The 52,543-nt window shown below is 42.3% G+C and carries 53 protein-coding genes (1 of these 53 only partly in view); 7 read left to right on the top strand and 46 right to left on the bottom strand.

Features of this window, described 5'->3' with window-relative positions; genetic code table 11:
• Window positions 1-50 precede the first annotated feature (50 nt).
• The gene (locus HMPREF2686_RS08940) at window positions 51-308 is read right to left on the bottom strand and encodes a SemiSWEET family transporter (RefSeq protein ID WP_003006102.1); all 258 of its coding nucleotides are present in this window, start codon (window positions 306-308) and stop codon (window positions 51-53) included.
• A gap of 288 nt (window positions 309-596) precedes the next feature.
• On the opposite strand from HMPREF2686_RS08940, the gene HMPREF2686_RS08935 reads away from it, so the two are divergent.
• A complete protein-coding gene (locus tag HMPREF2686_RS08935; RefSeq protein ID WP_003012241.1) occupies window positions 597-860 on the top strand; it encodes a SemiSWEET family transporter in 264 nt (87 codons plus the stop codon).
• A gap of 534 nt (window positions 861-1,394) precedes the next feature.
• Here HMPREF2686_RS08935 and HMPREF2686_RS08930 read toward each other — a convergent pair.
• The 8 genes from HMPREF2686_RS08930 to HMPREF2686_RS08900 form a co-directional block, all read right to left on the bottom strand.
• On the bottom strand, window positions 1,395-3,380 hold the full coding sequence (locus HMPREF2686_RS08930; protein ID WP_070450372.1) for an ABC transporter permease: 1,986 nt from the start codon (window positions 3,378-3,380) through the stop codon (window positions 1,395-1,397).
• Window positions 3,381-4,139 (bottom strand): ABC transporter ATP-binding protein, encoded by a 759-nt coding sequence (locus HMPREF2686_RS08925; RefSeq protein WP_061563696.1) that lies wholly within the window; start codon window positions 4,137-4,139, stop codon window positions 3,381-3,383. It lies immediately after the preceding gene.
• Window positions 4,140-4,154: 15 nt separating this feature from the next.
• A complete protein-coding gene (locus HMPREF2686_RS10730; RefSeq protein WP_256263225.1) occupies window positions 4,155-4,283 on the bottom strand; it encodes a hypothetical protein in 129 nt (42 codons plus the stop codon).
• A 113-nt stretch (window positions 4,284-4,396) separates the two neighbouring features.
• The gene (locus HMPREF2686_RS08920) at window positions 4,397-5,485 is read right to left on the bottom strand and encodes an AAA family ATPase (RefSeq protein ID WP_070450369.1); all 1,089 of its coding nucleotides are present in this window, start codon (window positions 5,483-5,485) and stop codon (window positions 4,397-4,399) included.
• Between the two features lie 4 nt (window positions 5,486-5,489).
• Window positions 5,490-6,176, bottom strand: a complete 687-nt coding sequence (locus HMPREF2686_RS10595; protein WP_070450366.1) for a hypothetical protein — start codon at window positions 6,174-6,176, stop codon at window positions 5,490-5,492.
• Between the two features lie 8 nt (window positions 6,177-6,184).
• Window positions 6,185-7,810 (bottom strand): AI-2E family transporter, encoded by a 1,626-nt coding sequence (locus tag HMPREF2686_RS08910; RefSeq protein WP_070450363.1) that lies wholly within the window; start codon window positions 7,808-7,810, stop codon window positions 6,185-6,187.
• Between the two features lie 15 nt (window positions 7,811-7,825).
• Window positions 7,826-8,800, bottom strand: coding sequence for a sensor histidine kinase (locus HMPREF2686_RS08905; protein ID WP_070450360.1), 975 nt, complete (start codon window positions 8,798-8,800; stop codon window positions 7,826-7,828).
• Window positions 8,793-9,470: a response regulator transcription factor gene (locus HMPREF2686_RS08900; RefSeq protein ID WP_070450357.1), complete on the bottom strand. Its 678-nt coding sequence runs from the start codon at window positions 9,468-9,470 to the stop codon at window positions 8,793-8,795. The genes HMPREF2686_RS08905 and HMPREF2686_RS08900 overlap by 8 nt, the downstream gene beginning before the upstream one ends.
• A 169-nt stretch (window positions 9,471-9,639) precedes the next feature.
• Here HMPREF2686_RS08900 and HMPREF2686_RS08895 point away from each other — a divergent pair, with 169 nt between their 5' ends.
• Window positions 9,640-10,824: a DUF2974 domain-containing protein gene (locus tag HMPREF2686_RS08895; protein WP_070450354.1), complete on the top strand. Its 1,185-nt coding sequence runs from the start codon at window positions 9,640-9,642 to the stop codon at window positions 10,822-10,824.
• Between the two features lie 239 nt (window positions 10,825-11,063).
• Here the strand turns inward: HMPREF2686_RS08895 and HMPREF2686_RS08890 are convergent, their stop codons facing one another.
• From HMPREF2686_RS08890 to HMPREF2686_RS08880, 3 genes are all read right to left on the bottom strand, one after another.
• The gene (locus HMPREF2686_RS08890) at window positions 11,064-14,288 is read right to left on the bottom strand and encodes a pneumococcal-type histidine triad protein (RefSeq protein ID WP_024054880.1); all 3,225 of its coding nucleotides are present in this window, start codon (window positions 14,286-14,288) and stop codon (window positions 11,064-11,066) included.
• A gap of 7 nt (window positions 14,289-14,295) precedes the next feature.
• On the bottom strand, window positions 14,296-15,231 hold the full coding sequence (locus HMPREF2686_RS08885) for a metal ABC transporter solute-binding protein, Zn/Mn family (RefSeq protein WP_024054879.1): 936 nt from the start codon (window positions 15,229-15,231) through the stop codon (window positions 14,296-14,298).
• Between the two features lie 195 nt (window positions 15,232-15,426).
• Window positions 15,427-16,689, bottom strand: coding sequence for a DUF6287 domain-containing protein (locus HMPREF2686_RS08880; RefSeq protein ID WP_045759185.1), 1,263 nt, complete (start codon window positions 16,687-16,689; stop codon window positions 15,427-15,429).
• 248 nt (window positions 16,690-16,937) lie between these two features.
• Between HMPREF2686_RS08880 and HMPREF2686_RS08875 the strand changes: the two genes are divergently transcribed.
• Both HMPREF2686_RS08875 and HMPREF2686_RS08870 read left to right on the top strand, forming a co-directional pair.
• Window positions 16,938-17,459, top strand: coding sequence for a DUF2975 domain-containing protein (locus tag HMPREF2686_RS08875; protein WP_070450351.1), 522 nt, complete (start codon window positions 16,938-16,940; stop codon window positions 17,457-17,459).
• A 10-nt stretch (window positions 17,460-17,469) separates the two neighbouring features.
• The gene (locus HMPREF2686_RS08870) at window positions 17,470-17,676 is read left to right on the top strand and encodes a helix-turn-helix domain-containing protein (RefSeq protein ID WP_003006064.1); all 207 of its coding nucleotides are present in this window, start codon (window positions 17,470-17,472) and stop codon (window positions 17,674-17,676) included.
• Between the two features lie 505 nt (window positions 17,677-18,181).
• Here HMPREF2686_RS08870 and metG read toward each other — a convergent pair.
• The 25 genes from metG to HMPREF2686_RS08750 all read right to left on the bottom strand — a co-directional run bounded on the left by metG (window position 18,182) and on the right by HMPREF2686_RS08750 (window position 39,423).
• On the bottom strand, window positions 18,182-20,173 hold the full coding sequence (gene metG / locus HMPREF2686_RS08865; RefSeq protein ID WP_070450347.1) for a methionine--tRNA ligase: 1,992 nt from the start codon (window positions 20,171-20,173) through the stop codon (window positions 18,182-18,184).
• A 160-nt stretch (window positions 20,174-20,333) separates the two neighbouring features.
• Window positions 20,334-21,026 carry a phosphoglycerate mutase gene (locus HMPREF2686_RS08860; protein WP_003012031.1) on the bottom strand — a complete coding sequence of 231 codons (693 nt, stop codon included), beginning with the start codon at window positions 21,024-21,026 and terminating at the stop codon, window positions 20,334-20,336.
• Between the two features lie 197 nt (window positions 21,027-21,223).
• Window positions 21,224-21,727 carry a hypothetical protein gene (locus HMPREF2686_RS08855; RefSeq protein WP_049474240.1) on the bottom strand — a complete coding sequence of 168 codons (504 nt, stop codon included), beginning with the start codon at window positions 21,725-21,727 and terminating at the stop codon, window positions 21,224-21,226.
• An 8-nt stretch (window positions 21,728-21,735) separates the two neighbouring features.
• Window positions 21,736-22,569, bottom strand: coding sequence for a hypothetical protein (locus HMPREF2686_RS08850; protein ID WP_083280271.1), 834 nt, complete (start codon window positions 22,567-22,569; stop codon window positions 21,736-21,738).
• Complete coding sequence (locus HMPREF2686_RS08845) at window positions 22,508-23,545, bottom strand: hypothetical protein (protein WP_049474238.1); 1,038 nt, start codon at window positions 23,543-23,545, stop codon at window positions 22,508-22,510. Before HMPREF2686_RS08845 ends, HMPREF2686_RS08850 begins: the two co-directional genes overlap by 62 nt.
• Window positions 23,546-23,709: 164 nt before the next feature.
• A complete protein-coding gene (locus tag HMPREF2686_RS08840) occupies window positions 23,710-24,234 on the bottom strand; it encodes a hypothetical protein (protein ID WP_070450344.1) in 525 nt (174 codons plus the stop codon).
• A gap of 2 nt (window positions 24,235-24,236) precedes the next feature.
• Complete coding sequence (locus HMPREF2686_RS08835; protein WP_148130212.1) at window positions 24,237-25,031, bottom strand: hypothetical protein; 795 nt, start codon at window positions 25,029-25,031, stop codon at window positions 24,237-24,239.
• The gene (locus HMPREF2686_RS08830) at window positions 25,021-26,025 is read right to left on the bottom strand and encodes a hypothetical protein (protein WP_049474235.1); all 1,005 of its coding nucleotides are present in this window, start codon (window positions 26,023-26,025) and stop codon (window positions 25,021-25,023) included. Before HMPREF2686_RS08830 ends, HMPREF2686_RS08835 begins: the two co-directional genes overlap by 11 nt.
• 128 nt (window positions 26,026-26,153) lie before the next feature.
• Window positions 26,154-26,600 carry a Fur family transcriptional regulator gene (locus HMPREF2686_RS08825; protein WP_003006041.1) on the bottom strand — a complete coding sequence of 149 codons (447 nt, stop codon included), beginning with the start codon at window positions 26,598-26,600 and terminating at the stop codon, window positions 26,154-26,156.
• Between the two features lie 196 nt (window positions 26,601-26,796).
• The gene (locus HMPREF2686_RS10590; RefSeq protein ID WP_024054834.1) at window positions 26,797-26,952 is read right to left on the bottom strand and encodes a hypothetical protein; all 156 of its coding nucleotides are present in this window, start codon (window positions 26,950-26,952) and stop codon (window positions 26,797-26,799) included.
• A 103-nt stretch (window positions 26,953-27,055) separates the two neighbouring features.
• A complete protein-coding gene (locus tag HMPREF2686_RS08820; protein ID WP_003006038.1) occupies window positions 27,056-27,331 on the bottom strand; it encodes an HU family DNA-binding protein in 276 nt (91 codons plus the stop codon).
• A 110-nt stretch (window positions 27,332-27,441) separates the two neighbouring features.
• Entirely contained in the window at window positions 27,442-28,275 is an 834-nt protein-coding gene (locus tag HMPREF2686_RS08815; protein ID WP_003006035.1) for a DegV family protein, read from the bottom strand.
• 89 nt (window positions 28,276-28,364) lie between these two features.
• Window positions 28,365-29,093 (bottom strand): metallophosphoesterase, encoded by a 729-nt coding sequence (locus HMPREF2686_RS08810; RefSeq protein ID WP_024055581.1) that lies wholly within the window; start codon window positions 29,091-29,093, stop codon window positions 28,365-28,367.
• Between the two features lie 20 nt (window positions 29,094-29,113).
• On the bottom strand, window positions 29,114-30,772 hold the full coding sequence (recN, locus tag HMPREF2686_RS08805) for a DNA repair protein RecN (protein WP_021152787.1): 1,659 nt from the start codon (window positions 30,770-30,772) through the stop codon (window positions 29,114-29,116).
• 6 nt (window positions 30,773-30,778) lie between these two features.
• Window positions 30,779-31,213: an arginine repressor gene (locus tag HMPREF2686_RS08800; protein WP_003006022.1), complete on the bottom strand. Its 435-nt coding sequence runs from the start codon at window positions 31,211-31,213 to the stop codon at window positions 30,779-30,781.
• Window positions 31,203-32,021, bottom strand: coding sequence for a TlyA family RNA methyltransferase (locus HMPREF2686_RS08795; protein WP_031576079.1), 819 nt, complete (start codon window positions 32,019-32,021; stop codon window positions 31,203-31,205). Before HMPREF2686_RS08795 ends, HMPREF2686_RS08800 begins: the two co-directional genes overlap by 11 nt.
• The gene (locus HMPREF2686_RS08790; RefSeq protein ID WP_070450340.1) at window positions 32,014-32,889 is read right to left on the bottom strand and encodes a polyprenyl synthetase family protein; all 876 of its coding nucleotides are present in this window, start codon (window positions 32,887-32,889) and stop codon (window positions 32,014-32,016) included. Before HMPREF2686_RS08790 ends, HMPREF2686_RS08795 begins: the two co-directional genes overlap by 8 nt.
• On the bottom strand, window positions 32,886-33,098 hold the full coding sequence (locus HMPREF2686_RS08785; RefSeq protein WP_024055992.1) for an exodeoxyribonuclease VII small subunit: 213 nt from the start codon (window positions 33,096-33,098) through the stop codon (window positions 32,886-32,888). The genes HMPREF2686_RS08790 and HMPREF2686_RS08785 overlap by 4 nt, the downstream gene beginning before the upstream one ends.
• Window positions 33,076-34,416 (bottom strand): exodeoxyribonuclease VII large subunit, encoded by a 1,341-nt coding sequence (xseA, locus tag HMPREF2686_RS08780; protein WP_024055991.1) that lies wholly within the window; start codon window positions 34,414-34,416, stop codon window positions 33,076-33,078. The genes HMPREF2686_RS08785 and xseA overlap by 23 nt, the downstream gene beginning before the upstream one ends.
• 152 nt (window positions 34,417-34,568) lie before the next feature.
• On the bottom strand, window positions 34,569-34,733 hold the full coding sequence (locus tag HMPREF2686_RS08775) for a type 2 periplasmic-binding domain-containing protein (RefSeq protein ID WP_024055990.1): 165 nt from the start codon (window positions 34,731-34,733) through the stop codon (window positions 34,569-34,571).
• A 260-nt stretch (window positions 34,734-34,993) separates the two neighbouring features.
• Window positions 34,994-36,448, bottom strand: a complete 1,455-nt coding sequence (locus tag HMPREF2686_RS08770) for a glycoside hydrolase family 32 protein (RefSeq protein ID WP_070450339.1) — start codon at window positions 36,446-36,448, stop codon at window positions 34,994-34,996.
• 9 nt (window positions 36,449-36,457) lie between these two features.
• On the bottom strand, window positions 36,458-37,333 hold the full coding sequence (locus HMPREF2686_RS08765) for an NAD(P)H-hydrate dehydratase (RefSeq protein ID WP_004219850.1): 876 nt from the start codon (window positions 37,331-37,333) through the stop codon (window positions 36,458-36,460).
• Between the two features lie 52 nt (window positions 37,334-37,385).
• Window positions 37,386-38,159, bottom strand: a complete 774-nt coding sequence (locus HMPREF2686_RS08760) for an HAD-IIB family hydrolase (RefSeq protein ID WP_004219876.1) — start codon at window positions 38,157-38,159, stop codon at window positions 37,386-37,388.
• Between the two features lie 13 nt (window positions 38,160-38,172).
• Window positions 38,173-39,027: a bifunctional methylenetetrahydrofolate dehydrogenase/methenyltetrahydrofolate cyclohydrolase gene (locus tag HMPREF2686_RS08755; protein WP_049506982.1), complete on the bottom strand. Its 855-nt coding sequence runs from the start codon at window positions 39,025-39,027 to the stop codon at window positions 38,173-38,175.
• 165 nt (window positions 39,028-39,192) lie between these two features.
• Entirely contained in the window at window positions 39,193-39,423 is a 231-nt protein-coding gene (locus HMPREF2686_RS08750; RefSeq protein WP_003005989.1) for a DUF1797 family protein, read from the bottom strand.
• Window positions 39,424-39,670: 247 nt separating this feature from the next.
• Here HMPREF2686_RS08750 and HMPREF2686_RS08745 point away from each other — a divergent pair, with 247 nt between their 5' ends.
• From HMPREF2686_RS08745 to HMPREF2686_RS08735, 3 genes are all read left to right on the top strand, one after another.
• Entirely contained in the window at window positions 39,671-41,929 is a 2,259-nt protein-coding gene (locus HMPREF2686_RS08745) for an ATP-dependent Clp protease ATP-binding subunit (protein WP_070450338.1), read from the top strand.
• A gap of 264 nt (window positions 41,930-42,193) precedes the next feature.
• On the top strand, window positions 42,194-42,643 hold the full coding sequence (locus HMPREF2686_RS08740) for an NUDIX hydrolase (protein ID WP_070450337.1): 450 nt from the start codon (window positions 42,194-42,196) through the stop codon (window positions 42,641-42,643).
• 67 nt (window positions 42,644-42,710) lie between these two features.
• Window positions 42,711-43,013, top strand: coding sequence for a DUF1827 family protein (locus HMPREF2686_RS08735; RefSeq protein WP_003012157.1), 303 nt, complete (start codon window positions 42,711-42,713; stop codon window positions 43,011-43,013).
• 101 nt (window positions 43,014-43,114) lie between these two features.
• Here HMPREF2686_RS08735 and ileS read toward each other — a convergent pair whose 3' ends face one another.
• The 9 genes from ileS to HMPREF2686_RS08690 all read right to left on the bottom strand — a co-directional run.
• Window positions 43,115-45,907: an isoleucine--tRNA ligase gene (ileS, locus tag HMPREF2686_RS08730; RefSeq protein ID WP_070450336.1), complete on the bottom strand. Its 2,793-nt coding sequence runs from the start codon at window positions 45,905-45,907 to the stop codon at window positions 43,115-43,117.
• Between the two features lie 250 nt (window positions 45,908-46,157).
• Window positions 46,158-46,985, bottom strand: a complete 828-nt coding sequence (locus HMPREF2686_RS08725; protein ID WP_021152770.1) for a DivIVA domain-containing protein — start codon at window positions 46,983-46,985, stop codon at window positions 46,158-46,160.
• A gap of 9 nt (window positions 46,986-46,994) precedes the next feature.
• Window positions 46,995-47,786 carry a YlmH family RNA-binding protein gene (locus HMPREF2686_RS08720; RefSeq protein ID WP_083280269.1) on the bottom strand — a complete coding sequence of 264 codons (792 nt, stop codon included), beginning with the start codon at window positions 47,784-47,786 and terminating at the stop codon, window positions 46,995-46,997.
• A gap of 6 nt (window positions 47,787-47,792) precedes the next feature.
• The gene (locus tag HMPREF2686_RS08715) at window positions 47,793-48,056 is read right to left on the bottom strand and encodes a YggT family protein (protein WP_049491323.1); all 264 of its coding nucleotides are present in this window, start codon (window positions 48,054-48,056) and stop codon (window positions 47,793-47,795) included.
• Window position 48,057: 1 nt separating this feature from the next.
• Complete coding sequence (locus tag HMPREF2686_RS08710) at window positions 48,058-48,687, bottom strand: cell division protein SepF (RefSeq protein ID WP_070450331.1); 630 nt, start codon at window positions 48,685-48,687, stop codon at window positions 48,058-48,060.
• A 9-nt stretch (window positions 48,688-48,696) separates the two neighbouring features.
• Window positions 48,697-49,365 (bottom strand): YggS family pyridoxal phosphate-dependent enzyme, encoded by a 669-nt coding sequence (locus HMPREF2686_RS08705; RefSeq protein WP_070450328.1) that lies wholly within the window; start codon window positions 49,363-49,365, stop codon window positions 48,697-48,699.
• Window positions 49,366-49,367: 2 nt separating this feature from the next.
• A complete protein-coding gene (ftsZ, locus tag HMPREF2686_RS08700; protein ID WP_003005955.1) occupies window positions 49,368-50,633 on the bottom strand; it encodes a cell division protein FtsZ in 1,266 nt (421 codons plus the stop codon).
• A gap of 15 nt (window positions 50,634-50,648) precedes the next feature.
• Window positions 50,649-52,037 (bottom strand): cell division protein FtsA, encoded by a 1,389-nt coding sequence (gene ftsA / locus HMPREF2686_RS08695; protein ID WP_070450325.1) that lies wholly within the window; start codon window positions 52,035-52,037, stop codon window positions 50,649-50,651.
• Window positions 52,038-52,179: 142 nt separating this feature from the next.
• Window positions 52,180-52,543, bottom strand: the 3' end of a protein-coding gene (locus HMPREF2686_RS08690) for a cell division protein FtsQ/DivIB (RefSeq protein WP_070450322.1). It continues 863 nt past the right edge of the window; 364 of the gene's 1,227 nt are visible here — the last part of the coding sequence; the start codon falls outside the window, past its right edge; its stop codon occupies window positions 52,180-52,182.

The following is a 52,543-nucleotide window of genomic DNA, read 5'->3' as shown; positions in this document are numbered from 1 at the left end:
ATCGAATTCTAACGAATTACCGATTTCTGTCCTACTCTCTCTTTCATTGATTACAAGGCTGTGATGGCTGTGATCAAACCAAAGATGATCCCTGGTGCATTGGCTGCAGCAAGTGGAATATCGCGTTCTTTTTTGAAGAGTCCGTAGTAAACCCAAAGGCTACAGTTGATGGCTGCGACAAGGGGTTGAACAAAGTTCCCTTTGTGACCTGCGAGGTTATCCATGATTTGTGGGAAGTAAGACACATACATCATAACAGACATAAAGGTCGCAACCCAACCAAGAATTTTCATTTGTTTTTCATTCATTTTGAAACTACCATTTCCTTTTCTTTTTTTAAAGTATGCACTATTCTACCTTTTGTCCTTTACAAATTCAAGTCTTTTTTTCAAATGTTACCGAACTGTAAAGTGTCACAATCTTGTGATTTTGCAGGAAGATGGATTTCTTTTCGAGAGAGTCTTCTCTCTAGTTGCCATTTTTTTGACACATTGTCTAATTTTGTGCGAATGTAATCATTTTCATCTTGCATAGCATGCAAATTAATTGCATTTTCTTCCTACTTATGCTATTTTGATACACAGAGGTAAAATTTTATGAATAAACAAAAAATCAACCAAATCGTTGGCTCGATCGGTGCCTTTATTGGGATTATCGTTTTCATTGCCTACATCCCACAAATTATTGCTAATTTACAGGGAAATAAGGCCCAACCTTTCCAACCCTTGTCAGCTGCTATTTCTTGCTTGATCTGGGTCATTTATGGTTGGACAAAGGAACCTAAAAAAGACTGGATTTTGATCATTCCGAATTCGGCAGGTGTCATCCTAGGGGGATTGACTTTCCTTACATCACTTTAATAGAAAGTGAACAAAGACTGAACTCTACGGGTTCAGTCTTTTTTGTGTATCCCTTTGAAAAACAAAAACAATCGCAGTCGGTTTTCGTACAAAAAAGCCCGCTATGAGCAAGCTAAAAAAATTGACAATTCTTTTCTTTGAATAACCTATGCTGGACTATTGTGCAAAAATATCAAAATGATTTCTGATTATTATTTAGAGTATATTGAAACTTTCCGCTGTGAGAAAAGTGCCTGAAATAATCATGTTTCAGGCACTCGGGAGTTTTGGAAGTAAAACAGTTCGGGGAACTGTTTTAGCCTGAGCCCAGAAATTAAGGAGCGAAGGGGTTCAAAACGAATTGAACACGGGCTGCGGATTGTGTCAAAAAGATAAGTTCTCCTAGAATCGCAAGATTCTGCGTCAAACTTCCTATTTTGACTTTATCCGCAGACGCCCTTTGTATCTTGATTTAGTCATGGAACTTCTTCGAAGTTCGCTGACGTCCGTACTCACCTAAGGAAAGTTTCTAATTTGATTCGAGCTTCTTTTTCCTTATATCTGCACAATCTTACGATAGCTCCGAGAGGTGATCCAAAAGACGATCAGGTAGGTGATAAGAAAGACGGCGCAGACGCTGATAGTCACGACGAGTACTTGGCCACTATTGATGACACCGAGCACTTTAAGAATGAGGCGGATCATATGGTAGGCAAAGGCCAGGTGGATAAAGGCAAAGATGAGAGGGAGGAAGAAGACGGTCCGTACTTGACGGTTGATGGTTCGTTTGACCTCGTGTTCATCGAGCCCCACCTGTTGGAGGATGACGAAGCGCTCACGGTCTTCATAGCCTTCTGAGATTTGCTTGTAGTAGATGACGATGACCGTTCCGACCATGAAGATCAGTGACAAGAAAATCCCGATAAAGAAGATGCCACCAAAAAGGCTATTCAACTCTGCCACATCATTGGCTCGGTTACCTCCATAGATAAATGTTCCTTGGGCCTGTTGGCTACTCAATTCATCGATCATCTTATCATAGCTAGCTGCCAGCTTGAGTTGCTGGTCTTCACTGACATTGACATTGAAACCACCATAGATATTGGTATAGATGGCAAGATTTGGAAACTGGGCGATAAAGGCTGAGAGGTCAGGTACGATTAGGTAATTGAAATCCTCCGTTATCATGTTATACATGTTGGGCACGTGATCGGTGATAAAATCCTTGCTCACCTCTTCTTTGACTTGGAAGTCTTGCCCATTGATAGTGAACTGCTTTTGCCCTTTAAGAGCCTTGTTATGGGCAAAGAGGATGACTTGGTTGCCTGTCAGATCGACTTGTTCGCCTGTCATGTGTTCATAACTAGCTACATCAAAGACCATAAAGACGGTTTTGGGAGTGACGCTGCGTTCATCAGCTGGATAGACGGTGAAATCTGTGCCCTTTTGTGATTTAACCCCAAAGTTGGCATAGGTCATCAGGTCACGATTCTTGATCTTGAGATGGTGCTCAGAGGCAAATTCATCAAATTTCTGATTGATCTGCTCCAGATCGACCCCTTTTCCTTGGACAGAGAAATCATGAGGCGCCATGATTTTCTTGACCATTTCGCTACCGACATAGATGTTGGTGGCTGCAGAGATGGTCACCAGCACCATGGTCGAGAGGATGGCAATGGTCGCAAGGCCCACTGCATTTTTCTTCATACGATAGATGAGGTTAGAGACCGAGATCATATTGTTGGGCTGGTAATAGTAGCTCTTCTTTTTCTTAAGCAGATGCAAGAAGACGGTGATCCCCGCATTAAAGAGCAGGTAGGTCCCGATCATGACCAGGATAACGGCTAGAAAGAAGGTCACAAGCGCAATGATAGGGTCTTTGACAGACAAAGCTAGGTAATAGCCAAAACCAAGAGAGGCTAAGCCCAGGATGGTTTGGGGCCACAGGAAGCGGGCTTTCTTTTCACCACTGGCCTTCTCACGCGTCAACTGCAAGGCATTGAAACGGAGAATGCGCCAAGCATTTAGAAGAATCAAAAGTCCAAAGATGAGACCAAAGGTGACAAAGACCAAGATAACAATCCCAGGTTGGAAGGTAGATACCAGCTGGACCTTCATCTTCATGAGTTTCAAGAGAAAGGCAAAGATCAGCTTGTCAAAGAGGGCTCCAATCAAGACACCGGCTGAGATAGTCAGAAAACCAAACATCAAAAGTTCCTTGAAGATCATGCTGATGAGATGGCGTTTCTCAAGTCCCAGCATGCTGTAGATGCCCAGTTCCTTGGAGCGGTTTTTCATGACGAAGCTATTGGCATAGAGCACGATGATAGCCCCCGCAGCATTGACCACGAACAGTCCCAAGACGAGGGTAAAGATCATGGGATCTCCCCCTCGAAGCTCGGAAATGTGGGGATTAAAGGTCAGGGAGTCAAAGAGGTAAGCGATGGTCACTGCGAGAATGACTGCAATCGCAAAGGGATAATAGAGCTTGCGGTTCTTGATGAGATTAGAGCAAGCTAATTTAGTTGTTAATCGAAACATCTACTCCACCTCACTTGCCATGATCGTCAGAGTATCCGAGATTTCTTGGAACATCTGACGCTCTGTTTTTTCTCCGCGGAAAATCTGGTTGTAAAGGATCCCATCCTTGATGAAGAGCACGCGCTTGGCCCGAGCTGCCGCTGCGGTTGAGTGGGTCACCATGAGAATGGTTTGGCCCATGGTATTGATATCCTCAAAGACGTCCAATAACGCAGCTGAAGACTTAGAATCCAGCGCCCCTGTTGGCTCATCAGCAAGGAGGATTTCTGGTGAGGTGATGATGGCCCGCGCTACGGCCACCCGTTGTTTTTGCCCACCAGAGATTTCATAAGGGTATTTTTCAAGCAATTGGTGAATGCCCAACTCCCGACTCACGCTATCGACCTTGCTCATCATTTCCTTGACTGGTCTGCGAGAAAGCACCAGAGGCAGGAGGATATTGTCCTTGACAGACAAGGTATCGAGCAGGTTGAAGTCTTGAAAGACAAAACCTAGTTTTTCCCGACGGAAGCTCGAAGCGTCTTTGTTCTTGATAGTTGAGGTGTCCGTGCCATTGAGGTAGACCCGTCCTTCGGTTGGTTGGTCCAGCATGGCTAGGATATTGAGAAGGGTCGATTTCCCGGATCCTGATTCCCCCATGATAGCCACGTACTCGCCCTTCTCAACAGTGAAGTGAATATCTTTTAAGGCTTCAACCTGCGTTCCTTGAAAGCGGGTTTTGTAAATCTTTTTGATATGTTGAACATCTAGTAATGACATACTTTTCTCCTTTTACTAGTAGATCAAGAAAAATTCTTGGGTTTGTTGCAGGACTTGGAGACCAAATTCCGTCTTTTCCAGATCGGTTTGGTTACAGGGTTTCTCAGTCTTTTTGAGTTGTTTCATCCATTTCAAGAGTTTCATTTTCTTGACCTCCTTCATTTGATGAGACTATTGTATAAAAAATAAAAGGCGGCTACCATAACCTAACCTTTCATTTTGACCTTTATTTCTTACATTTTTGTAAGATGGGGATTTTATTTCTCAAAATCACATGATCTAAGCAATGACAAATCTTCTACATCATTTATCTTCGCTTGATCTAATCTAACAGATTGATTCATTACGAGATTTTCATATATATTTCGAACAAATCTTCCATTCGAAAAGTTTTTCTCATCATTTAGGATACTTGTTTTAAAATAATTGATCAATTTCAACTTCAGATTATCACTTAATCTATAGTCATCCTTTTGACACAAAAATTCTAATATTTTCAATAGTTCATCTGGTACATAATTCTCAAATTCAATGAAGTAATTAAATCTAGATTTCAACCCGGGATTTGAAGAAAAGAACTGTTCCATTGGTCTCGTATAGCCCGCAACAATCACAACTAAATCATCTCGATAATCTTCTAAGGCCTTCGTTAATTCTGTTAAGCATTCTCTACCATAAGAATCTGAATTTTCATTTTCGGTAATACTATATGCCTCATCGATAAAAAGAACTCCTCCCTTAGCTTTCTCAATCACATTTTTAACTTTCAAAGCAGTCTGACCTTGATATCCTGCAATTAAATCTGTTCGTGAAACCTCAATAAAGTGACCTTTAGATAACAAACCGAGTTGTTTATACATTTTTCCAACAATACGAGCTACTGTTGTTTTTCCTGTTCCTGGGTTACCTGTAAATGCCATATGCAAAGTTCTATTCGGAATTTTCAGTCCTTTTTCTTTCCTTAACTTTTGTATTCTTTGATAGGAAATCAGATGATTAACTTCTTCTTTGACATTTTGTAAACCAACTAATCGGTCAAGTTCTTTTTTTAAATCATCAAGAGAGCATTCTTCCGTCACTTGCTCAATTTTATTTTGTTTATAACCTTTTAGACTTACATAGCCTGCATATTTTAAAAGTGCTTCTGACAATTGATTTGCTAGAGTGGCGATCTTTTGAGAACCCTCTTGTTTTTCAATAACTAAGTACTGCAAAATATCAATGACTAATTTTTCAGAGTAATCATTGAGCAAAATAATTACTCGTTCAAGAAATTTTCCTTTTGAATCTGTTTGGATATCAAATTTTTTTGCTAGTTCAATTAATTCATCCTGATAACGGCTCATTTGCTTACCTCATCAATAAAATGATCAAAGTCACAACAGCAACTCCGGTAGCTATACCTGTCAAAGCGAAAGAAGTTATTAGCTTATTCGATAGGATATTCACTTGGCCTTTTACCGCATCTAATTCATTCTTTAACTGATGAATTTCTGTGCTTCCATCCTTCAAATCACTAGAAGGTTTTTCCAAAATCTCAACTCTACTTTCAAGTTGTTCAATAAGACTGATAAGTTGACTAGAATCAAGTTCAGATAATTGATTTGACACACTTTCTTTAAACTGTTTTAAGGCGATTAAGGTAGCTTTTTGTTTCTCAATCGTCTGATCAATTCGCTCTTGCTCTATTAAAATCTTTTCATTTGTTTTTTTGATCGCAGAAACAGAAGTTAGTATAGCCTGAATGTAATCCTTATCCAATGCTTCTAAGGCTTTATAAACTTCACCAAATTCTTCAATTAAGTTTTGATCACGATCATAAACCTTTGAAAAATATTTCTGAAGTTTTTCAATCAATGAATTAAGTTCTTTCCCAGTCACTCCGTGTTCAGCCCACTCTAATCCAAAGATGTCTTCATGTGTACGAACTTTATCAAACTTCAACTCTTCTACATCCTGTTCAGCAAATTTTTTCAATTGTTCTTTTGCTGCATTAAAATCATGATTACTGACTTGTAAGTCAAATTCCTTTTCCATAATAACTCCTAATCTGTTAACTCTGCCAACAAGGCGTCGATTTCTGTAAATTCATTGTCATTTTTTTCTTTTTCTTCAAGTAAGAAAGAAAGCTCATCCCGCATTATTTCTGCTGCTTGCTGATGTCGATCCCCCATTTGACTCAAAGACTTCATTTTATCCACTTGAACAAGCGCCATTCCAACCGCATTCATTTGGTCTTGTACAATCAGTTTATTATTGTATTTATCAATTTTTTTATTTGTTAATTCATCAATCTGCTTGTCGACAATCATTTGATCAATTAATTTCAAGACAAATGCACCGGCTATACCAGCTACTGTTGCCCCCATAAATGTACCGATCAGGCCAGACAAACTTCCTAGCAATGGAATTTCTACACCAAGTGGAGGAAAAATAGATAACAAAGTTGCTCCAATCGCACTACTTAAAACGATCGCTCCAGCAGCTGTTACTCCTGCAACAATAATTTTTCCTATCTCAAGCATTTTAACACTTGTACTTTTATTTTTATTTTCTGGATTTTTTAAATAGTCAATCGCATCGGTAAGAGATCGCCAACCTTGCTGAATAAATGTCCAAACTTGCATAAATGTTCCAACTACAGGCCCAATGATGGAAGTTGCTAACATGGTAACCATTGATTGCCCAACACCAAGAACATGATGAGAAAGATTGGACATAAAGTTTGAAATTGCTTCCTTTACTTTTGCAATGAAGGTTCCGAAATTCTTCTCTTTTTCACCTAACCAAGAAATAAACTTCTTAACAATTTCCCTCAAAAATTCTGTTAACAATTGAAGTACAGCAGCTTTTAAAGCTTTCCCTGTCACTTTCAAAGCCTCTTTACGTCGTGATTTTTTACCGGATTGTATTGCAATATTTTCATTCTCTGCTTTTCTATTTTTTAGTTCCTCTCTAGCCTCCTGATCATCTTTTTCTAATTGTTTTCTGTCAATATTAAAACGTTCTTCCGGCTTCAACCCATTCCTTTCAGAGTTCAAAAACTCTTTCATAGTTTTATCACCCTTGGACATATTTGCAGATGCATCTAAATCATGCAAGTTTTTAGAACTATTGGCAAATTCTTTAACTTGCTCTTTTGAGAAAAATGTAGCCATTTCAATATCATTTAGTTGTTCTTTAATAGAAACTGTATGATCTTTATGAATAGCAGCGGACCCCATATCTCTTCCCTTATCAAAAAATTTACGCGCATCCTTTTTTAGAACTCTTTCTCCTTTTTTATTAGTAGTAAAATTATCTTGCCACTTGTCATATCTTTCTTGATAATTAACATCTCGATTATGAGTTGCAAAGTTTCCTTTTTCAAAATTTTCAGCAGTTTGTATATGTGCTTCTTTTCGTAAATCTAGTTTTTGTCCGTTGTTATCTTTAATAAACTCTTCACCAATTTGGACTGCTAATTGATTTTGAACTTGATCCCAAATGATATCTTGAATAGCCTCTTCAAGATACTCGTTATTTTGTAATTTTTCTCTATCTTCCTCAATTGAAGAAAGTTCATCTAAAATATCATTTAACTCAACTTGAAGACTACTTTGTAAATCCATCAAATCGCCATATTCTAATTCATTATTAGTAATCTCTAATATTTCATTTTTATTTTCCATAATAATCCCTTTTTCCTAATCCATGACCAACTTCTTCTCTTCAAAGCCAATAGCGACGGTTGTGCCTTGGCCAACCTCTGAGTGGAGGCTAATCTTGTGGCCCAATTGCTCTGCAATTTTCTTAGACAGATAGAGCCCCAGCCCTGAGGATTGCTGGGTCATGTGGCCATTGTAACCGGAGAAGCCCCGCTCAAATACGCGAAGGACATCGCTATTTTTGATTCCAATCCCGCTGTCTTTTATATAGAGGGTCTGGTCCTTAAAATAGATCTCAATTCCACCTGTGCTGGTGTACTTGAGGCTATTGGACAAGAGTTGCTCGATGATGACCAAAAGCCACTTGCGATCGGTAATGACGGCGACATCCAAATCATGCAGGTTCACTGTCAAGTTCTTTTGGATAAAAAAGAGGGCATATTTGCGGACCACTTCTTTGACCAAGTCCTCTAGCGACACGCGCTTTAAGACCAGATCGTCATGAAAACTCTCCAGTCGCAGGTACTGCAGAACCAGATTGGCATAGGAATCAATCTTGAAAAGCTCCTGCTCCATCTGCTGCTTGACAATAGGTGTCTCGACATCTTGGACCAAGAGCTGGCTAGCTGCAATGGGCGTCTTAATCTGGTGAACCCAGAGGGTGTAGTAATCCATCAGGTCATTGAACTTGGCCTGGGCTACTTTGCCTTGCTCCAGGCGCGCCTGCTGTTCTTCTGTATATTTTTCATAAAGGAGATGTTCCAGTGGTGAGGCAAGCTCTATTTCCTCATACAGCAAAGCTTTGCGGTACTCCTGAAAGGTCATAGCGAAATCCCAGATCAAGATACAGAGTGTAAAAAATCCTAGCATCAGAGTCGCATAGAGGAAAACCGTCCCCGTCTCTGGAAAGAGAAAGGCAAAAACCAAATCGACCATCAAAAAGATGACTACTAGATAGAGCAGGCGCCTGCGGGATACCACATACTGCCAAAAGATGTTCCCATATTTATTCATGGATTAACCCATAACCGATGCCTTTCTTGGTTTCGATGAAGTTTGACAAGCCAGCCTCTTCTAATTTCTTGCGAAGGCGGGCCACATTGACAGACAAGGTATTGTCATCAATAAAGAAGTCGCTATTCCAGAGCTCCTTCATCATGTCATCGCGTGCTACGATACTGCCTGCATGCTCAAAGAGGACGCGCAGGATCTGAAACTCATTCTTGGTCAGCTTGATGACTTCACCTTCATAAACCAAGTCTGTGGACTTGAGATTGAGGATGGCTCCCCGGTGCTCCAGCAGATTTTGATCTGTCCCAAATTCGTAAGAGCGACGCAAGAGTCCTTGAACCTTGGCAAGAAGGACATTTTGGTCAAAAGGCTTGGTGACAAAGTCGTCTCCCCCCATATTGATGGCCATGACAATATCCATGGCTTGATCCCGTGAAGAAAGAAACATGATCGGAACCTTTGAAACCTTGCGAATCTCCTGGCACCAGTGGTAGCCATTGTAGAGAGGCAGTCCAATATCCATGAGGATCAAGTGGGGATCACTTTCGACAAAGATCCCGAGGACATCCATAAAATCCTCTACTGCGACCACTTCATAGCCCCATTGTTCCAATAATTGTTTGACCTGTTGGCGGATAATTTCATCGTCTTCGACTAAGAGAATTTTATGCATGGCTTTCTTTCCTTCTTTTTTTCTTCTTCCTATTATAACAGATTAAACAGCAGAGAAAAAGGCTGTTTCAGAGGGAAAGAAGATCTGGGGCCTACTTTCTTGATGGGAGTCGCTTTTTCTACATCCATTTTTGTGCTATACTGAAAGAAATAAGACACGGGAGGCACAGATGTCGACGATTTTTGATTACCTAAAAGAAGTGACCTACGATTCTATATATGACCGTCCCTTCAATGAGCTGGATATCCTCGCATTGACAGAGCTGACCTATCTGCCCTTTGGACACATTGTGCCTCAAGGAGATACAACAGGAATTCCAGTGCGCCTGTCTGATGCGATGGAACTGATCGATCGGACTACCGATTTTATCGTGAGTAACCAGCACCTGCAATTAGTCGATGAATTAGCTAGCTCAAAGCGCTTTAAGAACATCAAACTCCTCAACTATGTCGATGAATACGATCCCGATGTGCAAAAACAGTTTGCGGCCATGACCTATCGGCTTAGTCTGGATACGTATTTGGTCGTTTTCAGAGGGACGGATGACACCTTGATCGGCTGGAAGGAAGACTTCCACATGACCTATATGGACCATGTTCCAGCTCAGAAGCGCGCGTCCAGCTACTTGCACCATGTCATGAAGGAATTTCCAAAAGGACGTTTCTTAGTAGCCGGTCACTCCAAAGGGGGAAATCTCGCAACCTATGCCTGCTCGTATCTACCTGATTCCTTATTTGAACGGGTCGACGCGATCTACAGCTATGATGCTCCAGGGCTCAACAAGGCCATTATCGAAACCGAAGGCTACCAGCGCACGTCTCCAAACATTCGTCGCTTTGTCCCTCAAGGGTCCATTGTTGGCATGATGTTGGAAGTGCCAGAACCGACGACCATTGTCAAAAGTCGCGCCTTTGGTGGCTTTGCCCAGCACGATGCCTTTACTTGGGAAATCAAGGACTACAGCTTTGTGACCGTTTCAGAAACCAGTCCAGATAGCCAGCAGACCGACCTGACCTTGAAGCAATGGGTTCGCGAAACATCGGCAGAGGAGCGCAAGAAGTTTTTTGACACCTTTTTTGGCATTTTTCTGGATGCCGGCATCACTTCCATCAATGACCTAACCGATCTCAAACAGCTAGCTAAGGCCAAAGAAATCCTCCAAAATGCCCAGGATCTGGATCCAACCGAGCGAGAAATGCTGGAACGCTTGGCCAAGCAGCTCATCGATACCCGCTTTCAAGCTTGGAAAAAATGGCAGACAGTGCCCCGCATCCTGGTTCAAATGGCCGCATTTTTCAAGCGAAAAAAAGCAGTCGAGTCTACCTCTCCACTGCTCCTGGAGCACAAGGAGTGAGGCTCAACAACTGAAAAAAGAGACCACTTCTTCTATTCACTAAAATGCAAAATGAGGCTGGGACAAAAGTCCTAGCCTCTCAGTTATTTTTGGATTGTCGAGCAAGACGCAGCGGTTGACTGGGCTCTACTACGCTGATTTCATCAGCTTTTACAGCCCTACTCAACTGTGCGGAGGTGGGGCGACGAAATCGAATTCTAACGAATTACCGATTTCTGTCCCACTCTCTTTTCTATTTTCTATTGGTTCTGAGGAGATGGAGCATCTGGCGTGCTTGCTTCTGTTACAAGTGCGCTTGCAGGCTCTGTTTCTGTCTCAGTTGTGGCAGGCTTGCTTCCTTCTGAAGTTGCTGCTTCTTTTTCTACCGGAGTTTCTGTAGCGACAGGCGTTTCAGCTGTGGAAGCTGGTTTCCCCGCTTCGCTTGCAGATGGGGCAGCTGCCAACTCTGCCTGGAAGGCTTGGATGGCCTGTAGTAAGGCTGCTTTATCACTCTTTGGATTAGCTAATTGGTCAAAGAGAGCTTCTAAGCGATCAAATACAGCATCACTAGCTCCCTTGTCCTGCAATTGTTGGTGTAGAGCCATCAATTGGTTATAGAGCTGTTGATAAAGAGCAACATCCCCAATTTGAGGCTCTTCCGTTTGCTTTTGTTTTTGCTTTTCAATGCTATCACTGATTTCGCGTAGAAGTGCTTGCCCACTTGTAATAGCCTTGTCTGGATCAGATTCTTTTCCAAGTTGAGCCAAGCCTGCTTCAAAAGCAGTTCGTTTGCCTTGGTCTTCGACTTGTGGCAAGAGCGACTGGATTTGCTCTAAGAGAGCTGTCAAAATCTTGTTCTGTTGACGGGCTTCTGTTGCCTTATCCAACTCGCCATACAAGCCTTTGAGGAAATCATAAACCGCTACGTTGTAGGATGGAGTTTGACTTCCTTTTTGATCCAAAACTGTTTTTTCAATAGGATAGGTTTGGCCTTTTTCTTGGGAGAAGAGCTGGTCAATAGCTTGCTTGGTTTGGTAGAGTTCCATAAAGTGAGACTTGGAATCCCAAGCTTCTTCAAAGGCTTGAGCTCGGTAGAGCTTCAAGGCTAGATCTGCTGCCTTAGTGCGGAGTTCTGGTGTCAAGCGCGCATCGCTCAAGCTTTGGTAGAAATACTTGAGGTAGTCGACCGATGTCACACCCGTCCGATCTTGCATCTCCTGAACAGCTTCTAATAGCTTCCCTTCCTGTTCTAAACGCTTGCTATCCTTGGCAGTATAGGCTTCCTGCAATTGAGAGACCAACTCTTCCTTCTTCAATTGGAAGGCTTCTGTGTCTAGCAAGCGCACTTGTTCCAACAATTCTTGGTAACGACGATCCAAAGCTGTCTCTTCTTTTGGTTTGACCGCTTGGGTCGCATGAATGTACTGCGCATCAACCTGCTTGAGACTAGCTAGGTAGCCCTCTGTTGAGTTACTTGGGAAGCTCTTGACATTTTCCAAGAAGTGGCCCAAGATGAGCTCAATCCGTCTTTGTTGCAATGGATCAGAAGCATAGAGGCTGCGGCTTTCTGCTAAGAGTTGGTTGACCTTGTCCTCTACGACTTTCTTGTCCAAGTCTCCTTTTTTGTAAGGAGATTGGATGGTTGGAAGACGGTGGGCTAAGTAGTCTGCTAGCCCTGCTGAGCGGACCTTGATGTAGTGGTTGTGATCGCCATGCGGGATGACAAACTGACCATTTTCAATCTGGAGGCTATATGGAGAAATCCCTGAACGAAGCGCTGTTGCATAGAGTTCATTGATAAAGTCTAGTTCAGGATTGCCAGTTTCAAGTGGGATGCGGACATGTTCCTTCCGAACGGCATAAGGATGGATGTGGGTCGGATCGTATTCTTGGTCTGGATTGTTAAAGACAAAGAAACCATTGGAAATCTTAATGGCCTCACGAGGGACACCATAGGTCTTGCTGATGTACTGGATCTTTTCCTCATCTGAGGCATCGCGAGAATAGGTCGCAACGTCATCTGTCAGGGGCTGACCCTTGTCCTCTTCTTTCTTACCAGCTAGAGTTGCCTCTGCTGCCGCAATTTCTTGAGGAGAGAGGTCCTTTTTATAGAAATAATGGGCATGGTTGCCATGAGCAACCATATAGCCTTCCTCGTCTTTGCTGATGACCTTGTCTGCGTGGAAACCATGGTCGTGCTCCTCTTTGTGATCGTGACTGTCGCCATGCTCATGATCAGGATCAACTGGTTTTGTGCTCGGATTTGAAGGCAAGCTTGGACTTCCTTCTGTTGGACTACTAGATCCTTGAGCACGAAGCAATTGGAATTGCCGCGCCAACTCACGCTCTAAAGGCGATAAGGAGCTGTATGGGATAAAGTGGAAATGATCCCCATGAGGGTAGACAATCCCTTGATCGGTCCACTTGGTAATCTTACTTGGATCAAAGACAGAACCATCAGATTCCACATGACGAGAAGACAACGGGGCTTTCTGCAATTCTTCGATCAAGTTGGTCAGGGTTGGACTCGGTTTGGAGGAAGTCGGTTTAGACGTCGTTGGGGTTTTCTGTGTATTGGTTGGACCGGCTGACGGCTGGTTGCTCGCTTGTTTCCCTATGCTTGGAGAGGCTTGATCTGGAGTAGCTTGCTCTGTGCTTGCTCCAGCTAGGTGTGAGTTCCCAGCCTGATGACCGGCTTGACCACCTAAGACGGAGAGGGCTGCTGCTAACTCTCCAGCAGATAAAGCACTCTTTGGAATATAATGGAAATGGCCACCATGGGGCACAATAAAGCCGTCCCCTGTATCTGAAATGACATCTCCAGGACTAAAGACATAACCATCGTCCGTACGATAGCCACCACCTGTATGGTTCTTAGCCGTCAGCATCTCAAGAGTCTTACCTTCTTTCAGCGCTTGACTAGGTTGACGGAAGTCACGGGTCTTGCCTGCCTTGTGCGAGGAGCTCGCCTGTACCGATCCTGTTTCCCCTTCTTCTTTAGCGCCACCTTTTTGTTGCTGAGCGATCTCTTCAATCGAGCGCACATTGACCGTATGTTGGGCATCCTTTAAGTAGAGATAGTATTTCCCAGCGCGTTTGATAATATAGCCATCCTTGACCTTGCTCACGATATCCGCTTCTTGCAACTGATAAGTTGGATCCCGCAAAATCAACTCTTCACTAAAGATGGCATCAAATGGGACCTTCCCGCTGTAGTAATGAAAATGATCCCCATGAGAAGTGACAAAGCCTTCATCTGTAATCTTGATGACAATCTGCTCCGCCTGGGTCTTTTCCTTGGCATTGACCGCTTCGATGCTATCTTCCTTTTTGCTGGTGTCAGTCGATGATGCTTTCTTTTCTGCCTGCAGGTACTGAATCTGATTCTTTTTCTCTTCCTTGACTTGTGGTTGCTGACTGAGAGCATAGGCACAAAGCCCTAGCCCCAAGGTCGCTACAATTCCAATCGTTCCCTTTTTCTTCATTCTTGATTTACTCCTCTAATTCCTTGGCTAAAGTCGCCATATTTTCTTCTAAATTTTCTAATAGATCCTTATCATTTTTCGGATCAGCTTCCAGTGGATCCAAGACCTTGACACGCGCCCCTGTTGCCTTGGCAATACTATCTGCCACTTTTGATGACGTGTGCTTTTCCACAAAGATCGTTTTCACCTTGTAGTCTTTGACAAACTGCTGGATCTCCGCCAATTGCCGAGCGGTCGGTTCTTGCTCTGGGGAAATCCCTGCAATCCCTAACTGCTTGAGACCAAAGCGTTTGGCCAGATAGGAAAAGGCCGTATGCTGGGTCACAAAAGTCTTTTGCTTGGCCTTGTCAAAGAGAGGCTGGTAGTGGGCTACCAGTTCCTCACAGCGCTTTTCAAGCTTTTGAGCATTGGTCTGATAGAGCTCCTTGTTCTTTGGATCAATCTCTCCCAAGCGCTGGGCGATGATCTTTCCTTCCTCTGCGATTTTTACAGGATCCAACCAAGTATGCGGATCATACAAGTGCTTGGCTTCTTTTCCCTGACCAGCATCGACATCCTCTAATCCAGCCACCTTATCAAGGGTCATTCCTTGGCTGCCTTCGATCACTCGCAACTTGGAACCTTGAAGATTGGGATCTAAGCGACCGGCCCAAGATTCCAGGGTCTGAGAATGATAGACAAATACATCCGCATCATAGATCTGGGCCACTTCCTTGGTTGAGGGTTCATAATCATGGATCCCTGCACCTGACTGAACCATCCAGATGTCATTTTGATCGCCAGAGATTTCCTTGACCAGGGCATAGATAGGATAAAAACTCGTGACAATTTTAAGACCTTTTTTAGAAGGGGGCTTGCCTGCATTTCCTTGACTTCCACAAGCTGTCAGCAGAAAGAAACCGAGAAACAAGAGTCCCAGAACCTTCATTCTTCTCCTATTCATCCTTCACCTCTTTTTCATTTTCGTTAACTAGTTTATTAATCAGTTAATTAACTAGTTAATAATACTGCTAATCATTTGCTTTGTCAAGCCTTTTTTACATTTTTTTCCTTTTAATGTTAGAGACTAACCGTTTCCTAGACCCCACGAGCCTTCCTTGCAGTAAAAAAAGCTTGAGACAAACCTGTCTCAAACTTTTTATTGACGGTAAAAATATTGATCAGCCGGATAGTTGCCTGCAGATTGAGTGACCACTAGACGTGGCTTGCTGGTATCAGACTGGTCTCCATCCGGATTTTGGAAACCGATTTTCAGAAGTCCAATCGCTGCACCAGTTTCACCCATCTTCATCTCAACATAAGGGATCTTGCTCTTCTTATCCGAGTCTGCAACAGCCTTGAGGCTACCTTGGCCCTTGACTTTTCCGTCTGCTTGGATGACGATTTCAGCCCCCTTGCCATTGCGCCAGGTTCCAGCTAAGCTTGAGAAGTCTCCTCCGTTAATGGCCGCAATATCCAAGTCTTTCTCTTTTTTCGGTTGTGGGTAGGCTTTCCACCACTCTAGATGGTAATCACGGTAGGCCACGTCACCAAAGAGAATCCGACGTTCTTGGGAAGCTACTCCGTCAGGACCTGTCACACCCGCTGGGATCAAGTACAAGGTTTGCTCCTGCCCTTGGATCGCAGTCCCATTTGCCCCTGTGAAATAAACTTCATAATAGCCTTTTCGCTTCTTGGGCTCTTTTTCTTTATTGAACAAGTAACTTGCCCGAGTGCCTCCACTCCAGAAAGTCCAGCCAGTCTCCCCATTTACAATACTTGGAAAGGCATTGGTCTTGTTTTGGTAATATTCTTCTGGAGTATAGCCATAAAGTTTAAAACCGGAATCTGCGATTTCCTTTTCATAGGTATCATTGGAATAAGCACCTTCAAACGGTGAGAGATTGCCATCAAGGACGACATCATTTGGATCTGTCGATTTGAAAAAATCCTCCCGATTGGCAAAGACCATCTCGTGGTCGGGATTTTTGTCAGACATGGTGACCGTGATCAAAGGCTTCTTGTCTGTCTTGTATTTGAAGACACGAACAGTGACTGTAAAGTCTGTATTGCCATCGGACTTTTTCATCTTGCCTGTCGAAACTTTATTAGACCCTTCGACCTTCCAATCCGTACTAAATTCAGCAGATACCTTGCCATCAGCCGTTTGGTAATCGATCTTCCAGGCCTTGCCCTTTTTCTCGATTTTGGCTTCATCCCGTTCATTAGAGACATAGTCACCACTCAAGTCAATAGCTTTTTCCTTTGGCTTGGTGACCTTCTTGCTGGTCTGGTTAAATTCCTTTTGATGGTCTGGTTGGATGTTGGAACTAGAGTAGAGATAGACTCCACCGATCAGAACAACTGCTCCGACAAGCCCCAAAATCGGCCCCAGGTATTTTTTCTTCCACTTAAGATTCATTTTACTACCTCCATGGAATAAGATCTTTACACTAGTATACCCTAAATCGAAAGTATAGTAAAATTCCCCTCTATGTAGTGGTTTCCCCGGCTTAAACCGACTAGTTTGAGCAGAGAATACCTGTTTCTCAAAAATAATATTTTGTTTATCGTTATTTTTTTATCGTTTTTCGATACTTTTTTATTGACTATTTTTTTATAAAGAGTATACTATAAGTGAAAAATAAATAAACTTCAAGGAGGCTTGCGATGAAAAACTCAAAAACCTTAAAAAATGTCATTGAAGTCTTGACGGCTTTCATTTACTTCTGTGGCTTTATGACTGTGGCTGCACTGGTCGTCCACCTGCTTTCACGGATGGGAGTGTTTAAAGATCTCATTCAAACTGGACGCTTGTCCTTTGATGTGAATGGCATCCAACTCTTCCCCAAACATCCGCAACCTCTCTGGCAGCTGCTCTTCCCACTAGCCTCAAGCGCTATCTATATTTACCTTCTCATCACCATTCGCAGCTTCCTCCAAAATCTCTACCAAGAAAAGATCTTTTCTCGCTCTAACATTGATCTTTGCAACCGAGCTTGGAAGATTCTCTTGGTCTTGTCCTTTATGTCTGGCACACTTGAAACCAGTGGAAATGCTTATCTCCTTCCCTTCACTTTCCAATTTACCTTTAACACAGGGCTTCTCCTTGCCGTTCCAATCGTCTGGGTCTCTGGCAAGATTTTAGAGAGAGGTATTGAGATTGCTGAAGAAAATGAGCTAACCATTTAAGGAGGTTGCCATGATTATCGTCAATCTAGATGTCATGCTAGCCAAGCGAAAGATGAAATCCAACGAGCTAGCCGACAAAATCGGCATCACCACAGCCAACCTCTCCATCCTCAAAACCGGCAAGGCCAAAGCCATCCGCTTCACCACCCTTGAAGCCATCTGCAAAGAACTCGACTGCCAGCCAGGAGATATCCTAGAATACCGGCCGGATGAATAGGAAAATATAATTTGAGACCTTCCTTGGGTGAGGACGGACGGTAGCGAATCCCTTTGGGATTCCATACCTAATATTTGAGCCTACTGTCTCAAATCTCCCGAGAGTCTGAAATGATACCGTTTCAGACTCTTTTCTCACTGCGGAAGTCTCCGTTAACATCCATTGCTAATAGGACTCATCTACCATCCTTGTAAAACTCAATGATAGGAACCATATCAATACAACAAAAGCACTCCCGCGGGAGTGCTTGAGAGCGTAGACAATTTGTTCTTCCTTACAAATCAAATTAATTTTATAAAAATCAAAAAATTTATTCGTTAGAATTATTCAATCATCTACTGAAACTTTCCGCCGTGAGAAAAGTGCTAGAAACACTATTGTTTCTAGCACTCGGGAGTTTTGGAACCTAGGGTCCAAAACTAAGTCATGGAACTTCTTCGAAGTTCGCTGACGTCCGTACTCACCTAAGGAAAGTTTTTTAGATGATTTTTTCTTTGTCTATCGTTTAGCCGATGATGCTTCCATTTGGTACAGATGGATCAACTGTTAAGACTGTTAATTGATCTCCGTGTTCCGCGGAAAGAATCATGCCTTGGCTGACATATTTCTTCATCATCTTACGTGGTTTGAGGTTGGCCACGATTTGGAGTTTCTTGCCGACCAATTCTTGTTCATTTGGATAGAATTGAGCGATACCTGAGAGGATTTGACGGTCTTCGCCATCTCCTGCATCTAGGCGGAAGCGAAGCAGTTTGTCTGATCCTTCGACGCGTTCCACTTCTTTGACTTCTGCTACACGGATTTCAACCTTGTCAAAGTCTTCAAATTTGATCTCGTCTTTTTCAGACTTGAGTTCCACTTCTTCTGGAATCCATTCTTTTTCTTGTGGTTTGCCTGCAGTCATTTGAGATTGGATGTAGGCAATTTCTTCTTCCATGTCAAGACGTGGGAAGATTGGAGTTCCTTTGGCAACCACTGTGACATTTTCAGGGAAGCCTGCTAAGGTCAAGTTTTCAAGATCGAAGTCCAAGCCCAAGCCAAGTTGTTCCATGATGGCGTTTGAGGTGTTCATCATGAATGGTTGGATCAAGTGAGCCACGACACGAAGGCTAGCTGCCAAGTGAGCCATGACCGCTGCCAATTGTTCCTTGTCGCCATCTTCTTTAGCGAGGACCCAAGGCGCTGTCTCATCTATGTACTTGTTGGTCCGAGAGATGATGTTCCATACGGCTTCCAAAGCGCGTGGGTAATCAACCGCATTCATTTGCTTGTGGTATTCAGCGATGTTTTCTTCAACTACCTTAGCCAAATCAGCATCAAATGCAGTGACATTTTCGACATAAGCAGGAACTTGACCACCAAAGTATTTGTTAATCATGGCTACCGTCCGGTTAAGGAGGTTTCCAAGGTCATTGGCCAATTCATAGTTGATACGAGCCACGTAGTCTTCTGGTGTGAAGGTCCCATCAGAACCAACTGGAAGGCTACGCATGAGGTAGTAACGGAGTGGATCCAAGCCGAAGCGTTCCACCAACATTTCTGGATAGATGACATTCCCTTTAGACTTCGACATCTTGCCGTCTTTCATGACAAACCAACCATGGGCAATCAAGCGTTCTGGCAATTTGATATCCAACATCATGAGAAGGATTGGCCAGTAGATCGAGTGGAAACGAAGGATGTCTTTTCCAACCATGTGGAAGACGGTTCCGTTCCAGAATTTATCAAAGTTTTCATGATCTTCTTGACCGTAACCAAGAGCCGTCACATAGTTGAGAAGGGCATCAATCCATACATAGACCACGTGTTTTGGATTAGATGGAACTGGAACTCCCCAGGTAAAGGTAGTCCGAGATACCGCCAAGTCTTCCAAGCCTGGCTCGATGAAGTTTTTCAACATTTCATTGAGACGGCCATCTGGCGTAATGAAATCCGGTTGAGATTTGAAAAATTCAACCAAGCGGTCTTGGTATTTGCTGAGGCGAAGGAAGTAAGATTCTTCGGAGACCCATTCTACTTCGTGGCCTGATGGGGCTACCCCACCGATGACCTTGCCATTCTCATCACGGAATACCTCAGCCAATTGGCTTTCTGTAAAGAACTCTTCATCAGAGACTGAATACCAACCAGAGTACTCACCCAGGTAGATGTCGTCTTGCGCAAGCAAGCGTTCAAAGACCTGAGCCACCACTTTTTCATGGTAGTCGTCTGTCGTACGGATGAATTTATCATATGAGATATCGAGTAATTGCCAGAGTTCTTTCACTCCAACGGCCATCCCATCTACATAAGCTTGCGGCGTAATCCCAGCTTCTTCTGCTTTTTGCTGGATCTTTTGACCGTGCTCATCAAGACCAGTCAGGTAGAAAACATCGTAGTTCATCATACGTTTGTAACGCGCCAAGACGTCACAGGCGATCGTTGTATAAGCTGAACCAATATGCAATTTACCAGATGGGTAATAGATAGGGGTTGTGATGTAGAATGATTTTGTCATTTTCTTTTCCTTTCAGGGCTAATGGAACCCAATTTAGTAACACTCTATTATAACATTTTTAGGAGACCCTGAAAACCCAAAACCAGCTAGGATCTAAGGAAGACAAGCAAAAAAGCTGACCGAAGTCAGCTTTCTATGATTGATAACGAATCCTGCTTTCTTACTTTCCAAGATAGTATTCTTTTACAACGTTCAATTTTTCGTCAAATTCGAATACCAATGGTGGGAAGTTAGGGATTTCCACATCCATGATTTCGTCGTCTGACAATTGTTTGATGTGTTTTACAAGGGCACGGATTGAGTTACCGTGTGCTCCTACAAATACGTTTTTACCGTCTTTAAGAGCTGGAGCGATTTTATCTTCCCAGAATGGAAGGGCACGTTCCAAAGTAACTTTCAAGTTTTCAGCATCTGGAATCACTGAATCGTCAAGTGAAGCGTAACGACGGTCAGTGTGTGCTGAGTGTTCATCATCACGGTCCATTGCAGGAGGCAATACATCGTAAGAACGACGCCAGATGTGAACTTGTTCATCACCAAATTGTTCAGCAGCTTCTGCTTTGTTTTTACCAGTCAAACCACCGTAGTGACGTTCGTTCAAGCGCCATGATTTTTCAACTGGAACCCACAATTGGTCAGAAGCTTCAAGAGCCAAGTTAGTCGTTTTGATCGCACGTTTCAATACTGAAGTGTAAGCTTGGTCAAATTCGATACCAGCTTCTTTGATCAATTTACCAGCGTCGATCGCTTGTTGTGTACCTTTTTCAGACAAATCAACATCAGCCCAACCAGTGAAAAGGTTAGCTTTGTTCCATTCAGACTCACCGTGGCGAGCAAAAACCAATTTTACCATTAGATGGATCTCCTTTTTATTCTCCGAGGTTCCCCCCGTTTATCTATTTTATTCTACTAGATTTTCAGTGAAAAATCTAGTGGCGACCATAGAAAAGTGCAATTTCTCACAAAAAAGAGCCTGACGGCTCTGGTTTGAAATTGAGGAATGTTTATTCTTATGTAGAAATAGGTTTATTCTGCCGATTGCTACTTCTCTTATGCTCTTTCATCTTCTAAAGGATGATTTCGTCTATAAACAATCCCACTGACATTCCACCACTCTCTGAGGATAAAAATCCAATAGAAGGCTTGACATAAGTAAAATCCCCATTCCAACCGTAGGAGGTCTATTTGAACAGTCATAGAAAACATGGTGAAGATTAAAATAATGCTACAGGCTACAAAAATTAACAGTGATTGAAGATGCGCCAGCAAAGGATAGCCTGTTTTATCTAGAAGATATTTTAAAAAAATAGCAAGTACTGGTAATACGAAAAGAATCACTAGTGAAATGGTGAAATAGGAATTAAGAAGACCTTCGAACTCTTTGGCATTGTAGAGAGAATGTTCACCTAGGAAAATCGTAAACCGTGCCGAATCATTCTCCCCTATTTTTTGATATATATAAAACGGTGACATCAATAGGGTCAAAACATAGGCCGTAAATAAGCCAAGCTGACGCCATAACTGATGATTAAATTTTATTTTTCCTTTTACCATATCTCCTTTCACCCCCTAACCTTTCCATTCCGAATTTCAACAGTCTCAGATACTTGTTTCCCATCATCGAACAGGCCATACCACCCATCTGGTAGAGACTTAATTGCCAAGTAATCCTTCAAAACTGATTTAAAATCATTCCCTGATTCTTTAAATCGACTTATATTTTCAGGGGAGATAATTTTAACATAAATGTCTCCTGATTCGATAAAACTACTATACGAGACATCATACCATCCCCCTAGAATTTTTAACTCAGAATTAGGAATGCCATTCTCATATTGCTCCATCAAACTGAAATAATTGTTACCTCGTTTCTTAAAAGGGGATAAGCTTATTTCAATCCAAGAGCCGCTAAAAGCACTATACTCGTTAATTTTTTTATCTAATTCTGCTTCAAGCTCGATTCGCTCAGTACTGAATTCAAATCCCTTCTCTATAATAGGCAAATAGGCTCTATCAAAATCATCATAGGTATTTTCTATTCCTAGGTTTTCAGCTAAATCAATCTTATTAGAATACGGCATCACCAAGTGTTTAAATCTGACTGATTTTTTTAGGGGAATTGAAATCTTTTTCCCTTCAACCGTTTCAGAATAGATAAAATTCACATCCGGACCGGCATTGGACCGAGTCCAAGAGAAACCTGTAATCTGTATATCTCCTCGGAAACTTCTACTATCATAGAAACCTTTTAGGTTAGCGTCTAAATTTCTATAAAAATAGAATCCTAGAAACAGTAGGAAGCAGATAACCACTAGAAAGGCTTTTGACCGATCACTAATCGTCGTCTGGCCCTTCTTGAAATGTTTTTTCAAATTCACGTTCCAACTCTTCTTCAACTCTTTCCTCCTTTATAATCTTTTTAAATTCTTCAGCATTCCGAACGATTTCTTTCTGCCCACTCTTTGTATAAGGAGCGCTAATAGACCAACTGAAATGATCTGCATCAGGAAACAAACTCTTGATGACAGTTTTTTCCTCCTCCATAGTGAGGTTTTGTTTTAAAATCAAGAGATGGCGATATTTTTTTAGTAGGGTTAAGAGTTTACTATCCTTCACCTTCACACCATTGCGATCTAATCTCTCCGTAGAACTTGAGGAAGTTTCTACTTTTTCATCTTCATCATCATATTCATAATCTATCCAACATCCTCCTACATCTATTTTATTTCTATCAAGACTGTATTTTTTTGTCTCAAATTTGGGTGCAGGCAATATTTGATAAAATCCACTGTAACCATAATCAACAATCATTTTTGGATCTGTCTCTGCGATTTCTCCCTTGTTCAGATTCACAAATAGGAGATTATTTTTTGTAACATTGAAAGCTACATACTCATCTTTTCCATCTGTAAACATGCTACTTCGCATGTTTCCTTCAATCGAGTCGTAACCCATTTTTTGAACGAGTTTTAAAACATCAATGGTATGACCTTCTCCTTTCTCTTGACCCAATTCATAATATCGAATTCTAAAATATTCATTTGCGTCTTTTTTCTTATCTTCGCCACTGATTAGTTTAGAATCTTGAAGGGCTATATATTGGGATCCGATAGTATAATATGGGGCATTATTTTTATCTTCTTTCTTAAAACTATAAGCCAATATTGGAATTCCGGTGGCCTCTTCACTAATGATTCGATTTTCCAATAACCGTTGTCCTCTACCAACATAATCATAATTTCTATCACTCACAACATGTACTGCTTCTTTTAGGTAAAGGAAGCTCCAAATACCGCCAACCATTAGAACGGTCACGGCAACTAGGGAAAGAATATGCCATATTTTCCAAGAAAAATTCTCCAGCTTCTTCATCTCGTTCTCCTATTGTTTGATTTCAAAAGTATATTATATCATGATTTCTCCTATTTTTCCTTCACTATCCTAGTGTGGTTTTACCATACAAAAAAGAGCCTGACGGCTCTGGTTTGAAAATAGCTTGCTTCTTTTTGTCTTCAACAAACATTCACAATATAGAACTATTCTTTTGATAAGATTTCTGCCTCATTAGCTGTTTTGGTAGCAGAATTTCGATATTCAATCATCTTTTTTATATCACGTAAGTTGCTATAAATATGAAACAAATAAATGAGTAAGCAGACATAGAAACCTGAGCTAAAGCTATAGTGATCTTTCTGAACTGACAAAGAAAACACCGCATAAACGAACATTACTACACAAGATACATGAATCAACAAAGACTGTAAACTAGCTAAAAATTGGTATCCCTTTTTTTCAAAGAAATTATGAATGAAAAAAGCAAGGATAGGTAAGGTTACTAATAGTAAAAGTAAAATGATAAAATAAAAATTTACAAGATCCTCAAACGCTTCACCCCCAAACACAGGGTTATTGTCCAGAAAGAGAAAAATTTGTGAATTATTTGGATTTGAAATAGCTAGATCATTGTAAAATGGCAAAGCTAGAAATGAAAAAATTAGGAAAATATACAATCCAAGTTCCCAAGCTAGACTAAGTCCAGTATCCTTTTGTATTTCTGACATGTTTAATCCCTTTCTTTAACCTTTCCATTAAAAATCATAGCTCGAGCTGTGGGTAGTTCAGTTGAGGTATCAAGAGCATAAATCCCATTTGGTAAGCTCGTTTTTTGTAAAAGTGTATTCAACTCATCCTTCAGATGTATACTTTCTTTATCGACACCTTTTGGTGGCGAAATTTGAACATACAAGGCATTATATTCTAATGCATCCTCTACTGGAAATTGATACCAGCCTCCAAGTACGGTACGATTCTTCTTCATTGATTCTTTCTCATATTCACCGAGCCATCTAACTCTATAATAATTTGATAATTGACTGAAAGTTGTAAATTTCAAAGTGATTTTAGAGCCTTTTAACGTAGAGTTTTGATTGATTTTATTTTGAATTTCCTGTTCCAATTTCTTACTGTCAGGATTGAGCTCGAGTGCTTTTTCAAGAATTGGACCATATACACTATACTCCTCAGCATACATTCCAATCGAATCCCCAGTCATTCCATAACGACCTTCTTTACCCAAATAAGGATAATATGGAATAACAAATTGTTCAACCTTCATTCGTCTCTTTAATGGAATAGAAATGACTTTTCCATTGACCTTCTCAGAATAAACATAATTGACATCTATTCCCAATTTATCTTGAGTAGATAGGGAAAGACTGGTGATCTTTATCTCACCTGGATAATGATTGCTTTTATAGAGTCCTTTGATGTTTGTTTCCAAATTTCTATAAAAACAAATACTGATAAGAGCCAAAAAGCCAACTAGAACGAGACAGCTTTTTAGTTTTTCATTCTTCATTTCCATATACTTTCTCAACTTTCTCTTCATCAACTACTTGGATTAATTCCTCAATATTGTGGATATATTCGTTATGACCATCCCTTGTATAGTCATCATCAATAAACCAAACAAAGTGAGTTGCATCCGGAAATAGCTTCGACACTAATGACTGGCTACTAGATAAATTTCTGTCTTCTTCTAAAACAAGGAGAAATCCATATTTTTTTAATATTGAAAGAAGTTTGCTATCTTCAGGTTTTTCTTCACTACTGTCTGAAGTTGAATAACTACTATCGTTTGTGGTAGTCATTTTCTTCTTTGGCTGTTTATAGTGAACCCATGGCCAAGAAATTTTCGTGTTGCTTTCCTCTTCATCGAAGTTCTTCGTAATGAAATCTGGATTAGACAGGGCCCTATAGATGCCTTTATAACCATATTGTATCGTTTTCTTCGGACGTTTTTTACTCTCCTTTTGCGTCCTAAGATTAAAATAGATGGATTCCTTATCTGTCACTTTCACCCTGACATACTCGTCCTTCCCATCAGAGTACATGGTTGACTCCATGTTTCCATAAATCGTTTTATAACCCAGTTTCTGAATAATTTTAAAGACATCAATGGTATGCCCCTCTCCTTTTTCTTCTCCAATCAGATAATAACGAATTTTAAAATATTCTTCCGAATCTTTTTCATTTTGATTAACATTACCCAGCTTAGAATCTTGAAAGGCTATATAGTTATGTCCGACAGCAATTTGATCATCATAACCATCTTCATCTGTATTTTTTAATGAAAGAGCTAAAATTGGGAATCCTGTATCTAGTCCCTTTACTTTTTCATAGTTCGTCAACCGTTGCCCTTTTCCAACATAAATATAATTTCGCTCATGAACAATATAGTCTGCATCTTTTACGTAAAAGAATGAACAAAGGCTACCAATAAAAAATACAGCCACAGCAATCAAGGTATAAACGTGCCACATTTTCCAAGAAAAATTCTCTAGCTTTTTCATCTCGTTCTCCTTTTGTTTGATCGTGAAAGTATATTATATCATGATTTTCCCTATTTTTCTCCTAGTTAAAATATAGGTATATTCTCATTGCATCAAAAAAGAGCCTGACGGCTCTGGTTTCTCTCACATTAATTTTTCTGACAGTCGGGGCAAATGCCATAGACCGTCATCTGGGTTTTGGTGATCTGGTAGCCACTTTGACTGGCTGCTTCTTCACGAAGATCTGGGACTTCGATATCCACATCTGCGATACGACCACATTTTTCACACACCACATTCAAATGGTCATGCCCCATGAAATCAAAATAGGTCGTGGTATCATTGCGAACCTTGATCTCAGAAACAACCCCCTCATCAATCAAAACCTTGATATTGTTGTAGACAGTTGCTAGACTCATGCTTGGAAACTGAGGCAATAAATCGCGATAGATCTTCTCAGCGCTTGGATGTTCATGACTCGCCACTAAATAGGAAAGAACTGCTCTGCGGGTATCAGTAATCCGAATACCCTTGGCACGCAAATTTTGCAAGACTTCTTCCACGCGCTCTTCTTCATGACGATGCAATGCGTTCACTATGATCCCCCCTTTCCAATATGATTTAATCGATTCGTTACCCCTATTATAGCATGTTTCAAAATAAATCACTATTTAGAATGCTTTTAATTAAAAAAATGTCCAGTGGACATTTTTTTCATGAGCCTGAAAACCGAAAAGCGAGTTTATGTCCGGGGGACATTGATTCACGAGCCTGAAATAGATTCATCTACTCTCAACCGATCCAACTGGTCATCCAGCGCACGGTTCCTAGGATCATTTTGACCACGAGGATCATAATACAGAACTCCAGTACGAACCACAGCCCTTTCAATAGATACAAAATAGGTCGGATAAACAACAAGGCAAAGAGGCCTAAAATGAATCGCATGGTCTTTTCTCTCTCCTTCTTTTTTCCTATTATACCCTTATCCTATAGAGCTGTCCAACAAAAAAACCATCCTAGAAATCTAGGATGGCTTTTCAAAATGCAATTATTTAACTGCTTCTTTAAGAGCTTTACCAGCTTTGAATGCTGGAACTTTAGAAGCTGCGATTTTGATTTCTTTACCAGTTTGTGGGTTGCGACCTTTACGAGCTGCACGTTCACGAACTTCGAAGTTACCGAAACCGATCAATTGAACTTTTTCACCTTTTGAAAGGTATTCTGAAACTGCTGCGAATACAGCATCAACAGCTGCTGCTGAATCTTTTTTAGTCAATTCTGTAGCTTCTGCCACTTTTGCGATCAAATCTTGTTTGTTAGCCATTTAACAAATCCTCCAAATTTTTTTAGGCTTTACGCCTTAACAGTACTATAATATCTAAAAAAAGCCTTTAGGTCAAGTACTAAACCTGTTTTTTCAAACATTTATTCAGCTTATTCGTAGCGCACCAAAACTGCAAATGCATTCTCACCTGTATGGGTTTGAATAATCGATCCAGTTTCGAGAACTGGGATAGCATTTTCAACGAACGATTGCAACTGAGCCTTCATTTCATTGGCCCACTCTGGTGCCCCTGCGTAAGAAATCCCGATCTCAGCCACCTTACTATGGGAAAGATTCTCTACCAATTCATTCAACCATTTCTTAAAGGTCTTGTTACCGCGCCCTTTGACGATTGGTTCTAACTGATGGTCCTTCATTTGCATCACGACACGGATATTGAGAAGGGAGCTCAAAAGTCCTGTAACACGGCCAATGCGCCCACCTTTAACCAGATTTTCCAAGGTAGAAACACCGATATACAACTCTGTCTTTTCTTTGACTTCTTCGATGCGAGCCAAGACAGTGTCTAAATCAGCTCCGTCTTTGGCCAACTTGGCTGCCTCAACCACCTGGAACTTCATGGCTTGGTCTGTAAAGCCACTATCAATCACAGTAACATCTGCTCCTGACAAGGTTGCCCCTTGGCGAGCCGCCTCTACGGTTCCTGACAAGGCATGAGACATATGAATCGAAACGATATGAGCTCCGTCTGCTGCTAACTTTTCATAAACCTCCGCAAAGACTCCAACGGGTGGTTGGCTGGTCTTTGGAAGATTTTTGCTAGACTGCATTAAGCGCAAGAAGTCCCCTTCACCCAACTCACTGTCGGAATAAAGGACTCCATCCACCATAACAGAAAGTGGCACAATGGTAATGCCATATTCTTCAACCACTTCAGGCTCAATTGTAATAGATGAGTCTGTAACTATTTTAATATTTGCCATATATTTCTATACTCTTCCTAAGAATGTTCTGCTTTCATTATATCAAAAAACACGGGGTTTTGCAGTGAAAGATATCCATTCCTGCTTCCTCAGTCGTCTGCGGCAGAAAAACCTGTATTATGAAGGACATGGTCATGGACGATGCCTTGATCATCCAAAAGCAATCCATGGAGGACTCCACCATAGACAGCGCCTCCATCGACGCCCATCTTCTGGTCTGAAATCCAAAGATTTTCGGTACCGACTGGCTCATTGAGCAGTCCATAGACTGGTGTATGGCCAAAGACGATCCATTTGCCTGTATGATTCTCCGCTTCATGGAATGGTTTTCGGATCCAGACTTTTTGGTAATCACTGGTTTCCCGCCAATTTTCAAGGGTTAGATCCACACCAGCGTGTACAAAATAATAGGTCTCTGTCTCGTAGTCAAAAGGCAAACTACGGATGAAGGCCACCAAGTCAGGAACGGCATTTTCTACTGCTTGCGCATCCGCAATGCCATCTACAGGAGCATCGAGCGGCCGGCCTAACAGAGAGTTGATAGTCGTATCGCCACCATTTCTTCGGTAGTGGTCATAACGCTCTTCTGGATTGTCCAACCAGGCTAAAAACATGTACTCGTGATTCCCGGAAAGGCAAACAGCTCCGTGATGGTCTACGTAGTCCTTTACGATTTCAATTGATCGTTTGCTGTTTTCGCCTCGATCTATCAAATCCCCTAAAAAGACCAATTGAGCTTTTCCATCCCATTCTGTCATGAGCTCTTCTAGCATTTGTGCTTTTCCGTGAATATCTCCGACTACAAAGTATGTTGACATTGTTTCAAACCTTCTTTCTCTTAACGCTTGAGAAGTTGCTCTGCTTGTTGACGGGCAGCTTCCGTTAGATCCTCTCCTGCCAGCATCTTGGCAATTTCTTCAATTCGTTCTTCTCTATTGAGCAAACGCACAGTAGATACAGTTGAGTGTTCATCACTGATTTTCTCAATATAGAATTGATAATCTGCTGCAGCGATGACTTGAGGCAGGTGAGAAATGGCAAGCACTTGGCCATTTTGACCAATCTTATGAATTTTCGCTGCAATGGCTTGAGCCACGCGCCCAGAGACCCCTGTATCCACCTCGTCAAAGACGATACTGGTTTTTCCTTCTTTTCGAGAAAAAGCCGACTTAATGGCCAACATCAAGCGTGACAATTCTCCGCCGGATGCTACCTTGACAAGAGGTTTAAAGTCCTCACCTGGGTTGGTCGAAATGTAAAATTCGACAGCTTCATTTCCCTCACGATTAAACTTAGCCTTACTAAAACGCACTTGAAAACGCGCCTTGTCCATGTAGAGATCTGCCAATTCTTGCTGGATTTCATTTTCCAAAGCTTGGGCCAGAGTATGCCGCTGATCACTCAAATCTTGAGCCAAGGTGACCAAACTCTTTTCCAAACGTTTGAGTTCTTTTTCCAAATCCTCAGACGAGAGGTCACTTCCGGTGAGGAGGCTATATTCTTTGGTGATTTGCGCCAGGTATTCTAAGACGTCCTTGACTTGGCCACCATACTTGCGCGTGATGGAGTGGATCAAATCCAAACGCGATTCCACCTGCATGAGGCGATTGCCATCAAACTCCAGACCATCGACCACATCTTCTAAGCGCTTGGTAATATCCTCAAGGGCATAGAAGGTTTCCGATAACTGGCTTGAGAGCTCTTTGTAGGTCGGATCATATTCTTCAATGCTTTCCAGATCATTCATGGCTGAGCGAACATTGGAGAGGCTCGAAAACTCTTCTGCATCCAGCATGGTATAGGCATTGGTTAGGGTATCAGCAATCATCTTGTGATTGAGCAGGCGTTGGCGTTCTTGCTCCAGATGCAGGTCCTCATCTACTTCCAAGGCAGCTGCCTCAATCTCTGCAATTTGAAACTCCAACATCTCGATACGGGCCTTGTTTTCCTGCTGGTTGCGCTGGAGTTCCACCACTTGTTTGCGCAGGCGTTTGTAATCTTCAAAGGTCTGACGATAAGCATCTTTGGTTTGGAAAAAGGCTGCATCCCCAAATTCATCCAACATAGCGATATGCAATTGGGGCCGCATGAGTTCTTCCTGATCATGCTGGCCATGGATGTCCACCAGATGTTGACCGACTGCCTTTAAGACAGACAAATTCACCATCTGACCATTGATCCGGCTGACACTTCGTCCATTTTGCAAGATCTCTCGGCGAATGATCAATTCATCGGTCCACTCTAGTCCTTGCTCTTCAAAGAGAGCCGTCAGATGGCGATTGCTCTCAACGGTAAAGAGACCTTCGATTTCCGCTTTTGGGGCTCCATGTCGGATGACATCAGTCGTTGCGCGGCTTCCCAGCATCATGTTCATAGCATCGATAATGATGGATTTCCCTGCACCTGTTTCCCCTGTCAGTACCGTCATTCCCTTTTCAAAATTTAAGGAAATCTCTTCGATAATGGCAAAGTTCTTAATCGAAATTTCTAATAGCATAGCCTCTTACCACCCAAAGATTGATTTGAGGATATTCTCTGCTTCTGGAGCTGAATAGGCGATCAGTAAGATCGTATCATCATCTGCAACAATACTAAAGATATGCTCCTTATAAATCTCCCGCAAGCGCCGTTTAACTAAAGGAGCTGTCCCTGGAACCATGGTGAAATTGACATATTCTCCCATGCGACGATGAGACAAAATATTGCTTTCGATCATCCCGATCCCTTGGTGGTGCTTACGTGGCAATTCATAGACATAGGTCATGTCTTTCAGAGGGCGTTTTACGATGCCCAATTCTTTGATATCCCGTGATACTGTCGCTTGGGTTGCTGAGATGCCTTCTTCTTTCAAATGTTCGACGATCTCTTCTTGCGTCCCCACTTCATGATCGCGAATGAAGCGGCGAATTTTTTCTAATCTAATATTCTTACTCTTCATGTTTAAATTCCTTGTGTGCCAGCTCCACAACAGCCTCCAGCTGCTCTGTAGTCGGCTTTGTTTTCTCTTCTTTTTTTTCTAGATACATCAAAAATTCGATGTTGCCATGGCCTCCTTGGATAGGGGAATAATCTACTCCCATTACCGCAAAGCCATGTGTCCCTGCAAAAGCAGCGACCTTTTCAAGAACGGCTAAATGAATCTTAGGATCCTTAATGATCCCATTTTTCCCGATCTGTTCGCGTCCTGCCTCAAACTGAGGTTTGACCAAAGCCACGACTTGTCCATTATCTGCCAAAATCCGGTGAAGGGCTGGCAGAATCAAGTCCAAGGAAATAAAGCTGACATCGATACTCGCAAAGCTCGGTGTCGCTTCAAAATCATCTGGCTCGGCATAGCGGAAATTGAACTGCTCCATCGAGACCACCCGAGGATCATTGCGCAATTTCCAGGCCAACTGATTGGTCCCGACATCCACCGAAAAGACCTGGCTGGCTCCATTTTGCAGCATGACATCTGTAAAGCCACCTGTAGAAGCTCCGATATCAATCGCAATTTTCCCCTCTACAGATAAACCAAATTGGTTCAGGGCTTTTTCTAATTTAAGACCGCCCCGGCTGACATATTTGAGCTTTTCGCCCTTTAATTTCAACTCGGTTGCTTCATCAATTTTTTCACCCGGTTTATCGAAGCGCTCACCATTGATAACGGCAACGACAAGACCTGCCATCACCCCTCTTTTGGCTTGTTCGCGGGTATCAAATAGGCCTTGTTTATAGGCTAATACATCCACTCTTTCCTTAGCCATCTATTCGTAATCCTTCTATTAATTTCTTGATCGCTCGCGGATCAAAGTCACAAGCACTTGTAATCTGATCCAACAAGTCCTCGCAAGCGTCTAATTCGCTTGTCAGCAAAGCTTTTGATTCTTCCAATCCCAACAAGGCTGGATAGGTCGATTTTTCAGCTACTAAGTCCTTTTGAGGAGTCTTCCCCAAAGCTTCAAAATCAGCGACCAAATCCAAAATATCATCTCGCACTTGAAAAGCCAGGCCTAATTTTTTCCCGATTTTTTCTAAGAGCTGAGCAATGTCTGCTTGCAACTCTAACATCAAACCGGCTGCGATGAAAGGATAGGCAAGGAGGCGTCCTGTCTTATTGGCATGGATGGTCTGCAATTCTGCTAACGTGAGCTGTTTGTGCTCCCCTTCCATATCAAGGACTTGGCCAGCTACCATTCCACGACTACCGGAAGCATCTGACAATTCAAGAATCAAGGAGACCTTGACCGCATCAGGAAGGGCACTCGCAGCTATCATCCCAAAGGGATCGAGAAAAAGCGCATCCCCTGCTAAAATCGCCAGGTCTTCTCCGAATTTCTTATGATTGGTCAATTGCCCCCGACGGTAATCGTCATTGTCCATGGCAGGCAGATCATCGTGAATAAGGCTTCCTGTATGGATCATCTCTAAAGCCCCTGCCACTTGAAAGTGAGCCTCCGTCAATTCCAATCTAAAGGCCTCTAACAATTCTAGAAGAAGCAAGGGGCGCAGGCGTTTTCCACCTGCCTGGATCGAATACAGGACCGAGTCCACTAAATGGGGGGCAACGGCTTTCTCCTCATAAAAAGAGCGAACTGCTTGCTCTACTCTATTTCGTTTTTCTTCTTGTCTCATGCTAGATCCGCTTCAGTACCATCTGCCTGCATGACCTTGACCAAGGTTTTCTCTGCTTGATCCAAAGTATCTTGCAATTCTTTTGACAACTTCATTCCTTTTTGGAATTCTGTAATGGCTTCTTCTAAAGCCACATCACCACTTTCTAATTTTTGGACGATGACTTCCAAATCTGCTAAATTTTCTTCAAATTTCTTTTCTTTCGACATGTTTTACCTCTACTTCTAACTGGCCATCTCTCATGATGAGGGACAGCGGGTCCCCTTCTGTTACTTTCGCAACCGAATCTAGAACCTGATCTCCTTCCTTGACCATGGCATAGCCACGCGCAATAATCCGACTGGTATCGAGCATCAAGAGAGCTTCTGATAAGCCTTGCACCTTGATCTTTTGCTCTTTAAGGACTTGTTCCATTCGGTTGATTAAGATTCTCTTATCTTGGAGCAGGCGGTCCTGGTAGCGCTCGATGCGATGCAAAGGAGACGTGGCTTCTAGGCGATGACGCAGACCTTGCAGCTGATTGGCCCCTTGTCCATATGCATCGCGCATCCCTTGTTTCAAACGCAATTGCAACTGGTCAATCTTTTGCAGGTAGCCATCATAGAGTCTTTCAGGCTGTCTAAAAATAACCGATTGACTTAATTTCGCCAAGCGTTCACGATTATAGGCCAAGCGATTGGACATCGCTGTTGCCATGCGATTTTCCTGCTTTTGTAAATGGGACAAGAGATCCAATTTGGTCACTGGAGTAGCTAATTCAGCAGCGGCTGTTGGAGTAGCAGCTCGTCGGTCTGCTACAAAATCGGCTAGAGTCGTGTCTGTCTCATGTCCAACACTGGAGATAATCGGAATCCGCGATTCAAAAATGGCTCGCACCACTGCTTCTTCATTAAAGGCCCAGAGATCTTCAATCGAACCACCCCCACGACCAATAATCAAGACATCCAAATCATCCCGTTGGTTAGCTCTTTGAATATTAGCAACCACCTCACTAGATGCACCTTCACCCTGAACCTTGGTCGGGTAGAGCACAATCTCAACACCAGGGAAGCGTCGGCTCACCGTTGTGATAATATCGCGAATCACGGCCCCACTTTGACTGGTGATGACCCCGATCTTTCTTGGAAATTGTGGCAGAGCTTGCTTCCACCGATCCTGAAAGAGCCCTTCTTCGGTCAACTTTTTCTTGAGTTGCTCAAATTGGATGGCCAAGGCCCCTACCCCATCTGGCTCAGCCTTTTCGATAACAATGGAATAACTCCCACTTGGCTCATAGAGCTGAATGCGACCGATGACGTTGATCTTCATGCCTTCTTCTAGCTCAAAACCAAAGCTTCGATAAACCCCAGCCCAGACCGTCGCCTGAATAACCGCTTTTTCATCCTTTAATGAAAAATACTGGTGATTGGGGCGTTTTCGGAAATTGGAGACCTGCCCTGTCAGATAAACCCTTTCCAAATAGGGATCCTTATCAAATTTTAATTTCAAATATTTGGTCAAACTTGATACGGATAAATAGTTGGACATAGGAACTCCTTTCTGCAGAATATGATCAAGTTTAATTATACCAAAAAACACCAAAAAAGGCTGGCAGACAAAGCGAAATCATGAATTTCCTTTCTCTACAAGCCTCATTTTATTCAAGTTATCCTCTACTTGTCTGTTTGACACCAGCTTCCTTATTTTTCACACTTTTCTAACCGTTCAATAAAGGAGCTAAGAAGCGCTTGGGGTTCCCCTTCATTTGGATATGCATAACTAATATAGAAGACTGTTTTTTCCTCTTCAACCAGCGGAATTTTGACAAGATTTGGATATTCTGGAAAAAGAGTCAGATCGGTCATGAGGCCAATCCCTAAATTTTCTTCGATGAAACTCAAAACCTATTTAGGATACAACAAATGAGGCTGGGACAAAAGTCCTAGCCTCTCAGTTATTTTTGGATTGTCGAGCAAGACGCAGCGGTTGACTGGGCTCTACTACGCTGATTTCATCAGCTTTTACAGCCCTACTAAACTGTGCGGAGGTGGGGCGACGAAATCGAATTCTAACGAATTACCGATTTCTGTCCCACTCTCTTTATTCTTTAGGAGGCTTTTGTATCCTATTTTTGATAGGTTTTCACGACCCAATTGACCCCTTCATCTGCCGTGATGGTATAGACAGGATTCTCAGTCGTTTCATAAAAGGTCATCGAGAGAGTTTTACCATCCACGAATACTTCAATTGAGTTGGTATCTCGAAGAATCGAGAAATGATGATCCTTTTCACCATCCAACTGAATCCATCTTGATTGAATTTCTGGGCTTTCTTTTCCAGAAATGAGGTATCCAAATTGGTCTCGACTCAAGCTAAAGCGTTTATTGAAGGCATCGTAAATCAATTGCAAGGCACTATCAGCATCAGATTCATTCCCATAGCTTAGGATAAAGGAGCGACCTGATTTAGCACCTATCTCAAACAAGGTTTGTTTCCCTCTAGCTGGGATCGTGATTTGATTGCCCTTCACAATGGTTTCTGGCGCATTCTCTACAAGGAAGTGATCTTTCACAGACTCAGGTAATTCCTGAACCAATCGTCCGTCTTTCAGAGACAATTTTCTTGGAAGAGTCATACTACCTGCCCACCCATGAGCTAAATCATGACTGGGCATAGACCGGTGCCACATTTGCATCCATGCAACCATGTATCGTTCGCCCTTTGGTCCTTGACAAGTTTGAGGAGCATAGAAATCCAAACCGCCATCCATTTCATCATAGGAATCGACACGAAAGCGCCCTGTTTCCCAATTCATGTCACCGATAAAGGCAACCGTCGAATTTAAGTTCCAGTATTTTTCTTGCTGTCTTTCCATTTCAATGGGTGACAAGATCAAGACCCATTTGCCATCTAAAGGGAAGAAATCGGGACACTCCCACATAATCCCTTGCCCTTTTTCACCTTCTAAAAGAACTGATGTAAAGGCCCAATCTACTAGATTACTTGATGCAAATAGGAGAATCTGACCTCTGTCATCTGGCGTCTTAGAAGCAACGACAGCGTAATAGCTTCCTTGGTATTCAAATACTTTAGGATCACGAAAATCTGCAATATCTGCGATCCCCTCAATATGTTGAGCATGGATCACTGGATTAGTAGGCAACTTTTCAAAGGTAATGCCATCTGTCGAAACCGCAAGACACTGAGTCTCCTCGCGCTTTTCCTCATCGTCTACATGACCAGTATACAGCAAATAGAGCTTGTCATCTTTCACAATAGCACTACCCGAGAAACAACCATCCTTATCATAGCTTTCACTTGGTGCTAAAGCTACTGGCAGTTCTTCCCAATGGAGAAGATCTTTTGATTTGGCATGCCCCCAATGCATGGGCCCCCAAACACTATCATAGGGATAGAATTGGTAAAACAAATGGTATTCCCCACGGAAATAAACAAAGCCATTTGGATCGTTCATCCAGCCGATTGGAGGTAGCAAATGAAATGCTCCTCGATATTGCTGGTTGACCTTCTCCCTGTTTTCATCGATATACTGATTTGCTTTCCGAATGCTTTCCTTCATCTTTTTTACCTATTTTCTATTTTCAGTGCTGATAACCTGATCTTTGTCACTCCACTTCTTCATCCATTTGGGGATTTCTTGGCTGATGGTCGTGGGTAGAACCACATAAAACTCCTTGCTCAAGTCTTCTGCAATGGCTGAATGGAGATAGGTCGCAACCACCACGCGCTCATAGAGACTGACCTGTGGGAATTGACCCGTAAATCCTGCGATCATCCCTGCCAAGGTATCTCCCATACCCCCTGTTGCTTGATAGGGACCACCAACATCTAGCTGATAGCCCTCATCTTGCCCACTTGTCCAAATGCGGGTGTGTGGCCCTTTTTCTACAATGACAGTCCCTTGAGGAAAGTTCTGTACTGCTCTTCGACTCTTGCCTTCTGTCTGGCTTGCTAGATCAAGCCCTGACAGTTTTTCCCATTCTTTTTGGTGAGGGGTAAAGACCAACTGAGCCTCTGGCAGGTCAAACTGAGAGGCCGCAAAAAGACTAATAGCTCCTCCATCTAATATCAAGACCTGCTGGCTAGAGACTTGCTCAAAAATCATCTGCAAGATTGCTTGGCTTTCTCTTGCTTCCTTTAAGCCTGGACCGACAAGAATCACGCTGGCTTTTTGGAGTTGCTCCCGAAGAAGTTCGTGATCCGCCAGATCAAAGCCCATAGCTTCAGGAAGATGGCTATGAAGGGCTGTCAGATTGTCAGGATCTGTTGCGACAGTAACCAGCCCCGCACCACTATGAACCGCAGCAAGCGCCGCCATAATAATAGCTCCCCCATAGGGGTAAGTCCCCCCAATCAAGAGCAGGCGACCAAAATCGCCCTTATAAGAATTCGCATCTCGCTTCACAATGACTCGCTGGATCTCTTCTTTCTGAACTGTTCTCATACCTTCCTCATTTCTAGCGAAAAAGGAGAAGCCACGACTCCCCCTCCATCTTTTATTTTCCTCTGAATTCTGCAAAGACTTGCAAGATCTTAGCAGCCACAGCTTGTGGTTGATTTTGTTTGGCTACCAATTGATCATCCGCATAAGGCTGAAGGGCTGGAAAATCACCAATTTGAACTGCATAAAGAGCTTTTTCAAAGAGCTCGATATCATTTTGATCATTGCCAAAAGCCACGAAATTCTCTCCACAGAGTTCTTCTACCGTTGTGGCTTTATGCGTGTCTGCTGGATTGAGATAGATGCATTTTTCATGCGCATGATAGCGGATATGGGCCTTTTCTGTCTTTTCGATCCGCTCGATGATCTCATCCACGAGCTCCTCATGACCACCCATATAGATCACGACCTTAATCGGATCTGTCAGCTCCTCTAACGAGCGATACTGGGCTTTCTTGAGGGGATCCACATTAGCAACAAAAGGAATCTTTTCCAAAATCTGTCCGCTATAATCAAAGGTATCATCCACAAAAAATGGTAGATTGTAATGGCGACAAAAGCCAAGGACTTCCCGATACACATCCTTGTCCAATTGTTCCTCATATACTAATTGCCCCTGGCGATAGGCCAATCCACCATTTAAACCAATCACGAGTTGCTGACTCAATGAGTCCCCTAAAAGGCCCAAGCAGTCCCGGTAAGAACGTGCAGAAGCAAAGGCAACTTCATGGCCAAATTCTTCTGCTCTCAATAAGACCTGTTTGATTTCATCATCGATTGTGACACCATCGAATGACAGGGTTCCATCTAAATCAAATACAAACTTCATCTTGTTCACACTTTCATTTTTTTAAGGCACGAACAGCTGCTTCGTAGGTCTGCTCCATCAGCATGGTGACGGTCATAGGCCCAACCCCTCCTGGTACCGGGGTAATATGACTGGCCAAAGGGGCAACGGAGTCAAAATCGACATCCCCACACAATTTGCCATTCTCATCGCGATTCATTCCGACGTCAATAACAACGGCGCCTTCTTTCACGAAGTCTGCTGTTACAAATTTCGCACGACCGATCGCAACAACCAAGATATCTGCTCTTCTAGCAATTTTAGGCAGATGATGGGTCCGGGAATGGGTCAAGGTTACCGTCGCATTTTTGGCGAGGAGCAACTGTGCCATTGGTTTTCCAACGATATTGGAACGACCAATCACGACTGCTCGCTTCCCTTCTAGATCAATCCCGTACTCTTTGAACATCTCCATGATCCCAGCGGGAGTTGAAGGCACCATGAGAGGATTCCCAGCCCACAAGCGTCCCATATTCAATGGATGAAAGCCATCCACATCTTTTGTCGGATCAATGGCTAAAAGGACTGCATCCGCATCGATATGCTTAGGCAGTGGCAACTGCACCAAAATCCCATGCCAAAGGGGATCTTGATTGTAGTGTTCGATCACTTCTAATAATTCAGCTTGGCTGATGCTTTCAGGAAGTCGTCTCACTTCACTCCGAAAGCCTGCCGCAATAGCAGAACGCTCTTTATTTCTTACATAGATTTTGCTAGCTGGATTATCTCCTACCACGATGACAACGAGGCCAGGCACAACTCCTGTCTCTTCTTTTAATCGTGCTGTTTTCTTCGCAATCTCACCCTGTAATTTTGTAGCGAGCGCCTTCCCATCAATGAGTGTCGTCATATCAATTCTCTTTCTAGTCAAGTAATGAAAATAGTCCTCTCTATTATAGCAGATTTCAACTCTCAAACCTAACTGTTCCTAATTAGAATTTCCTATAGACGAAAACTATAGCCAGATGGACAAAAAATGAGCTTGAGACCACCCCAAACTCATCCACACAGCTGCTTAGTAAAGCAATTCATAAATTTCCATTGCAATTAAATCAATGCTATCAAATGTATAGGTTTCACGCGCTTCAACATCACGAAGTGTAAAGGTTGAACCTTCTTCTTCATTGTGGTTGTAGGCTACTTCAGCGACAACAACACCGTCACGTTCAAAATTACGTTTCAAGTTTCCACCGTCTTTTGTCATCGTCTCCAAACGGTTGATAATCCGTACTAAATGTGATTCCATTTTATTTCTCCTCTTTACTTTCTACTCTCCTATTTTATCATAAAAGAGAAAGCTCTTCCAATAAAAATTCACATTTTTCCATTGATTTGCTCTTTCTTCAATCCTTAGCGACATTCCGTAGCAAATTCTTGCAAACTTCTAGAATACTGATATAATGAAACTATAAATCTTTGACTATTTTTGACCTTTTAAAAATAGGATTGTCTCTTGATGGAAAACCATCAAAAACCTACTGTGAGGTATGTATATGCTTTGTCAAAATTGTAAAATAAATGAATCAACCATCCATTTATATACAAATGTAAATGGACGTCAGCAGCAAGTAGACCTCTGTCAAAATTGCTATAAAATTATGAAAACAGACCCAAATAACAGCTTCTTGAAAGGCATGACCCAACGGAGCCAACTGACTGGAGATCCCTTCGAAGATTTCTTCAATAACCTTGGAAACTTCCAAAGTCCACAAGAACCTCAAACTCCTCCAACTCAATCCGGAGGCAGTTATGGAGGTGGCGGCTACGGCCAAAACAATAACCGTGGTGGTGGTCAAGATCCTCGTCAAGCACGCCCTCAAAAGCCAAAAGGACTGTTAGAAGAGTTCGGCATCAATGTCACAGAAATTGCCCGCAAAGGGGATATTGACCCTGTCATCGGCCGTGACGAGGAGATTATCCGTGTCATCGAAATTCTCAACCGTCGAACCAAGAACAACCCGGTTCTGATTGGGGAACCTGGGGTCGGAAAGACTGCCGTTGTGGAAGGCCTGGCTCAAAAAATCGTCGATGGCGACGTTCCACATAAATTGCAAGGAAAAGAAGTCATCCGCCTAGACGTCGTCAGCCTCGTTCAGGGCACTGGCATCCGTGGTCAATTCGAAGAACGCATGCAAAAATTAATGGATGAAATTCGTCAACGCGAAGATGTTATTCTGTTCATCGACGAAATCCATGAAATTGTTGGCGCAGGATCAGCCGGCGAAGGCAATATGGACGCTGGAAATATCCTCAAACCAGCCTTAGCGCGTGGAGAACTCCAATTAGTCGGTGCTACTACCCTCAATGAATACCGTATCATTGAAAAAGATGCGGCCTTGGAACGTCGGATGCAGCCCGTTAAGGTCGATGAACCAACGGTTGAAGAAACCATCACCATCCTCAAGGGCATCCAGAAAAAATACGAAGACTACCACCACGTCCACTATACAGACGGGGCCATCGAAGTGGCAGCTATTCTTTCAAACCGCTATATCCAAGATCGCTTCCTGCCAGACAAGGCCATTGATTTGTTGGATGAAGCGGGGTCTAAGATGAACCTGACCCTAAACTTTGTGGATCCAAAAGTGATCGACCAGCGCTTGATTGAAGCTGAAAACCTCAAAGCCCAAGCAACCCGCGAAGAAGATTTTGAAAAAGCAGCCTACTTCCGCGACCAAATCGCGAAATACAAGGAAATGCAAGGTCAACATGTCACCGATCAGGAAACCCCTGTCATCAGTGAAAAAACGATTGAACACATCGTTGAACAAAAGACCAATATTCCTGTTGGTGATTTGAAAGAAAAAGAACAGTCTCAATTGATCAATCTGGCTTCTGATTTGAAAGCTCATGTGATTGGTCAAGACGATGCAGTAGATAAAATCGCGAAAGCCATTCGACGCAATCGTGTCGGCCTAGGATCTCCTAACCGTCCGATCGGAAGCTTCCTCTTTGTCGGACCAACCGGTGTCGGAAAGACCGAATTGTCTAAACAATTGGCGATCGAGCTCTTTGGCTCTGCAGACAATATGATCCGCTTTGACATGAGCGAATACATGGAAAAACATAGCGTAGCGAAACTAGTCGGAGCTCCTCCAGGCTATGTTGGCTACGATGAAGCTGGACAACTAACGGAAAAGGTCCGTCGCAATCCTTACTCCCTCGTGTTATTGGATGAAGTGGAAAAAGCCCATCCAGATGTCATGCACATGTTCTTGCAAGTCTTGGATGATGGCCGTTTGACAGATGGTCAAGGCCGTACCGTTAGCTTCAAAGATACCATTATCATCATGACCTCTAATGCTGGAACTGGCAAAGCTGAGGCCAATGTTGGTTTTGGAGCTGCTCGCGAAGGTCGAACCAACTCTGTACTTGGAGAACTCGGGAATTTCTTTAGCCCTGAATTCATGAACCGTTTTGATGGCATCATTGAATTCCAACCTCTATCAAAAGAAAACCTTCTCCAAATCGTTACCCTCATGCTCGATGAGGTCAATCAACGTCTCGCACAAAATGAGATTCATCTGGATGTGACAGAGAAGGTGAAAGAAAAATTGGTCGATCTGGGATACGATCCAAAAATGGGGGCCCGCCCACTCCGTCGTACCATCCAAGACCATATCGAAGATGCCATTACCGATTATTACCTGGAACATCCAAGTGAGAAACAACTCAAAGCCGTCATGACCAGCAATGGGAAAATCTCTATCAAGTCTGCTCACAAACCAGTTGAACAGACTTCAGAATCATAATCAGTAAATGTACATTCAGAGAGTGGGACAGAAATCGGTAATTCGTTAGAATTCGATTTCGTCGTCCCACCTCCGCACAGTTGAGTAGGGCTGTAAAAGCTGATGAAATCAGCGTAGTAGAGCCCACTCAACCACTGCGTCTTGATCAACAATCCAAAAACAATTGAGAGGCTAGGACTTTTGTCCCAGTCTCTTTCTTTTTTCCCTCCAGATTTTTGCTAAAAAATATGATATAATGATGAAAAAATAAGAAAAGAGAAAACCATGACCATTCCAAGTTTTGGTGAAAAGAAACAAGATGTGACCTACATCAATCGCTATGGTGTCTACGCTGTTATTCCCAATAAGGACAAGGATCAGATTATCCTCGTTCAAGCTCCAAATGGGGCTTGGTTCTTGCCTGGCGGGGAAATAGAGGCAGGTGAAGATCACTTGCAAGCTCTGAAGCGGGAACTGATCGAAGAATTAGGTTTTACCGCTGTTTTAGGACAATACTATGGCCAAGCAGATGAGTATTTCTATTCCAGTCATCGCGACACCTACTACTACAATCCTGCCTATATTTATGAAGTGCTAGACTATACAGAGGCTCAAAAACCACTGGAAGATTTTAACAATCTTGCTTGGTTTCCTGTAGATGAAGCTATTGAAAAACTCAAACGTGGCAGTCATAAATGGGGCATTGAACAGTGGAAAAATACCCACAAAAAATAAAGGAATTCTTTCACAAAAAATAAAAAAGTGCTATAATAAATGAAGATAGAGGTTAGGAGGAACTCATATGAAGCTCATTAATACCACAAATAGTCATGCTGCACTGGTCAAAAGCCAACTTGCCAGCACTGACGCCTTGCTTGTCGAGGTTTATTCCGCGGGCAATACTGATGTCGTTTTTACACAGGCCCCAACACACTATGAATTATTGATCAGTAACAAACACCGAGCTATTCGTGAAACTGAAGTAGAAAAAATTCGTGAGTTCTTTTTAAAACGTAAGATTGATCTTCAAATCATTGACCAATCCGCTATTAAAACCCTCTACTCCGATAAACTAATTGAAATTTCCTTTCCAATTACTAAGTAAGGCCAATTTGCCTTACTTTTTTCTTTCCTTAATGCATGAATCTCTACACTATTCTAGCCATTAAAAAAGAAGTTCCTTTATGGAACTTCTTTTAATGGCTTTTATTTAGCTTCAAATCCTTCTGCGACTGCATCCGCAAAGTTCTCTTCGACGATGTTTGCACAGTGATCACAGATGGTTGCGTGGTAGTGACGTTCAGCCGTTGTTGGATCGATGCGACGGCAACGGTCACAAACTTCACCAGCGGCACGGTCAACTGTGAAGGCTACATCTTCAAAGGTCACTGCACCTTCTGGAGCTGAGCCTTCTGCGATGGTCAATTCAGAAACAATCAAGAGTTGAGCAACATTGCTATCAACAGCTCCAAGAAGTGTTTTCACAACTTCATTTGGATAAACAGTCAAGTGAGCTTCAAGTGATTTACCAATCACTTTTTCATTCCGCGCTTCTTCCAAGGCTTTTTGCGCTTGACCACGGAAGTCCATGAAGGCTGACCAAGTATCCAAGATTTCTTCCTGGTTGGCAAACGTTTCTGCTTCTGGTAATTCTGATAATTGAACAAAGTCTTCTGTTTCAAACTCGAGATATGACCAGATTTCTTCTGCAGTGTGAGGAAGAATTGGTGTCAAGAGTTTGGTGATTTTCACAAGAATATCATAGAAGACGGTCTGCATTTGACGACGTTCAAGTGACTTAGCCCCTTCAATGTAAACAACATCTTTGGCAAAGTCAAGGTAGAAAGCAGACAAATCAACGTTGATAAAGTTCACTAGGGCTTTATAGATTGTCAAGAATTCAAAGTTTGCATAAGCGTCACGAATAGTCTTAACAAGTTGGTTAAAGCGGATAGTCATGTATTTATCAACAGAACGAAGTTCTTCGTAAGCTACTACATCCTCAGCTGGGTTAAAATCAGAAGTGTTAGCAATCAAGAAACGAAGGGTGTTACGGATCTTACGGTATGTTTCAGAAACTTGACTAAAGATATCCATAGAGATACGTACGTCGTTGCTTGAGTCTACACTGGTTACCCAGAGACGCAAGATTTCCGCACCAAATTGTTTTTCAACATCACTTGGAGCAATGGTATTTCCAAGAGATTTAGACATCTTCTCACCTTTACCATCTAATGTGAAACCTTGAGACAAGATTTGTTTGTATGGAGCTACGCCATGGTTAGCAACAGATGTGATAAGTGATGAGTTAAACCAACCACGGTATTGGTCTGAACCTTCAAGATAAAGATCTGCTGGATATTTGAGTTCTGGACGGTTAACCACGACACCATTCCATGATGAACCTGAGTCAAACCAAACGTCCATGATGTCTGTTTCTTTCTTGAACTCGCCATTTGGTGAACCTGGATGGGTAAATCCTTCTGGCAAGAGGTCTTTCGCTTCACGTTGCCACCAGATGATGGAACCATGTTCTTCAAAGAGTTGCGCTACATGCTCGATGGTTTCAGCTGTCATGATTGGTGTTCCGTCTTCTGCGTAGAAGATTGGAAGAGGAACTCCCCAAGCACGTTGACGAGAGATGACCCAGTCACCACGGTCACGAATCATGTTGTAAAGACGGACTTTACCCCACTCTGAGTGGAACTTCACTTTTTCAATTTCGTCCAAGATTTCTTGGCGGAATTTAGATACAGAAGCAAACCATTGAGGCACTGCACGCCAGATGATTGGTTTTTTCGTACGCCAGTCAAATGGGTAAGAGTGAGAGATTTCTTCTTGAGCAAGAAGTAAATCACCAAGTTTTTCAATAACTGTTGGCACAACCTTGTCGTAGAATTGACCTTCGAACTCTGCTCCAGCATTGGCCATCATGATCCCGCGTTCGTTAACAGTCACAGCAACTTCAAGCCCATTGGCAACACCGACATTGTAGTCATCCTCACCAAAACCAGGAGCTGTATGGACGATACCAGTACCAGAATCAGTTGTAACATGGTCACCAAGGATAACGAGTTCATCTACTGCTGTATCCCATGGGTGCTCTGTCACAATTTGGTTCAATTCTGAACCACGGTAAGTAGCCAAAACTTGAACATCTGCCCAACCAAATTTCTCAGACAAACTGTTCAACAATTCTGAAGCAACCACAAACTTACGAGTTTCGCCAGCTGGTTGCACCAAGACGTAATCAATATCCGCACCGACTGTCAAACCGCGAGAAGCTGTGATGGTGAATGGAGTTGTTGTCCAAACGACGATATAAGTATCAGTGTCTAGAACACCTTTGCCATCTTTGACCTTATTGGCATAGTAAAGGGATGTTGAAACCAAGTCGTGGTATTCAATTTCCGCCTCAGCAAGGGCTGACTCTGATGACCATGACCAGTAAACAGGCTTAGCTCCACGGTAGATATAGCCTTTATTAGCCATTTCACCGAAGACACGGATTTGCGCTGCTTCATAGTCAGGAGTTAGTGTTACATATGGATTTTCCCAGTCACCAGAAACACCCAAACGTTTAAAGTCTTCGCGTTGTTTATCTACTTGAGACAGAGCGTATTCTCGGCAAAGTTTCAAGTATTCAACCAAGTCCATTTCTTTGCGTTTAACACCTTGTTTTGCCAAAACTTGCTCAATTGGCAAACCATGAGTATCCCAACCTGGGATGTAAGGTGCATAAAAGCCTGACATAGACTTAGAACGAACAATGATATCTTTAGAGATATGATTCATGGCATGTCCTAAGTGGATGTTCCCGTTGGCATACGGAGGACCATCATGAAGCGTGAAATGCGGTTTTCCTTCATTTAATTCTTGACGACGTTGATAAAGTTTAGCTTCATCCCATTCCTTTTGCCAAACTGGCTCTTTGGTCGGAAGACCAGCACGCATTGGAAATTCTGTTTTCCCAAGATTGAGGGTTTCTTTAAGTTTCATGTTTACTCCTTTAATGTAAATTGATAATATAAAAACCACGACTCGCAAAAAGGACGAAAATCGTGGTACCACCTTTGTTCGGAAAAAGACTAGGTCTTTTTCCCTCTTTTCCCGTAACGAGGGAAACGTCCGTTCTTACTCAAGGGTTCAGAACGAATACTGTAAAAGGATCATCCATTAAGAGGGAGTGCAGATCTTCCACCATCATCTGCTCGCTAGATCTATCATTAATGGACCTGTTTTTACAAAATTATAAAATATTGACAGATTCACGATTTGCATCATCTTCTGGTTGAACAGTTTCTTCAACCTCAACGACTTCCTCATTTTCATGACGAGCGTGCTCTGCTTCTTCTAAAGCTGATTGAACTTTTTCATTCAAACCTTCAAACGCTTGTGTTGCACCCAATTCTAAATTCGCAGCTTCGATGCGTTTTTGCAATTCTTCGATTTCAGCTGGAGAGAATTGACGAGTCAAATCAATGTTATCATCTTCTGCATGATGATGGTGAACAGATTCACCCAAAGCTTTTTCAACAATTTCACGGAAAGCTTCATCACTTGTTTGAATATACATAGCTGTTGGGCGAAGAATTTCATCCCATTCAGGCGTATCGATAATGCTCAATTGGCTTTCGATGGTTGATTTCAAACGTTGATGGAAGACGCGTGTCTTGTTCTTCAACTCCTCTGTTTCAACGGCAACCTTCTTGGCATTATCCGTTGCATGACGAAGGATTTCATTTGCTTTTTGTTTTGCTTCATCTACTAAATGTTGTGCATCTTGTTCAGCTTGACGAACAATATTTTCAGAACGTTCGTTAGCTGCTTGTTTTACACGTTCAGCAGTATCTTGTGCAATCAAAACAGATTGACTCAATGAATCTTTCATTTCATCAAAATAGTTTAAGCGTTCTTCAAGAGCTTGAATTTTTGCTTCTTGATCATGATTTAAACGAACAAGATCTTCATAATCGCGAACAACGATATCTAGAAATTCTTCTACTTCGTTCGCATCATACCCTCTAAATTTAACGCCAAAAGTTTTATCTTTAATTTCTAAAGCAGTAAGAGCCATAACTCCTCCTCATTTTTTACTTAAGAGTACTTCAACAGTTACTTTATATTTTCCACTTTTTGAAATACCATTTTCAGAAACAATTTTAAGACGCCCAAAGCGTCGGACACTGACTAAATCATTCAAACCTACAGCATAGCTACCATTGGTATTTGTCGCATAATTGACTTTTACCAAACCAGAACTAATCAATTGACTAGCTTGTGAGCGCGAAAGCTTGAAGGTCCCAGCAATCACCTTATCTAACCGATAACTCGACACGAGAATATCTCGCTGCTGGCTTTCTTCCTCTACGATCATTTGATCAGATAGAGGAACTTCCCTCAGCTTAACAGGTACCCGAGAAATTTTCTGGATGTGATCCATGAAATAGTGAACAAAACGCTGTTCAACAAATACTTGGATCTTTCCATCACTTGTCAGAATATCTCCAAAGGACTTGCGCTCCACACCTAATTGGTGGACAATAGTCCCCAGTACCTGAGAATGGGTCAAGTGATGAAATTTTGAAGCATAGACCATTTCCAATAGGGCCAGATCAAAGTCACTTGGATCCAATTGGTAATAATCAGGGGCCACAATGACCTTGGCATACTCCATTTTCTGCTTATCACTGGAAGCAAAGACCTGTAATTGGTAGCTTGCCGCAACATTACGTAAAATAGCGACCTGATGAGGGTTTAAAAACCCCGTAATCTCAACAGAATAGCGTTCAATTACTCTTTCTGACAATTCAATACACCGATCAATAAATTCGTGATCTTCGCGATTGAAATGTTGGTAAATCTCTTTCTGTCCCATCATATTCTATCCAATCAAAAGTAGGAACAACCGGGCTAATAACTGATTCATCAGGTTCAAAACCAAAAGTGCTATCCAAACTGTGAAATCTAAACCTCCCACCTGCAAGGGTAACTTTCTAAAAAGGCTCAAAAATGGTTCAACTAGGCGGTGAACCATTTGTCCGAGAGTACTCTGAGGCGCCCCAGGGAACCAAGCAAGCAAGGCATAGATGACTAGAATGATGGAATAGATTTGAATGATATTTGATAGATATTGAAAAATAATCATTTTAACGATTACGTTTCATATCGTAGTCAAATTCTGTTACTTCCACATCATTTGGAAGGCGAATATCTTCAACGTTAACAACTACATTAATCGGAGTCAACAAGTACATGGTACTTGCCACACGACGAAGATTTCCCGCTAAAACATAACGAGCTCCATCCAAATAATCTAAACAACGACGTGCTTGTACTTCTGTCATATATTGGAAGTCAATCAAGATACTCTCATTAGATAGTAATAGATCAACAATTTCAGTCGCTTCCTCGTATTTGCGGGGATAGCGTACATCGATGGTAATCTTTTCATCTGTATTCGCACGCTTAGCAGCCAATTCACGTTGACGTTCATGCAAGCGCGTAATATTTTCAGATGAACTTTTCGTTGTTGAAACAGGTTCCTTCACAGCTGCTGTAGATACAGGAGTTGTAACAGGTGCGACAGGAGTCGGTTTTGGTTTTACAGGTTCTTTTTGACTAATCTGTGGACGTGGAGAAGTCACTTGAGGAGTCGGCTGTGGCTGTGGAACTGGTTGAGTTTCCGCCCCAGCTGCTTTTGCCTCGCGAACTTCTACTTCTTCACCGTCTTCTGTGAAGTAGTCAATAAAGTTGTTAAATTTATCTTTTAATGACATAGTTCTTTCCTATTTAAAAAATGATGTCCCAATTCTAACATAAGTCGCTCCGTTCGCAATGGCTACTTCAAAGTCACGACTCATACCCATACTTAGTTCTGAAAAAGGCATATTTTTTAATTGTTTCTTTTCTAGTTGTTTCTGAAGTTGGTGAGTTTTTGAAAAAATATCCTGCAACTCTTCTTGACTAGCCTCAAAAGGAGCCATCGTCATTAAACCAACAATTTCAATTTTGTCCAGCTGTGCGATTTCCGCTAAAACATCATCCAGTTCATCGGGTGCAAATCCATGCTTACTTTCTTCACCAGAAATGTTCACTTGGAGGAAACACTTGATCGGGTGTTCTGCTCGCTTTTGAATTTCTTGAGCCAGTTTCACCGAATCCAAGGCATGAAAGTAATCGACGAGATTGATCACGTCTTTTACTTTCCGCCGTTGGAGGCTCCCAATCAAGTGCCAAGTGAGGTCATAGTCTTTTAGAGCTTGATACTTTTCTAGGAATTTATCGACACGATTTTCACCGATATGTTGGATACCTGTTTTTACCAGTGCTTCTGTTGTGGCAACATCCACATACTTGGTGACAGCTATCACATTAACTTGATCTCGACGGTTAGCTTTGTTTCTTGCTGTTTCTACTTGTTGCCGAACAAGATCAGCATTCTCTACCAGATTCATGATTAACGATTCCGGAAGAATGGTGGTGTTTCTAATTCATCATCATCTGAAGATGAATCTACGTAACGATCAACTTGATGTGTTGATGTTGGTTCAGTTTGGCGAACGATATTCTCACGACGAATATCCCAATCACCAAAGGCTGAGCCACGGTTTGGTTCTACCGCTGGACGACTTGGAGTTGTTGGCAATTCAACATCTTGTTTCAAATCAAATTCACGGTCAAATGGTGCAGCTTGTGGGCGTTGTTCACGTGGTCCTGTTTTATAAGGACGTTGTGAGGAAGCAATTCCGCTAACGCGTTCTACCTTGTCTTGACGGACACCAGTTGCAACAACCGTCACGCGGATTTCATCTTTAAGAGATTCATCAATAGATGTACCCAACCAGATGTTCACTCCGTGACCTGCAGCTTGGTTCACAATTTCTGAAGCTTCTTCAGCTTCGATCAATGTCATATCCAAACCACCTGTTACGTTGACGATCACGTCTTCTGCACCATCAATTGTAGTTTCAAGAAGTGGAGAGTAAATGGCTTTACGAGCCGCTTCGATAACGCGTTCTTCACCGCTACCAACACCAATACCCATGAGGGCATTTCCTTTGTTTTCCATAACAGTCTTCACGTCTGCAAAGTCAAGGTTGATCAATCCAGGACTTGTGATCAAGTCAGTGATCCCTTGAACACCTTGACGAAGAACGTTATCTGCTTCACTCAAAGCTTCAAGAAGCGGTGTCTTCTTGTCTACAATTTCAAGCAAGTTGTTATTAGAAATAATCAACAAGGTATCTACATGTTCGCGAAGTTCGTTGATCCCTTCAATAGCGAAGTTGCCACGTTTTGAACCTTCAAACCCGAATGGACGAGTGACAACGGCTACTGTCAAAGCACCTACTGCTTTTGCAATACGAGCGATGACTGGTGCAGCACCTGTACCAGATCCTCCACCCATCCCTGCAGTGATGAAGACCATGTCTGCACCTTGCAAAGCTTCTGTTAACACTTCTTCGCTTTCTTCAGCTGCCTTACGACCAACTTCAGGTTGACCTCCAGCACCCAATCCACGAGTCAATTTTGGACCCAATTGGATAACTGTTTCAGCTTTTGCACTTGAAAGTGCTTGAACATCTGTATTAGCTGCGATGAATTCTACACCGGCAACGCCTTCGTCAATCATACGATTGATGGCGTTACCGCCACCGCCACCGACACCGATTACTTTAATTACTGCACCTTGTGCCGCTGCTGTGTCAAATGAAAATGTCATAAATACTTACACTCCTTAATCAAACATATTACCGATCAAATTTTTCATTCGGTCTGTGAATGTAGTTTTTGGTTCTTGTTTGCTATCATTGCTTGCTGCTGGAATTTCTTGAGTATCCACTGGAGATTCAATCTTCTCAGCATTGTATGCAGGTACTACCGGTTGTGCTGGAGCAGCAGGTTGTGGTTGTACTTGTGGTTGCACTGGACGATCAAATTGAATCGGTTGTTGACGCAAGACTTCGTCTCCATGAACCGCAGCTTGAGCAATAATATCCACATCTGTCAAATTGCCTGCATATTCAGACAAGCTAATTACATGGGCAAAAGCTGGATTGCGAATTCCAATTTGATTTGGAACAAACAATTTCACATTTACACCAAAGACTTCTTGAGCCAATTCTTCAACACCAGGAAGGATCGCTCCTCCACCGATAATCACAATACCACCAGGAAGATCCAACAGATGTCTTCTCTCAAGGTCTTGTTTGATTTGCTCAAAGATGTGTTTGATACGTGCTGAAATGATTTCAGCTAAGTACTTCTCAGTCACTTCAACTGGCTCTACTTCACCGATGACTTCTACATGGAAGACTTCGTTTCCAGCAGATGGCACATAGGCTTCACCATAGTTGAACTTCAAGCCTTCTGCCAATTTTTGAGAAGTTTTCAATACTTTAGAAATATCTTTGGTAACATAATCGCCACCTTCTTGGTAGATATTTGTAAATTGAAGTTCTTGGCTACGAACAGATGCCACCGTTGTTTGGCCACCACCCATATCGATCACCGTTGCTCCGAATTCACGTTCGCCTTCATTCAAGACTGTTTTGATCATCGCAAGCGGTGAAATGATGATGTTTTCAACTTGTAAGCCTGCACGTTCGACTGTTTTACGCAAATTGTGCAAGATTGTACGAGGTCCTGTATAAAGAAGGCCACGCATTTCAAGTCGGATCCCCATCATTCCACGTGGATCGCGGATTCCTTGGAAACCATCAACTGTGAATTCCTCAGGAATGAAGGTGATTACTTCACGATCCGGTGTCATACTTTTTGTGAGTGCAGATTTGACAACATTCTCAACATCTGCATCTGTGATTTCTTTCGAATCACTTGTGACTGGAATCATTCCTTGAGTTGCTTCGATTTGTAGTAAGTTTGCAGGCAACCCAACATTGACTAGATTGATTGAAATCCCTGCTTTTTCTTCAGCTTGGCTGATTGCAGTTTTAATTGCATTTGAAGCAGCTTCGATATCTACTATAATTCCATCTTTGACGCCAGCACTTTTTGCATTGCTGACTCCAATTACATTCATTTCTCCATTGACATGTTCTGCCACCAATACTTTTATTGAACTAGTACCGATATCTAAACCTGTAAAAAAGCCGTCTCTAGCCATTACACCAGTCCTCTCTCTTTATTTGTTTTCACTTTACATCTATTTATAGCCCTTTTAGTTGGAACTATCCAAACTTCATTATATCACAAAGAAGCCTAAAATGGACATTTTTTCTTCAATTATTTGAGATAATTTATGGGCTTTACTCATTCCCAGAAGAATTTTCTCCTTCTGGATTCTGTTCTTGATTCTGTTCTTGGCTTGCTTCCTCAGAATGTTCTTCTTGCTTTTCTGTACTTTCAGCCTTTTCTTTTTCAGCTTGCTCTTTGGCATCTGCGATGGATTGTTCACTATAGCTGAAAACTCCAGCCTCCATATCGATAGTCGAATCATCATCTAATTGCTTACTAATGGCTTTATAATAAGGAAGCTTGCGGGTAATTTGGGAAACAGGCACCAAGATTTTATTATCGTTTTTCATGGTGATGGTCACCAGATCCTTGGTGACCTTGCTCGGTGTCAGATCAACCGAAACAATTTTATCCGTAATGGAAGAAGAAATGGAT

Origin of the sequence: Streptococcus sp. HMSC057G03, assembly GCF_001808745.1 — a bacterium.
GTDB classification, from domain to species: domain Bacteria; phylum Bacillota; class Bacilli; order Lactobacillales; family Streptococcaceae; genus Streptococcus; species Streptococcus parasanguinis_Z.
The sequence above is the reverse complement of the archived record's forward strand: the minus strand, read 5'-3'. Positions and strand labels throughout refer to the sequence as shown.

Coding starts and splice junctions, on each gene's coding strand:
- HMPREF2686_RS08785 (WP_024055992.1), bottom strand. CDS start 33,098: ATGTCGAAAGAAAAGAAATTTGAAGAAAATTTAGCAGATTTGGAAGTC.
- metG (WP_070450347.1), bottom strand. CDS start 20,173: ATGACAAAATCATTCTACATCACAACCCCTATCTATTACCCATCTGGT.
- HMPREF2686_RS08745 (WP_070450338.1), top strand. CDS start 39,671: ATGCTTTGTCAAAATTGTAAAATAAATGAATCAACCATCCATTTATAT.
- HMPREF2686_RS08750 (WP_003005989.1), bottom strand. CDS start 39,423: ATGGAATCACATTTAGTACGGATTATCAACCGTTTGGAGACGATGACA.
- HMPREF2686_RS08940 (WP_003006102.1), bottom strand. CDS start 308: ATGAATGAAAAACAAATGAAAATTCTTGGTTGGGTTGCGACCTTTATG.
- ftsZ (WP_003005955.1), bottom strand. CDS start 50,633: ATGACATTTTCATTTGACACAGCAGCGGCACAAGGTGCAGTAATTAAA.
- HMPREF2686_RS08715 (WP_049491323.1), bottom strand. CDS start 48,056: ATGATTATTTTTCAATATCTATCAAATATCATTCAAATCTATTCCATC.
- HMPREF2686_RS08705 (WP_070450328.1), bottom strand. CDS start 49,365: ATGAATCTGGTAGAGAATGCTGATCTTGTTCGGCAACAAGTAGAAACA.
- HMPREF2686_RS08935 (WP_003012241.1), top strand. CDS start 597: ATGAATAAACAAAAAATCAACCAAATCGTTGGCTCGATCGGTGCCTTT.
- HMPREF2686_RS08860 (WP_003012031.1), bottom strand. CDS start 21,026: ATGGTAAAATTGGTTTTTGCTCGCCACGGTGAGTCTGAATGGAACAAA.
- HMPREF2686_RS08880 (WP_045759185.1), bottom strand. CDS start 16,689: ATGAATCTTAAGTGGAAGAAAAAATACCTGGGGCCGATTTTGGGGCTT.
- HMPREF2686_RS08790 (WP_070450340.1), bottom strand. CDS start 32,889: ATGAGACAAGAAGAAAAACGAAATAGAGTAGAGCAAGCAGTTCGCTCT.
- HMPREF2686_RS10730 (WP_256263225.1), bottom strand. CDS start 4,283: ATGAAACTCTTGAAATGGATGAAACAACTCAAAAAGACTGAGAAACCC.
- HMPREF2686_RS08755 (WP_049506982.1), bottom strand. CDS start 39,027: ATGACGACACTCATTGATGGGAAGGCGCTCGCTACAAAATTACAGGGT.
- HMPREF2686_RS08895 (WP_070450354.1), top strand. CDS start 9,640: ATGTCGACGATTTTTGATTACCTAAAAGAAGTGACCTACGATTCTATA.
- HMPREF2686_RS08735 (WP_003012157.1), top strand. CDS start 42,711: ATGAAGCTCATTAATACCACAAATAGTCATGCTGCACTGGTCAAAAGC.
- HMPREF2686_RS08870 (WP_003006064.1), top strand. CDS start 17,470: ATGATTATCGTCAATCTAGATGTCATGCTAGCCAAGCGAAAGATGAAA.
- HMPREF2686_RS08930 (WP_070450372.1), bottom strand. CDS start 3,380: ATGTTTCGATTAACAACTAAATTAGCTTGCTCTAATCTCATCAAGAAC.
- HMPREF2686_RS08740 (WP_070450337.1), top strand. CDS start 42,194: ATGACCATTCCAAGTTTTGGTGAAAAGAAACAAGATGTGACCTACATC.
- HMPREF2686_RS08845 (WP_049474238.1), bottom strand. CDS start 23,545: ATGAAGAAGCTGGAGAATTTTTCTTGGAAAATATGGCATATTCTTTCC.
- HMPREF2686_RS08820 (WP_003006038.1), bottom strand. CDS start 27,331: ATGGCTAACAAACAAGATTTGATCGCAAAAGTGGCAGAAGCTACAGAA.
- HMPREF2686_RS08855 (WP_049474240.1), bottom strand. CDS start 21,727: ATGGTAAAAGGAAAAATAAAATTTAATCATCAGTTATGGCGTCAGCTT.
- HMPREF2686_RS08910 (WP_070450363.1), bottom strand. CDS start 7,810: ATGGAAAATAAAAATGAAATATTAGAGATTACTAATAATGAATTAGAA.
- HMPREF2686_RS08890 (WP_024054880.1), bottom strand. CDS start 14,288: ATGAAGAAAAAGGGAACGATTGGAATTGTAGCGACCTTGGGGCTAGGG.
- xseA (WP_024055991.1), bottom strand. CDS start 34,416: ATGTCCAACTATTTATCCGTATCAAGTTTGACCAAATATTTGAAATTA.
- HMPREF2686_RS08900 (WP_070450357.1), bottom strand. CDS start 9,470: ATGCATAAAATTCTCTTAGTCGAAGACGATGAAATTATCCGCCAACAG.
- HMPREF2686_RS08810 (WP_024055581.1), bottom strand. CDS start 29,093: ATGTCAACATACTTTGTAGTCGGAGATATTCACGGAAAAGCACAAATG.
- recN (WP_021152787.1), bottom strand. CDS start 30,772: ATGCTATTAGAAATTTCGATTAAGAACTTTGCCATTATCGAAGAGATT.
- HMPREF2686_RS08775 (WP_024055990.1), bottom strand. CDS start 34,733: ATGACCGATCTGACTCTTTTTCCAGAATATCCAAATCTTGTCAAAATT.
- HMPREF2686_RS08795 (WP_031576079.1), bottom strand. CDS start 32,021: ATGGCTAAGGAAAGAGTGGATGTATTAGCCTATAAACAAGGCCTATTT.
- HMPREF2686_RS08720 (WP_083280269.1), bottom strand. CDS start 47,786: ATGGGACAGAAAGAGATTTACCAACATTTCAATCGCGAAGATCACGAA.
- HMPREF2686_RS08815 (WP_003006035.1), bottom strand. CDS start 28,275: ATGGCAAATATTAAAATAGTTACAGACTCATCTATTACAATTGAGCCT.
- HMPREF2686_RS08725 (WP_021152770.1), bottom strand. CDS start 46,985: ATGGCTCTTACTGCTTTAGAAATTAAAGATAAAACTTTTGGCGTTAAA.
- HMPREF2686_RS08835 (WP_148130212.1), bottom strand. CDS start 25,031: ATGAAGAATGAAAAACTAAAAAGCTGTCTCGTTCTAGTTGGCTTTTTG.
- HMPREF2686_RS08760 (WP_004219876.1), bottom strand. CDS start 38,159: ATGAAGTTTGTATTTGATTTAGATGGAACCCTGTCATTCGATGGTGTC.
- HMPREF2686_RS08770 (WP_070450339.1), bottom strand. CDS start 36,448: ATGAAGGAAAGCATTCGGAAAGCAAATCAGTATATCGATGAAAACAGG.
- HMPREF2686_RS08905 (WP_070450360.1), bottom strand. CDS start 8,800: ATGAATAAATATGGGAACATCTTTTGGCAGTATGTGGTATCCCGCAGG.
- HMPREF2686_RS08800 (WP_003006022.1), bottom strand. CDS start 31,213: ATGAAGAGTAAGAATATTAGATTAGAAAAAATTCGCCGCTTCATTCGC.
- HMPREF2686_RS08925 (WP_061563696.1), bottom strand. CDS start 4,139: ATGTCATTACTAGATGTTCAACATATCAAAAAGATTTACAAAACCCGC.
- HMPREF2686_RS08875 (WP_070450351.1), top strand. CDS start 16,938: ATGAAAAACTCAAAAACCTTAAAAAATGTCATTGAAGTCTTGACGGCT.
- ileS (WP_070450336.1), bottom strand. CDS start 45,907: ATGAAACTTAAAGAAACCCTCAATCTTGGGAAAACAGAATTTCCAATG.
- HMPREF2686_RS08830 (WP_049474235.1), bottom strand. CDS start 26,025: ATGAAAAAGCTAGAGAATTTTTCTTGGAAAATGTGGCACGTTTATACC.
- HMPREF2686_RS08920 (WP_070450369.1), bottom strand. CDS start 5,485: ATGAGCCGTTATCAGGATGAATTAATTGAACTAGCAAAAAAATTTGAT.
- HMPREF2686_RS08765 (WP_004219850.1), bottom strand. CDS start 37,333: ATGAGAACAGTTCAGAAAGAAGAGATCCAGCGAGTCATTGTGAAGCGA.
- HMPREF2686_RS08885 (WP_024054879.1), bottom strand. CDS start 15,231: ATGAATAGGAGAAGAATGAAGGTTCTGGGACTCTTGTTTCTCGGTTTC.
- ftsA (WP_070450325.1), bottom strand. CDS start 52,037: ATGGCTAGAGACGGCTTTTTTACAGGTTTAGATATCGGTACTAGTTCA.
- HMPREF2686_RS10595 (WP_070450366.1), bottom strand. CDS start 6,176: ATGGAAAAGGAATTTGACTTACAAGTCAGTAATCATGATTTTAATGCA.
- HMPREF2686_RS10590 (WP_024054834.1), bottom strand. CDS start 26,952: ATGCGATTCATTTTAGGCCTCTTTGCCTTGTTGTTTATCCGACCTATT.
- HMPREF2686_RS08710 (WP_070450331.1), bottom strand. CDS start 48,687: ATGTCATTAAAAGATAAATTTAACAACTTTATTGACTACTTCACAGAA.
- HMPREF2686_RS08840 (WP_070450344.1), bottom strand. CDS start 24,234: ATGTCAGAAATACAAAAGGATACTGGACTTAGTCTAGCTTGGGAACTT.